The 54633-nt window shown below is 64.4% G+C and carries 57 protein-coding genes, 3 tRNA genes and 2 pseudogenes (1 of these 62 only partly in view); 27 read left to right on the plus strand and 35 right to left on the minus strand.

The window, feature by feature from the left end; genetic code table 11:
- Positions 1–253: 253 nt before the first annotated feature.
- Positions 254–340 (minus strand) — tRNA-Leu (locus tag DWV00_RS28885).
- A 216-nt stretch (positions 341–556) separates the two neighbouring features.
- On the opposite strand from DWV00_RS28885, the gene rnr reads away from it, so the two are divergent.
- Positions 557–3067, plus strand: coding sequence for a ribonuclease R (gene rnr / locus DWV00_RS28890; RefSeq protein WP_115537047.1), 2511 nt, complete (start codon positions 557–559; stop codon positions 3065–3067).
- Positions 3068–3204: 137 nt separating this feature from the next.
- A complete protein-coding gene (gene rlmB / locus DWV00_RS28895) occupies positions 3205–3948 on the plus strand; it encodes a 23S rRNA (guanosine(2251)-2'-O)-methyltransferase RlmB (RefSeq protein ID WP_115537048.1) in 744 nt (247 codons plus the stop codon).
- A 52-nt stretch (positions 3949–4000) separates the two neighbouring features.
- Here the strand turns inward: rlmB and DWV00_RS28900 are convergent, their stop codons facing one another.
- The 8 genes and pseudogenes from DWV00_RS28900 to DWV00_RS28930 all read right to left on the minus strand — a co-directional run.
- Positions 4001–5047 carry an ABC transporter substrate-binding protein gene (locus DWV00_RS28900; protein WP_115537049.1) on the minus strand — a complete coding sequence of 349 codons (1047 nt, stop codon included), beginning with the start codon at positions 5045–5047 and terminating at the stop codon, positions 4001–4003.
- 35 nt (positions 5048–5082) lie between these two features.
- Positions 5083–6201 carry an NAD(P)/FAD-dependent oxidoreductase gene (locus DWV00_RS28905; RefSeq protein ID WP_115537159.1) on the minus strand — a complete coding sequence of 373 codons (1119 nt, stop codon included), beginning with the start codon at positions 6199–6201 and terminating at the stop codon, positions 5083–5085.
- Complete coding sequence (locus DWV00_RS28910) at positions 6194–7717, minus strand: FAD/NAD(P)-dependent oxidoreductase (RefSeq protein ID WP_115537050.1); 1524 nt, start codon at positions 7715–7717, stop codon at positions 6194–6196. Before DWV00_RS28910 ends, DWV00_RS28905 begins: the two co-directional genes overlap by 8 nt.
- A complete protein-coding gene (locus DWV00_RS28915; protein ID WP_115537051.1) occupies positions 7714–8070 on the minus strand; it encodes a (2Fe-2S)-binding protein in 357 nt (118 codons plus the stop codon). Before DWV00_RS28915 ends, DWV00_RS28910 begins: the two co-directional genes overlap by 4 nt.
- A gap of 36 nt (positions 8071–8106) precedes the next feature.
- Positions 8107–8901, minus strand: a complete 795-nt coding sequence (locus DWV00_RS28920) for an ABC transporter permease (protein WP_115537052.1) — start codon at positions 8899–8901, stop codon at positions 8107–8109.
- Between the two features lie 16 nt (positions 8902–8917).
- Positions 8918–9748, minus strand: coding sequence for an ABC transporter permease (locus tag DWV00_RS28925; protein ID WP_245965083.1), 831 nt, complete (start codon positions 9746–9748; stop codon positions 8918–8920).
- Positions 9749–9836: 88 nt separating this feature from the next.
- Positions 9837–10100, minus strand: a pseudogene (locus tag DWV00_RS35145) (TOBE domain-containing protein); the annotation flags it as partial.
- An 80-nt stretch (positions 10101–10180) separates the two neighbouring features.
- Positions 10181–10931 (minus strand): annotated as a pseudogene (locus tag DWV00_RS28930) (ABC transporter ATP-binding protein); the annotation flags it as partial.
- 367 nt (positions 10932–11298) lie between these two features.
- Between DWV00_RS28930 and DWV00_RS28935 the strand changes: the two are divergent.
- The 3 genes from DWV00_RS28935 to DWV00_RS28945 all read left to right on the plus strand — a co-directional run bounded on the left by DWV00_RS28935 (position 11299) and on the right by DWV00_RS28945 (position 13300).
- Positions 11299–12162 carry an IclR family transcriptional regulator gene (locus DWV00_RS28935; RefSeq protein ID WP_115537160.1) on the plus strand — a complete coding sequence of 288 codons (864 nt, stop codon included), beginning with the start codon at positions 11299–11301 and terminating at the stop codon, positions 12160–12162.
- A 107-nt stretch (positions 12163–12269) separates the two neighbouring features.
- On the plus strand, positions 12270–12968 hold the full coding sequence (rpiA, locus tag DWV00_RS28940) for a ribose-5-phosphate isomerase RpiA (RefSeq protein WP_115537055.1): 699 nt from the start codon (positions 12270–12272) through the stop codon (positions 12966–12968).
- A 95-nt stretch (positions 12969–13063) separates the two neighbouring features.
- Positions 13064–13300, plus strand: coding sequence for a hypothetical protein (locus DWV00_RS28945; protein WP_115537056.1), 237 nt, complete (start codon positions 13064–13066; stop codon positions 13298–13300).
- 125 nt (positions 13301–13425) lie between these two features.
- Here the strand turns inward: DWV00_RS28945 and DWV00_RS28950 are convergent, their stop codons facing one another.
- Positions 13426–14160 (minus strand): Crp/Fnr family transcriptional regulator, encoded by a 735-nt coding sequence (locus DWV00_RS28950; protein WP_115537057.1) that lies wholly within the window; start codon positions 14158–14160, stop codon positions 13426–13428.
- 1105 nt (positions 14161–15265) lie between these two features.
- Here DWV00_RS28950 and DWV00_RS28960 point away from each other — a divergent pair.
- From DWV00_RS28960 to lepB, 3 genes are all read left to right on the plus strand, one after another.
- Positions 15266–15982, plus strand: coding sequence for a FadR/GntR family transcriptional regulator (locus DWV00_RS28960; protein ID WP_115537059.1), 717 nt, complete (start codon positions 15266–15268; stop codon positions 15980–15982).
- Between the two features lie 180 nt (positions 15983–16162).
- Positions 16163–17164: a Gfo/Idh/MocA family protein gene (locus DWV00_RS28965; protein ID WP_115537060.1), complete on the plus strand. Its 1002-nt coding sequence runs from the start codon at positions 16163–16165 to the stop codon at positions 17162–17164.
- A 99-nt stretch (positions 17165–17263) separates the two neighbouring features.
- On the plus strand, positions 17264–17995 hold the full coding sequence (gene lepB / locus DWV00_RS28970) for a signal peptidase I (RefSeq protein WP_115537061.1): 732 nt from the start codon (positions 17264–17266) through the stop codon (positions 17993–17995).
- A 12-nt stretch (positions 17996–18007) separates the two neighbouring features.
- Here the strand turns inward: lepB and DWV00_RS28975 are convergent, their stop codons facing one another.
- The 9 genes from DWV00_RS28975 to DWV00_RS29015 form a co-directional block, all read right to left on the minus strand.
- Positions 18008–18667: an amino acid ABC transporter permease gene (locus DWV00_RS28975; protein WP_115537062.1), complete on the minus strand. Its 660-nt coding sequence runs from the start codon at positions 18665–18667 to the stop codon at positions 18008–18010.
- A gap of 209 nt (positions 18668–18876) precedes the next feature.
- Positions 18877–19677 carry a transporter substrate-binding domain-containing protein gene (locus DWV00_RS28980; protein ID WP_115537063.1) on the minus strand — a complete coding sequence of 267 codons (801 nt, stop codon included), beginning with the start codon at positions 19675–19677 and terminating at the stop codon, positions 18877–18879.
- 97 nt (positions 19678–19774) lie between these two features.
- A complete protein-coding gene (locus DWV00_RS28985; protein WP_115537161.1) occupies positions 19775–20818 on the minus strand; it encodes a quinone-dependent dihydroorotate dehydrogenase in 1044 nt (347 codons plus the stop codon).
- Between the two features lie 133 nt (positions 20819–20951).
- A complete protein-coding gene (locus DWV00_RS28990) occupies positions 20952–21752 on the minus strand; it encodes an arginyltransferase (protein WP_115537064.1) in 801 nt (266 codons plus the stop codon).
- 72 nt (positions 21753–21824) lie between these two features.
- Positions 21825–22562, minus strand: a complete 738-nt coding sequence (gene aat, locus DWV00_RS28995) for a leucyl/phenylalanyl-tRNA--protein transferase (protein WP_115537065.1) — start codon at positions 22560–22562, stop codon at positions 21825–21827.
- Between the two features lie 41 nt (positions 22563–22603).
- The gene (locus DWV00_RS29000; protein WP_115537066.1) at positions 22604–23149 is read right to left on the minus strand and encodes an NUDIX hydrolase; all 546 of its coding nucleotides are present in this window, start codon (positions 23147–23149) and stop codon (positions 22604–22606) included.
- A 167-nt stretch (positions 23150–23316) separates the two neighbouring features.
- Positions 23317–23448 carry an MFS transporter small subunit gene (locus DWV00_RS29005; RefSeq protein WP_115537067.1) on the minus strand — a complete coding sequence of 44 codons (132 nt, stop codon included), beginning with the start codon at positions 23446–23448 and terminating at the stop codon, positions 23317–23319.
- 12 nt (positions 23449–23460) lie between these two features.
- The gene (locus tag DWV00_RS29010; RefSeq protein ID WP_115537068.1) at positions 23461–24858 is read right to left on the minus strand and encodes an L-lactate MFS transporter; all 1398 of its coding nucleotides are present in this window, start codon (positions 24856–24858) and stop codon (positions 23461–23463) included.
- A gap of 381 nt (positions 24859–25239) precedes the next feature.
- Positions 25240–25316 (minus strand) — tRNA-Met (locus DWV00_RS29015).
- 156 nt (positions 25317–25472) lie between these two features.
- Here DWV00_RS29015 and DWV00_RS29020 point away from each other — a divergent pair.
- Positions 25473–25970 (plus strand): heme-degrading domain-containing protein, encoded by a 498-nt coding sequence (locus DWV00_RS29020; RefSeq protein ID WP_115537069.1) that lies wholly within the window; start codon positions 25473–25475, stop codon positions 25968–25970.
- Between the two features lie 3 nt (positions 25971–25973).
- On the plus strand, positions 25974–26312 hold the full coding sequence (locus DWV00_RS29025) for a DMT family transporter (RefSeq protein WP_115537070.1): 339 nt from the start codon (positions 25974–25976) through the stop codon (positions 26310–26312).
- A 16-nt stretch (positions 26313–26328) separates the two neighbouring features.
- Here the strand turns inward: DWV00_RS29025 and DWV00_RS29030 are convergent, their stop codons facing one another.
- Positions 26329–26541, minus strand: coding sequence for a hypothetical protein (locus tag DWV00_RS29030; protein WP_115537162.1), 213 nt, complete (start codon positions 26539–26541; stop codon positions 26329–26331).
- A 110-nt stretch (positions 26542–26651) separates the two neighbouring features.
- Here DWV00_RS29030 and DWV00_RS29035 point away from each other — a divergent pair, with 110 nt between their 5' ends.
- Complete coding sequence (locus tag DWV00_RS29035; RefSeq protein ID WP_115537071.1) at positions 26652–27806, plus strand: enoyl-CoA hydratase/isomerase family protein; 1155 nt, start codon at positions 26652–26654, stop codon at positions 27804–27806.
- Between the two features lie 116 nt (positions 27807–27922).
- Here DWV00_RS29035 and DWV00_RS29040 read toward each other — a convergent pair whose 3' ends face one another.
- Positions 27923–28351, minus strand: a complete 429-nt coding sequence (locus DWV00_RS29040; RefSeq protein ID WP_115537163.1) for a hypothetical protein — start codon at positions 28349–28351, stop codon at positions 27923–27925.
- 197 nt (positions 28352–28548) lie between these two features.
- Between DWV00_RS29040 and DWV00_RS29045 the strand changes: the two genes are divergently transcribed.
- Entirely contained in the window at positions 28549–28746 is a 198-nt protein-coding gene (locus tag DWV00_RS29045) for a hypothetical protein (RefSeq protein WP_115537072.1), read from the plus strand.
- 85 nt (positions 28747–28831) lie between these two features.
- Here the strand turns inward: DWV00_RS29045 and DWV00_RS29050 are convergent.
- Positions 28832–28907, minus strand: a tRNA-His gene (locus DWV00_RS29050).
- A gap of 80 nt (positions 28908–28987) precedes the next feature.
- Entirely contained in the window at positions 28988–29986 is a 999-nt protein-coding gene (gene dusA, locus DWV00_RS29055; protein ID WP_115537073.1) for a tRNA dihydrouridine(20/20a) synthase DusA, read from the minus strand.
- A gap of 126 nt (positions 29987–30112) precedes the next feature.
- Here dusA and DWV00_RS34215 point away from each other — a divergent pair, with 126 nt between their 5' ends.
- Together DWV00_RS34215 and DWV00_RS29070 are read left to right on the plus strand one after the other, a co-directional pair.
- Entirely contained in the window at positions 30113–31081 is a 969-nt protein-coding gene (locus tag DWV00_RS34215) for a PRC-barrel domain-containing protein (RefSeq protein ID WP_181885624.1), read from the plus strand.
- A gap of 11 nt (positions 31082–31092) precedes the next feature.
- Positions 31093–32355, plus strand: coding sequence for an MFS transporter (locus tag DWV00_RS29070; protein ID WP_115537075.1), 1263 nt, complete (start codon positions 31093–31095; stop codon positions 32353–32355).
- Between the two features lie 72 nt (positions 32356–32427).
- Here DWV00_RS29070 and DWV00_RS29075 read toward each other — a convergent pair whose 3' ends face one another.
- Both DWV00_RS29075 and DWV00_RS35010 read right to left on the minus strand, forming a co-directional pair.
- On the minus strand, positions 32428–32709 hold the full coding sequence (locus DWV00_RS29075; RefSeq protein WP_115537076.1) for a helix-turn-helix domain-containing protein: 282 nt from the start codon (positions 32707–32709) through the stop codon (positions 32428–32430).
- A 3-nt stretch (positions 32710–32712) separates the two neighbouring features.
- On the minus strand, positions 32713–32910 hold the full coding sequence (locus DWV00_RS35010; RefSeq protein ID WP_115537077.1) for a type II toxin-antitoxin system RelE/ParE family toxin: 198 nt from the start codon (positions 32908–32910) through the stop codon (positions 32713–32715).
- Between the two features lie 170 nt (positions 32911–33080).
- Between DWV00_RS35010 and DWV00_RS29085 the strand changes: the two genes are divergently transcribed.
- Both DWV00_RS29085 and DWV00_RS29090 read left to right on the plus strand, forming a co-directional pair.
- Positions 33081–34220 carry a hypothetical protein gene (locus tag DWV00_RS29085; protein WP_147297999.1) on the plus strand — a complete coding sequence of 380 codons (1140 nt, stop codon included), beginning with the start codon at positions 33081–33083 and terminating at the stop codon, positions 34218–34220.
- Between the two features lie 189 nt (positions 34221–34409).
- Positions 34410–34832, plus strand: a complete 423-nt coding sequence (locus tag DWV00_RS29090; RefSeq protein WP_115537079.1) for a hypothetical protein — start codon at positions 34410–34412, stop codon at positions 34830–34832.
- 84 nt (positions 34833–34916) lie between these two features.
- On the opposite strand, the gene DWV00_RS29095 is transcribed toward DWV00_RS29090, so the two are convergent.
- Together DWV00_RS29095 and nodI are read right to left on the minus strand one after the other, a co-directional pair.
- Complete coding sequence (locus DWV00_RS29095) at positions 34917–35762, minus strand: ABC transporter permease (protein ID WP_115537080.1); 846 nt, start codon at positions 35760–35762, stop codon at positions 34917–34919.
- Between the two features lie 71 nt (positions 35763–35833).
- Complete coding sequence (nodI, locus tag DWV00_RS29100; protein WP_115537081.1) at positions 35834–36748, minus strand: nodulation factor ABC transporter ATP-binding protein NodI; 915 nt, start codon at positions 36746–36748, stop codon at positions 35834–35836.
- A gap of 248 nt (positions 36749–36996) precedes the next feature.
- Here nodI and DWV00_RS29105 point away from each other — a divergent pair, with 248 nt between their 5' ends.
- Positions 36997–37497 carry a universal stress protein gene (locus tag DWV00_RS29105; protein ID WP_115537164.1) on the plus strand — a complete coding sequence of 167 codons (501 nt, stop codon included), beginning with the start codon at positions 36997–36999 and terminating at the stop codon, positions 37495–37497.
- Between the two features lie 24 nt (positions 37498–37521).
- Here the strand turns inward: DWV00_RS29105 and DWV00_RS29110 are convergent, their stop codons facing one another.
- From DWV00_RS29110 to lexA, 3 genes are all read right to left on the minus strand, one after another.
- A complete protein-coding gene (locus DWV00_RS29110) occupies positions 37522–38154 on the minus strand; it encodes a DUF2939 domain-containing protein (RefSeq protein ID WP_115537082.1) in 633 nt (210 codons plus the stop codon).
- 89 nt (positions 38155–38243) lie between these two features.
- Positions 38244–38588: a hypothetical protein gene (locus tag DWV00_RS29115; RefSeq protein ID WP_115537083.1), complete on the minus strand. Its 345-nt coding sequence runs from the start codon at positions 38586–38588 to the stop codon at positions 38244–38246.
- A 26-nt stretch (positions 38589–38614) separates the two neighbouring features.
- Positions 38615–39262, minus strand: a complete 648-nt coding sequence (lexA, locus tag DWV00_RS29120) for a transcriptional repressor LexA (protein ID WP_115537084.1) — start codon at positions 39260–39262, stop codon at positions 38615–38617.
- A 224-nt stretch (positions 39263–39486) separates the two neighbouring features.
- Here lexA and DWV00_RS29125 point away from each other — a divergent pair, with 224 nt between their 5' ends.
- Together DWV00_RS29125 and DWV00_RS29130 are read left to right on the plus strand one after the other, a co-directional pair.
- The gene (locus DWV00_RS29125; RefSeq protein ID WP_115537085.1) at positions 39487–40413 is read left to right on the plus strand and encodes a CysB family HTH-type transcriptional regulator; all 927 of its coding nucleotides are present in this window, start codon (positions 39487–39489) and stop codon (positions 40411–40413) included.
- A gap of 93 nt (positions 40414–40506) precedes the next feature.
- Positions 40507–41538, plus strand: coding sequence for an asparaginase (locus DWV00_RS29130; protein WP_115537086.1), 1032 nt, complete (start codon positions 40507–40509; stop codon positions 41536–41538).
- A 435-nt stretch (positions 41539–41973) separates the two neighbouring features.
- Here the strand turns inward: DWV00_RS29130 and DWV00_RS29140 are convergent, their stop codons facing one another.
- From DWV00_RS29140 to gcl, 3 genes are all read right to left on the minus strand, one after another.
- Positions 41974–42867, minus strand: a complete 894-nt coding sequence (locus tag DWV00_RS29140) for a 2-hydroxy-3-oxopropionate reductase (protein ID WP_115537088.1) — start codon at positions 42865–42867, stop codon at positions 41974–41976.
- Positions 42868–42958: 91 nt separating this feature from the next.
- Positions 42959–43753: a hydroxypyruvate isomerase gene (gene hyi / locus DWV00_RS29145; RefSeq protein ID WP_115537089.1), complete on the minus strand. Its 795-nt coding sequence runs from the start codon at positions 43751–43753 to the stop codon at positions 42959–42961.
- Positions 43754–43861: 108 nt separating this feature from the next.
- Positions 43862–45637: a glyoxylate carboligase gene (gcl, locus tag DWV00_RS29150; protein ID WP_115537090.1), complete on the minus strand. Its 1776-nt coding sequence runs from the start codon at positions 45635–45637 to the stop codon at positions 43862–43864.
- 235 nt (positions 45638–45872) lie between these two features.
- On the opposite strand from gcl, the gene DWV00_RS29155 reads away from it, so the two are divergent.
- The 8 genes from DWV00_RS29155 (at position 45873) to DWV00_RS29190 (ending at position 52889) form a co-directional block, all read left to right on the plus strand.
- A complete protein-coding gene (locus DWV00_RS29155; protein WP_115537091.1) occupies positions 45873–46796 on the plus strand; it encodes a LysR family transcriptional regulator in 924 nt (307 codons plus the stop codon).
- 163 nt (positions 46797–46959) lie between these two features.
- Positions 46960–47337, plus strand: coding sequence for a 30S ribosomal protein S6 (gene rpsF, locus DWV00_RS29160; RefSeq protein ID WP_102646935.1), 378 nt, complete (start codon positions 46960–46962; stop codon positions 47335–47337).
- Between the two features lie 51 nt (positions 47338–47388).
- Positions 47389–47688 carry a primosomal replication protein N gene (gene priB, locus DWV00_RS29165; RefSeq protein ID WP_115537092.1) on the plus strand — a complete coding sequence of 100 codons (300 nt, stop codon included), beginning with the start codon at positions 47389–47391 and terminating at the stop codon, positions 47686–47688.
- Positions 47689–47690: 2 nt separating this feature from the next.
- A complete protein-coding gene (rpsR, locus tag DWV00_RS29170; RefSeq protein WP_115537093.1) occupies positions 47691–47966 on the plus strand; it encodes a 30S ribosomal protein S18 in 276 nt (91 codons plus the stop codon).
- A 27-nt stretch (positions 47967–47993) separates the two neighbouring features.
- Entirely contained in the window at positions 47994–48446 is a 453-nt protein-coding gene (rplI, locus tag DWV00_RS29175) for a 50S ribosomal protein L9 (protein ID WP_115537094.1), read from the plus strand.
- Between the two features lie 157 nt (positions 48447–48603).
- Positions 48604–51030: a replicative DNA helicase gene (gene dnaB, locus DWV00_RS29180; RefSeq protein WP_115537095.1), complete on the plus strand. Its 2427-nt coding sequence runs from the start codon at positions 48604–48606 to the stop codon at positions 51028–51030.
- A gap of 203 nt (positions 51031–51233) precedes the next feature.
- Entirely contained in the window at positions 51234–51860 is a 627-nt protein-coding gene (locus tag DWV00_RS29185) for a DUF47 domain-containing protein (protein ID WP_115537096.1), read from the plus strand.
- Positions 51861–51878: 18 nt separating this feature from the next.
- A complete protein-coding gene (locus tag DWV00_RS29190; protein ID WP_115537097.1) occupies positions 51879–52889 on the plus strand; it encodes an inorganic phosphate transporter in 1011 nt (336 codons plus the stop codon).
- Positions 52890–53036: 147 nt separating this feature from the next.
- Here the strand turns inward: DWV00_RS29190 and DWV00_RS29195 are convergent, their stop codons facing one another.
- Together DWV00_RS29195 and DWV00_RS29200 are read right to left on the minus strand one after the other, a co-directional pair.
- Entirely contained in the window at positions 53037–54002 is a 966-nt protein-coding gene (locus DWV00_RS29195) for a C40 family peptidase (RefSeq protein ID WP_115537098.1), read from the minus strand.
- 301 nt (positions 54003–54303) lie between these two features.
- A protein-coding gene (locus tag DWV00_RS29200) for a PhoH family protein (RefSeq protein ID WP_115537099.1) crosses the window boundary here: on the minus strand, positions 54304–54633 show its 3' end. Its footprint extends 1479 nt past the window's final position; only the last 330 of its 1809 coding nucleotides appear in the window; its start codon lies off the right edge, out of view; it ends in the stop codon at positions 54304–54306.

Here is a 54633-nt window from a genome sequence, read left to right on the forward strand (position 1 = left end):
GATCGGCGAGACGACGAAGATCGCCTGGCCGTATTACCTCGCCATCTTCAGCGCGATCAACATCGTGACGTACTTCCCGTACTTCTCGACTTGGTTGCCGAGCATCATCAACTCGCATCCGGTCTTCTGACCGCACCGCGGCTGCGCTTGCAAGCGCAGCCTTTCGAATCCCCGCGCAAAGTGCGCAGGCACTTTGCTTCCTGGGCGAACAAATGAAAAAGGCCAGCGATAAATCGCTGGCCTTTCAAAAGCTTGGTGCCCAGGAGAGGACTCGAACCTCCACGATGTTGCCACCGCTAGGACCTGAACCTAGTGCGTCTACCAATTCCGCCACCTGGGCAGGTGTGCGTCTTGCAACAAAGAACGCTATTATATCGGTCCAAAGTTTGCTGTCAAGCGCTTTGCCTCATTCTTTTTGAAGAACCACGCACACGGGCCGCTCGCTCCCTGTTTCCCATCTCCCGGCCATCAACGAAGCGGGTCCGGCAAACAGGGCTAGAACCCCCGTCCGTCCCGCTCCAAGCGGGTGTTAGAATGGCGCGCATTGCCGCGTCTAATGTATAGAGCCAGAACAATCATCGACAAGCGTCCCTTGAGCAAATACCCGTACCCGATCCCCAGCCGCGAGGAAATCCTCGGCGTGCTGCGCACGAGCGAAGCGCCGCTCGCCGCCAACGACATTGCCGAGACCCTGTCGATCAAGCGCCAGGAGCGCGAAGGATTCTTCAAGCGCTTAGGCGCCATGGAGCGCGACGGTCAAATCCGGCTCGACAAGCGCGGCTACTATCAGCTCACGCACCCGTCCAATTTCGTCGCCGGCCGCGTCCAGGGCCATCGCGACGGCTACGGCTTCATCATTCGCGACGACGGCCAAGACGATCTGTTCCTGCCGAACGCGGAAATGCAAAAGGTCATGCACGGCGATCGCGTTCTCGCGCGCATCGTCGGCTACGATCGCCGCGGCCGTCCCGAAGGGCATATCGTCGAGGTGACTGAGCGCGCCAACAAGCGCGTGATCGGACGCCTGCTCAACGAGAACGGCGCCCTGATCGTCGCCCCCGAAGACAAGCGCATCAGCCACGACATTCTCGTCACGCAGAACACGAAGAAGGCCAAGGTCGGCCAGATCGTCGTCGTCGAGCTGACCGATTTTCCGAGCCGGCACTCGCAGCCGCTGGGACGCGTCGCCGAAGTGCTCGGCGACATCGACGATCCGGGCATGGAAATCGAAATCGCCGTGCGCAAGTACGGCGTGCCGCACGAGTTCAGCGACGCCACGCTGGCCGAAGCGGCCGGCCTGCCCGACGAGGTTCGTCCCGTCGACATCCGCCATCGCGTCGATCTGCGCGACGTGCCGCTCGTCACGATCGACGGCGAGGATGCCCGCGACTTCGACGACGCCGTCTATTGCGAACCGACGAAGGTCGGCCGCGGCGACGGCTTCCGGCTCATCGTGGCGATCGCCGACGTGTCGCATTACGTGCGTCCCAACACGGCGCTCGATACCGACGCGATCGAGCGCAGCACGTCGGTCTACTTCCCGCGCCGCGTCATTCCGATGCTGCCGGAGAAGCTCTCGAACGGCCTGTGCTCGCTCAACCCCGAGGTCGATCGTTGCGTGCTCGTCTGCGACATGCTGATCACCGCGCGCGGCGAGATCAAGGCGTATCAGTTCTATCCGGGGGTCATGCACTCGGCGGCGCGGCTCACGTACACCGAAGTCGCGGCCGTGCTCACGAATACGAAGGGCCCGGAGGCGGCGCGCCGCGCCGCGATCGTGCCGCAGCTGCAAGATCTCTACGGCGTGTACAAGTCGTTGTTCGCCGCGCGTCAAAAGCGTGGTGCGATCGACTTCGAAACGACCGAAACCTATATCGTCTGCAACGCGCAAGGCAAGATCGAGCAGATCCTGCCGCGTCAGCGCAACGATGCCCACAAGCTCATCGAAGAGTGCATGCTCGCGGCGAACGTCTGCGCGGCCGACTTCATGAAGCGCAACAAGCATCCGGGGTTGTACCGCATCCACGCGGGCCCGACCGCCGAGAAGCTGGAAAACCTGCGCACGTTCTTGCGCGGCATGGGCCTGACGCTCGGCGGCAACGATACGCCCCATGCAAGCGACTATGCGGCGCTGATGGCGCAAATCCGCGATCGGCCCGATGCGCAGATGCTGCAGACGATGCTGCTGCGCTCGATGCAGCAAGCGGTCTACAGCCCCGACAACATCGGGCACTTCGGTCTCGCCTACGATGCCTATGCGCACTTCACGAGCCCGATTCGGCGATACCCCGATCTGCTCACGCACCGCGCCATCTACGCGATTCTCTCGGGAGCGAAGTATCGGCCGGAAGCGGGGAACGGCGTCGTGCTGAACACGGCGCTGTCGCCGCGCGCCCGCGCGCTGCAGCAGGCCGACGAGCAAACGCGTACGCGCTCGCGCGAGAACACGGCCATCTGGGAAGAACTCGGTTTGCACTGCTCGGCCAACGAGCGGCGGGCCGACGAAGCATCGCGCGACGTCGAAACCTGGCTCAAGTGCTACTTCATGCGCGACAAGCTCGGCGAGGAGTACGGCGGGATGGTGAGCGGCGTCACGTCGTTCGGCATTTTCGTGCAGCTCGATTCGCTGTTCATCGAGGGGCTCGTCCATGTGACCGAACTCGGTTCCGATTACTTCCAGTACGACGAGATCAAAAACGAGCTGCGCGGCGAGCGGACGGGCATTCGCTATCGCTTGTCGGATCGCGTGCGCGTGCAGGTCAGCCGCGTCGATCTGGACGCCCGCAAGATCGATTTCCGGCTCGTTCGCGATACGCCGGTCAAGCCCGCCGCGCCGACGCGCGGAAACGCACCGGTTCGGCCCGTCGGCGAACCGGAAGTGCCGGGAGCGGGACGCGGGCCGCGCGTGCGCAGCCTGACGACGGCCGACGGCACCCGGCACAACAAGGCCGCGCCCGGTAAATCCGCGGCCGTCGTCGAGGCGCGGGCCGCTCGCACGCAAGCGGCCAGGAAGCGCACCGGCGCACCGAAAGGCGCACCGAAGGCGCGCGCGCGCAAGAAGGGCTGACCTTCGCTCGGCGGCGTATGGCCCGCGCTGGAGCGGGCCGCGCGGCGATGTTTTTTCGGCACAGCGAGTGCATGACGCGCCGCTGTGCTTTCGCCTTTTTAGGCTCGACGTAATACCGATTTCGATTTCATACAGCTATGTCACGTCTCAAGGTTTTGTACGGCTTTCACGCGGTGACCGCGCGCTTGCGGCACGATGCGTCGACGGTCGAGGAAGTGCTTTACGACGCAACACGACGCGATCGCCGCATGCTGGACTTTTTGCAAACGGCGAAGGAAGCCGGGGTGCGCTTGATCGCGGCCGACGAAACGCGGCTTTGGGGCCTGGCGCATACCGAGCGGCACCAGGGCGTCGTTGCGCGCGCAACCGACTTGCCGCTGGCCCAGAATCTTGCCGAACTGCTCGACGGGATCAACGGGCCGGCGCTGCTGCTCGTGCTCGACGGCGTGACCGATCCGCACAACCTCGGTGCTTGCCTGCGGGTGGCGGACGGGGCGGGAGCCCACGCCGTGATCGCGCCGCGCGACAAGGCCGTCGGTTTGAACGCAACCGCGGCCAAAGTGGCCAGCGGGGCAGCCGATACCGTGCCTTACATCACCGTCACGAATCTGGCTCGCGCGCTGCGCGAATTGAAGGACGCCGGCGTTTGGATCATCGGCACGGCCGGCGATGCAAAGGCCAGCCTCTACGAGACGAAGCTCGACGGTCCCGTCGCTTTGGTGATGGGGGCCGAAGGCGAGGGCATGCGCCGCCTGACGCGCGATACGTGCGACGAAGTCATGCACATTCCGATGGCCGGAACGGTCGAGAGCCTGAACGTCTCCGTGGCGAGCGGCGTGTGTCTGTTCGAGGCGGTCCGGCAGCGCGCGGTCAAGCGCTGACGCCCGTAACGGGCGCCGCGCGCTTCGCGGCGTCCATCTTACTGGCTACTTCTTACTTCTCGATCTGCTGATTCCAGCGCGTATCCCACTGCGCGCGATGCGCGTTGATCGCATCCCAATCGACGACCGTCACCTTATGGACGAGGTCGTCGATGTTCCCCAGACTTTGCTGCATCGACGCAGGCATCTTGGCGAGATGATTCGTCGGGATCTGCTTGCCGGCCTCGGCCGCTTTCTCTTGCGCGGGCGCCGACAGCAGGAATTGCGCTAGCTGTTGCGCGAGCTGGTCGTCGGGGTTGTTCTTGACGACGCACACGTCGACGAGCAGCAGCACCGGGCCTTCCTTCGGATTGACGTACGCGACCGGCAAGCCTTTGTCTTGCAAGTCGGCAACGCCCGTCGGCGTCAGCGGGAACAGACCTGCTTCACCCGTTTGCACCATCTCCGAGATCTTCGCCGAGTTCGGAATGTACTCGATGACGTTGGGTCCGACCGTGCTCGCCCATTTGGTGAAGGCGGGCTCGACGTTCTGCTCGCTGCCGCCCCAGATGCGGTTCAATGCCAGCAGGCCGTGCAGGCCGAACGTGCTGCTCGACGCCGATTGGAACACGACTTTGCCTTTGTATTTCGGATTCGCGAAGTCGAGCCATGAGGTAGGCGGCGCCCAGCCTTTTTCCGCGAACAGCTTCTTGTTGTAGGCGATGCCCGTCATGCCGAGCTGCACGCCTGCGCCGACATCGCCTTTCATCCGCGCGAACGGATAGAGTTCCTTGAGAACGGGCGAGTCATCGAGTTTTTCGCAGAGGCCGAGACTGACGGCGCGGGCCATCACGCCGTCGTCGAGGAAGGCGGCGTGTATCTGTGGATGCGCGCGATTGGCGAGCAGCTTCGCCAGAATGTCCGACGAGGTGCCGGGCACGACGGTGACCTGCACGTTGTTCGCTTTTTCGAACGCGGGCAGCACTTGCGTCGTATAGGCCTTCTCCATCGGTCCGCCGTTCATGCCGATGTAGATCGTTTTCGATTGCGACCACGCCGGTGTCGCGGCGAGCATGGCAAAGGCCATTGCAGCCGCCGAGAGGGTGCGTAAAGCTTTCATGCAGGTCTCCTAACTAATGATTGAAGAGCGAAGCGTCATGCGGGCACGGCCGAGAAGCGATTGACGTGGAACGCGTCGAGCGGCGTCTCGGTGGCGCCGTCGATCACGAGGTCGGCTAGCACTTCGCCGACGCCGGGCGCGAGCAAGAACCCGCCGCCGGAAAAACCGAATGCATGGAGCAGGCGCGGCACCTTGGGGCTCGCACCGAGAATCGGATTGTGATCGGGCGTGCAGCCTTCGACGCCGCTCCAAGTTCGAATCAGCAACGCGTCGCGCAGCGCGGGCAGGAGCGCGCAGGCGTCTCGCATGACGGCGCGCGTCGTGTCGGACGACGGCTGCGCGAACTCGCCGTCGCCATGGCCGCGTCCGCCGCCGATCACGCAATTGCCGCGTTCGACTTGCCGCGCGTAGATGCCGCCGCCGAATACGCCGAGGTTGTGGTCGAGGAAATGCGGCAGCGGTTCGGTCACCCACATGTTGGGGTAGATCGGCTTCATCGGGACGGTGTCGCCGAAGCGTTCGGCCAGCTTGAGGCCCCAAGCGCCCGCCGAATTGACGAGCCAGTCGGCCTCGATGGTGTCTTCGCCCGCGTGCAGCGAGAACCGTTTGCCGTCGTAGTCGACGCGCGTGACCTCGGTGAGTTCGCGCACGAGCGCGCCCGCTTGCCGCGCCGCGCGCGCGAACGCGGGGGAGACGAGGCGCGGGTTCGCGTGACCGTCGCTCGCGCACAGCGAGCCGCCGACGGCCGCCGCGCCGAGCCACGGGTAGCGGCGTCTGAACGCCTCGCCCGACATCAATTGCAACGGCAATCCGTATTGCGCGGCCATTTGCGCATAGGCTTCGAGGCCTTCCAAATCGGCTTCGCTGCGCGCCAAGCGCAAGTGCCCCGAGACGACGAATTCCCCATCGATGCCGATTTTCTCGACGAGTCGGTCCCAAATCCGCCGCGCGCGCATCGCGAGCGGCAACTGCTCGGCCGGGCGCCCTTGGCAACGCACGCCGCCGTAGTTCACGCCGCTCGCTTGCGCGCCGCAGTAGCGCCGCTCGATCAGCACGACGCGCATGCCTTTGCGCGCGAGGGCGAGCGCGGCCGAGGAGCCGACGAGCCCGCCGCCGACGATCGCCACGTCGAAGCGCCACATCGGTTCATTCATCGCGCGCATCCTCGGGAACGGCCGCCACGCGCTCGCCGCAGAGTGCGGCGGCCAGCGGGATCGGCTTGATCGGGGCCTGCGCGCGCAGGCGGCCGAGCGCATCGGGGGGCAGCCGCGTTTCGTCGGCAAGCAAGGCCAGCGCCGCTTCGCCGCACATGCGGCCCTGGCATCGGCCCATGCCGACGCGCGTCAGGGCCTTGAGGCGATTGACCTCGTGCACGGCTCCCGATCGAATGCATCGGCGTATCGTGCCGGCATCGATTTCCTCGCAGCGACAAACCGTCATCGCGTCGGGCCACGTGGCCGCGCGTTCGAACGGGGCGGGGAAGGCGGCTTCGAGGCCGGCGCGGAAGGTGCCGATGCGCTGCAGCGCGCGGCGCTCCGAAGCGGCTGCATCGATGCGCGAAGTCTTGACTGCCGAACCGGGCTCGAAGTCCGAATCGTCGAGCACGGCGAGCGCGGCAAGACGTCCGGCACGTTCGGCGGCGTCGGCTCCTCCGATCCCGGCGCCGTCGCCGGCGACGTAGATCCCGCCGACCGAGGTGCGTCCGGCCTCGTCGCGCTCGGGCAGCCAGCATCGATTGAGGGTGTCGTAGCGAAAGCGGCAGCCGGCAACGTCGGCGAGTTGCGTTTCAGGACGCAGGCCGAAGCCGAAGCCGACCGCGTCGCATTCGAGTACTTGCGCGGCGGTACCGGATGAAGCGGCTGCGGGAGCGGCCGTTTCCGAACGCCAAGCGATACCCGCGACATGCTCTTCACCGAGCACGCCCTCGAGCGAAACGCCGCGCTCGATGCGAATGCCGTGAGCGCGCAGCCAGCCGACGTAGTACAAGCCCTTCGCCAGAACGGACGGCTGCGAAATGAGTTTGGGCAACGCGGCGGTTTGCGTGCCCGTGTCGTTCGTGTCTAGCACGGCGAGCACATTCGCACCGGCCTTCGCGTATTGATAAGCAACGAGATAGAGCAGCGGGCCGGTGCCCGCGAAAACGATGCGCCTGCCGATCGCGCAGCCTTGCGATTTGAGTGCCGTTTGCGCCGCGCCGAGGGTATAGACGCCCGGCAACGTCCAGCCCGGCATGGGCAGCACGCGATCCGTCGCGCCGCTCGCGATGATCAAATGCGTGAACGGCACGTTTTGCTCGCGCGTGCCGCACAGCGTGGCGAGATGGCCCGCGGACCGTCGCGCCGCGCCGTCGATCGGCGCCGCCGTATCGCCTCCGTCCGCATGCGTTTCGCAAGCCCAAGCCAGCGTGTGGGGGCGGTAGTCGAGATGAGGCAGCGCGCTCGCCATCGCTGCATGCAGCGCCTGGGCTTTGCGCGCTTCGAAGCCGTACAGTTCGCGCGGTGCGCGGCGAAAGCCCGCGCCTTCGGGCGGCTGGCGATAGATCTGTCCGCCCCAGCGCGCGTTTTCGTCGAGCACGATCGGGTGCAGACCCGCGTCGACGAGTGTCTCGGCCGCGCGGACGCCCGCGGGGCCGGCGCCCACGATCACGACATTGGCAAGGTTCGTCGTCATGCTTGTCCTCCATGCCGGCGATCCGCATCCGCCCCGGCCTCGGTCTCGGCTTTGGCATTGACGACTGCGTGGGTGAGCAGCCGCATGCCGGCTTCGATCGCCGTCGAACAGGCACGCAAGCGCGCGCCGTCCTCGGTGCGGATCCAGCAATCCTGGCAGGCGCCGATCAGGCAAAAACCCGCACGGGGTTCCCCGCTGAAATCGGAGACGCGCAGCATGCGGCGTTGCGTGAGAATGGCCGTCAACACGGTATCGCCTTCGAGCGCGCTCGCGGGCGCGCCGTCGAGCGTGAAGAGGACTGGCGCGCGATCGGCTTCCGCCAGCCGCACGAGCTGCGCTTCGTCATAGGGCATGTTTCGTTGTCCTAAATTCTGCTGAGTGCAGCGTCGTCAATGCTGGCCGATGAGAATCCGATTCAAGCCGTAAGCGCGGTCGAGCATCAGCATCGCGGCGGCCGTGATGACGATGACGAGCGTGGATACCGAGGCCATCATGGGATCGATCGATTCCGTCGCGTACATGTACATGCGGACCGGCAGCGTGACGGTTTGCGGCGACGTCACGAAGATCGACATCGTGAGTTCGTCGAAGCTGTTGATGAACGCGAGCAGCCATCCGCCCGTGATGCCGGGGATGATCATCGGCAGCGTGATGCGCCTGAATGTCGTCCAGGCGTCGGCCCCGAGCGATTGCGCGGCATGCTCGACGCTGCGGTCGAGCCCCGTCGCGGCGGAGAGCACGAGCCGCAGCACGAACGGCGTCACGATCACCGTATGGGCGAGGACGAGCCACGCGAACGAACCGGTGGCGCCGATCAATGCGAAAAAACGCAGCAGGGCGATGCCCAGCACGAGCCCGGGGATGACCAGCGGCGAGAGCAGCAGCGCGTTGAGAAAATCGCGGCCCGGAAACCGTGCCCGCGCGATCGCGAGGCCGGCAGGCAGTGCGATTGCCAGCGAGATCGTGGCCGAGATCAAAGCGAGCTTGACGCTCGTGAAGAACGCCGAGATGAAATCGGGGTAGTTCAAGATTGCGCGAAACCACCGCAGCGACAAGCCGTGCGTGGGCAGTGTCAATGTTTCGTCGGGCGTGAACGCAACCAGCACGACGATGATGAGCGGCGCCAGCACGAATGCGATGACGAGCGAGTGGAAGGCGAGGGCGAAGGGGCCGTTGCGTCGCATGTCGATCTCCTTCGTTTCAACCCATGCTGCGGCCGTAGCGGCGCTCGAGCATGCGGTAGTAAGTGAGCATGATGACGAGGTTCGCGGCGAGCAGCAGCAGCGCGATCGTCGCGCCGAGCGGCCAGTTCAGCGAGCCGAGAAATTCGTCGTAGACGGCTGTGGCGGCGACCTTCAAGCGCCGCCCGCCGAGCAGGCCAGGAATCGCGAATGCGCTGGCGGACAATCCGAACACCATCAAGCTGCCGGAGAGCACGCCCGGCATGATCTGCGGCAGCACGATGCGGCGCAGCGTCGTGGCAGGCGAAGCCATCAGCGAAAGCGCGGCTTGTTCCGTCTGCGGATCGAGCTTTTGCAAAGCGGTCCACACGGGAATTACCATGAACGGCAGCATGACGTGCACGAGCGCGATGACGATCGCGAAGGTCGTGTATTCGAGCTTGATGGGGCCGACGCCGAAGAGGCCCAGCGCCTGGTTGACGACGCCGGCGGTGCCGAGCAGCATGCTCCAGCCGAACGCACGGACGACGACCGACACGAGCAGCGGCGCGAGGATCACGAGCAGGAAAGCCGAGCGCCACGGATCGCGCATCTTCGACAGCACGTAGGCTTCCGGCGCGCCGATCGCGACGCAGAGCACCGTGGTGATCGCGGCGATTCCGAACGTGCGCAAGAAGATCGTCTGGTAATACGAAGAACTCAATACGTTGGCGTAGTTGCCGAATTGGAACGCGGCGATGGGCCCGATCGACGGATCGAACCGGTAGAACGTCAAGACGAACGTCATCGCGAGCGGCACGAGCACGAGCGTGGCGAAGAGCAGGAATGCAGGGGCACAGAGCAGCCACATCGGCACATAAGCGCGCCAAGGCGTGCGCACGTGAGTGTTCGTGGGCAGCGGCGTGGCAGTGCGGGCCGCGCCTGCTTCGAGCGTTGCGTTAGCCATGGCGTGCATCCCGTGCGACGAAGCGCACCGCTTCGCGCTTCCAATCGATGCCGACCGTTTCGCCCTCGGCAATCGGTTCGTCGCCTTCGTTCTGGCAGCACACGAGCACTTCGCCGAGCCTGCAATCGACGCGATAGAGCCATTGGCTGCCGAGAAAGAAGCGGCTCGTGACCGTTGCCGGCAAGCGACCGGCGCCCGATGCGTCGAGGCGTACCTTCTCCGGACGAATGCAGACCGTCACGGCGTCGCCGACATCGGGCGCATCGCTTGGCCGCGGATGCGGATGGGTCGCGTGGCTCACTTCGATGCGATCGGCCCCGACTTCCACGTGCACGTTCGCCCCGTCGTGCGCGACGACGGTGCCCGAAAACAGATTCGCTTTGCCGATGAATTCGGAGACGAAGCGATTTTCGGGGCGCTCGTACGCGCGATAGGGCGTATCGACCTGCGTGATTCGGCCGGCTTCCATGACGACGACGCGGTCGCTGATCGAAAGCGCCTCCGATTGATCGTGCGTGACCATGATCGTCGTCGTACCGATGCGGCGCTGAATGGCTCTCAGTTCGAACTGCATCTCTTCGCGCAGTTTGGCGTCGAGGTTCGACATCGGTTCGTCGAGCAGGAGGACGGGCGGGGCGATCACGATGGCTCGCGCGATCGCGACGCGCTGACGCTGCCCCCCCGACAGCTCGCGCGGGAAGCGGTCGGCCAGCGCTTCGAGGCGCACGAGCGCGAGCGCCTCGCGTACGCGCGCTTCGCTTTCCGTCTTGCTCACGCGGCGCATTTCGAGCCCGAAGCGCACGTTCTGCGCGACCGTCATGTGCGGAAACAGCGCGTAGCTTTGAAAGACGATGCCGAGCCCTCGCTGGTTCGGCTTCATGTCAGTGATGTCGCGGCCGTCGAGCACGATGCGGCCGCTGCTCGTCTCCACGAAGCCGGCGATCATCTGCAGCGTGGTCGTCTTGCCGCAGCCCGAGGGGCCGAGCAGCGACACGAATTCGCCTTTTTCGACCGACAAATTCAGATCGGCGACCGCATGCAAATTGCCGAACGACTTCGAGACGTCGGCAAGCGTGAGGAACGACATGGTTCGGCTCCCTTGAGAAGCGGCAGAGGCGGCAGAAGCGACAGCGACGCCCTCGCAATGCGCCTAGGCATCGGGGCATCAGGCAAGCCGATTCTGTCCAGCCATATAGGGGGCGTCAATTTAGAATTCCGTACAACGGGAGGAAAATCTAAAATATTCCGTTGAATGGAACGATTTGGCGTTCAATGGATGGTCGGATTTCACGTCACGAATTGAGGGTTTCCCCTTGGATGTCCGCTACATGCGGCGAAAGGTGCTGAAAGCTGCGATACTGCGCGGACGAACGAGACGCTGGCAAGTATTCCACTGACCGAGAAACCTAAAGCGTAAGCCAAACATCGAGGATCGCCCAATGAGCCGCGAGGCAATGCAAGACGACGAGTCCAAAGCCGGCGACGAAATCGCGGACGCCGCGGATGCGCCCGGCGCCGGAATGCTGCCGCGCGCATTCGCGCTCGTGCGTGAGCTTGCTTCGCTGCAGACGAGCGGCGCACGCGTCACGCAGCTCGCGAAGAGCGTGGGACTCACCCAGGGCACGACGCACCGCATCTTGCGAGCGTTGATCGCGGAGGGCGTCGTCGAGCAAGACGAACGCTCGAAGCTGTACCGGCTCGGCGTCGACTTCTTCGCGCTCGCGGCGCAGGCGGGCAATCCCGGCGGCATACGCGGGCTATGCCGGCCTTCGTTGCTGAGACTTTGCGCGAGCCTGGGCGAAACGATCTTTCTGCTCGCCAAGAGCGGCTTCGACGCCGTCTGCCTCGATCTGTGCGAGGGCCCGTTTCCGATCCGCTCGTTCACGAACGACGTGGGCGGCCGGATCGCGCTGGGCGTCGGGCAGGGATCGCTTGCGATCCTCGCGTTTCTGCCGGAGGCCGAGCGCGAAGAGATCATTCGTTTCAACGTGCCGCGCATCCGCGGCCACGGCGTGCTCGACGAGGTCTACCTGCGTACGGAGATCGAACGCGTGCGGCAGCTCGGCTATGCCGCGCGCAATAGCGGCGTACTCGAAGGCATGGCCGGTGTCGCCGTACCGATTCTCGATCGCACGGGCGTCGCCGTCGCCGCGTTGAGCGTCGGGACGCTCGCGTCCCGGCTCGGCGACGACCGCTTGCCGATGGTGGTCGAACTACTGAAGCGGCAGGCCGAATCGATCGGTCCGCTGACCAACCCGTTCGACGTCGCGCTCAAGCGGCGTCCCGCTCACGGACTCGCCGCGGCGCCGGGGGCCTGAGCGCAATCGAAATCGGCAATCGCAATCGAATGCGCCCGCGCAAACGTCGCTGCGCGGGCGCAACTGGCGCTAAAATCACGCCTTTCGCCTGCACTTTCCCTCGCGCCATGACTCAAGACGAACTCAAGCGATTGGTCGGCCAAGCCGCCGCCGATTATGTCAACGCCAACGTGCCGGAAGGCACCGTGATCGGTGTCGGAACCGGCTCGACCGCGAACTGCTTCATCGATGCGATCGCGGCCCACAAGCATCGCTATCGCGGTGCCGTGTCAAGTTCGGTCGCGACGACGGCGCGGCTCGCGCAGCACGGCATCAAGGTCTTCGATCTGAACGAAATCGAATCGTTGCCCGTGTACGTCGACGGCGCCGACGAAATCGATCCGAAAGGGGCCATGATCAAAGGCGGCGGCGGCGCGCTCACACGCGAGAAAATCGTCGCTTCGGTGTCGGAAGTCTTCGTCTGCATCGCCGATGCCTCCAAGCGCGTCCCGGTGCTGGGCGGCTTCGCGCTTCCCGTCGAGGTCGTGCCGATGGCCCGCACCGCGATCGGCCGCCGGCTCACGGCGCTCGGCGGCGTGCCGGTGCTGCGCGTCACGCAGGACGGCGCGCCCTACATCACCGACAACGGCAACGAAATTCTCGACGTCAAACATCTGACGATCCACGATCCGCGCGCGCTCGAAGCCGAGATCAACGCCTGGCCGGGCGTCGTCACCGTGGGCCTGTTCGCGGGCCGCGGCGCCGATTTTTGCTTGCTCGGCTCCGAGGCGGGCGTCGAAACGATCGATTACCGCTCGGATCGCTAAAGACTGGACCGGTTTTTGCCGTATTACAGGTATCGAGTATCGAGGCCGCCGAGCGTTCGGCGGCGCTTTAACACGTTTTGAGGATTTGACCCATCATGCAACGCGAACTGAGGCAGGCCCTGAATACGGCCTATTCGCGGCTGAGGGACGGGCAGGCGGAACCTACCACGTTCGCAAGCAACTACGCACTGGGGCTCGGCATCGTCGTCGGCGGCCAAGCCTGCGGCGGGATGACCGAGCAGGAAGCGGCCGGCGAGCGCGCGCACCTGGGCATGCTCGCCGCCGTATTCGAAGTGCAGGCGCGGATACGCATCGATTCCGACGCGCATTGAGCGCGCGCCGGGCGCGCACAGGAAACGCACGACGCGCAACACATGACGCGATCCGGTGCTGCGCGAAATATTTAGGGGTGCGAAACGATGAAAATCGACGCACCCGTTCCCGTCCGTGACGCGGCTCAGAGGACGGTATTCGTTTCGTGGAGACTCGGCAGCAAGCGGTCGAACTCGCGCTTCACGAGCCCGTAGCACTCGCAGGCGCGCGACTCGAGTCCTTTGCGGTCAAGCACCTTGATGTGCCCGCGGCTGTGATGAATCAAGCCTTGGCTATGCAGCTTGCCGGCGGCTTCGGTGATCCCTTCGCGCCGCACGCCGAGCATATCGGCGATCAACTGCTGCGTCACGGCCAGCTCGTCCGTCGCGGCGCGGTCGATCTCGATCAGCAGCCACCGGCATAGTTGCTTGCTCAACGAATGGTGCCGATTGCAAGCGGCCGTCTGTGCGACTTGAGTCAGCAGGGCCTGCATGTAGAGCAGCATCAGCCGGCGCAGCAAATCGGAGCGCGCGATCTCTTGCTTGAGTTGTTGCGCGCTCATCCGATAGGCGAAGCCCGAGCATTGCACTTGCACGCGGCTGGGCATCGTTTCGCCGCCCGTGAGCACTTGCACCCCGGTCATCCCCTCGCGGCCCACCGCGGCAAGCTCGACCGAGCCGCCGTCTTCCATCATCGAGAGGATCGAAATGATCGCCGTGGTCGGGAAGTAGACGTGGTGGATCTTATGGCCGCAATCGCAAAGCAACTGCTCCGTGCGCAGATGGACCAACTCAAGATGAGGCGTCAGCGCCTGCCATTCGTGCGACGGCAGTGCGCCGAGCAGGTGATTGCCGTGAAGGTCGGATTGTAGCGTCAACATGATCGGTCCTCGATTCCTTTGCCGCGTCGTGCGTTGGAGCGCACGTGCTCTTGCGGCTTGTTCGTTACTGGGCCGGAGATCCGCGGGCATCGATGAAAAACGATTCGTCAGTTCGATGCCGGCGCGTCCCGGCGTCTTTTGGCCTTTCTCCCTGGCCGTTGCGCCGTCTGTGCGGCAGCGCCCGGTTTGTGGGCCCAGTTCTGCGAGGATCGTGCCAAGCCCTATCGCACCGAGGCTTTGCGCACGGCGTGCGAGGCTGCGTCGCGGTCAATGTGGGTTACCTCCGCTTTTTGTTTCAAATCTGCACCAATCGGCCTCCGCTTGGGCTTCTTGCAACGCACGTTGAACTAGATGCCTCAACTCGTTGATCGGCTTGATGTTTGACGGCACGCGCAGCGCCGTTCCCAGCCTTGCCTGCGCGGGCAGGGATGTGACGCGAGAGCGCCGCGGCAGCGGGAATTGATTCAGTTGTGTTGCACGGCGCACGCGGTGCGTCGCTGCGTTTCATTTCGTCGGACCTGGCTCACGCTGGATGGAGGCGGGGCCGCCCGCCGTGCCGTTTTAAACGAGGCGTATCAAGCATGATCGGAGTCGTGCGCTGCGCAGCGGCAAGCCTCGGCGATGTTGCGCCTTCTTCTAAAAAGCGGTGCGTCGTAAATGACTCATTGTTGAGACATGGCCGAAATGCCTTGTCGCTGCGTGATTTCCCCAATGGCGAATGAAGTCTGTAAGGTGAGTGCGATGGCGAACGGTATTACGGTTGCGCGCGACGTACCGTTGCTGCCATAGCGATTCGTCGTATGTTGCTTCGGACAACGAAACGTCTCGCTCGTGGTCGAATGTATTGCGGGCGTGAGCGGCGTCATCGCAACTGCGGCGCCCTCGCGAAATTATGCAGGTGTCCGAAATAATTTGGAGCGCGTGGGCGCGCCGGCGATTAAGGTGTGCGGCCTGCACCTTTCATCAGAGGGATAACCCTGTTCAGGCGTTTCCCAATGGCGCGCCGTGACGGATCGAAGCACCGTATCGCTTGCCGGCCGCGGTTTGGCGGGAGGTGCGCAATGAATTTGGCTTTGAAGCGTCGCAGGGCGCATCGGGGGGAGTTATGGAGCAGGGCAAAGACCGTTCGCTGGTGAGCAAGGTCATGGACGGGCTCGTTAGCGGAATCGTCGAAGAGAAATACGGAGCGATTCTGCCGCCGCAGGACGTGCTATCGAAAGAATTCGACGTGAGCCGTACGGTCATGCGCGAAGCCCTATCGATGCTGCTTGCGCGCGATATGCTCGACGTCCGGCCTAAAGTGGGCACGCGTATCCGCTCGATGCGCGATTGGCGCATGATCGACGAAGACGTCGTGAATTGGCGCTTTCGCGCCAAGCCGGATCCGCAATTCATGCGCGACGTGATCGAGTTTCGAATGCTGATCGAGCCGCGCGCGGCCGGGCAGGCGGCGTCGCGGGCCAGCGTATCGGAAGTCGCGGCGATCCGCGAAGCGTTCGAAGTGTTTAAAACGCTCGCGCCGGGCGACGGCGGCTATCAGGCGGCCGACGAACTGTTGCACACGCGCATCGTTCATGCGAGCGGCAATCAGTTCTTCCAGCAAATGGCGGCCATCATTCGCGGCGCGTTATCGGCCACGCATCCGATGCTCAGTCAGAAGCCGGGGGCTTGGGAGATTTCGGTGCGCACGCATGAGCGGCTCGTCGAAGCGATCGAACGTCGCGATCCGAAAGAAGCCGAAGCGGCCGCACTCGCCGTCATCGACTTTGCAGCCGATGAAATAAGCCGCGAATTTTCCGTGGAAATGCCCAATCGCAGATAGCACGATGTGCATTCCATGCAAGACCGGCGGCACTGCGCGCCGGTCTTTTCATTTTTAGAAAGGATTAATTGAAATTCTCATTCCGCGAGAGAAACGCATTTCAATACCCGGCGTCTTGTCATGGCGAGATCCATTGATCTAGGACAATACGGTCGATGGCCAAATTGCTAGCCGACGACAATGAGGACGGGACACGACGTGAGTGAAGCGGAAGCGAGAATGATCGAATGGGGCATCGTGGGCGCGGGGCACATTGCGCATCGCTTTGCTCAAGGGCTCGCGCACGTGAGAGGTGCGCGGATCGCCCGCGTATGGTCGCGCCGCGCCGAAAGCGTGGACGCGTTCGTGCAGCGGCACGGCGGCGAGGCAAGCGGCAGCTTCGACGCGTTGCTCGCGAGCAACGTCGACGCCGTCTATATCGCCACGCTCAACGACAGTCACGCGCAATACGCGCGCGCGGCCCTCGCGGCCGGAAAGCACGTGTTGTGCGAAAAGCCCGCGACGCTGAACGTCCGCGAGCTCGAGGCGGTGCTCGAAACGGCGCGCGCTTCGCAACGCCTATTCATGGAGGCGATGAAGCCGCCGTTCTTTCCGCTGTATCGCAAGCTGCGCGAGCATCTGCGCGGCAATCCGATCGGGCCCGTCGGGCTCGTGCGGGCCGGCTGCTCGGTTGCCAACGTGCCGGCCGATCATCCATCGCTTTCGCTGGCCGGCGGCGGCGGTGCGCTGCTCGACATCGGCGTCTACGAGATGTTTCTCGCCGTCGATTGGCTCGGCGCACCGCTGGACGTGCAGACGTTCGGGCGGCTCGGGCCGTCGGGCGTCGATACCTTCGCGAGCGTGCACAGCCGGCACGACGCCGGCATTGCCCAGCTCTTTTGCGGGCTCGATTTGGACGGTCAGGGCGATGCGCTGCTCCTGGGGCCGCTCGGGCATGTATCGATTCACGAGAAATGGTGGAATCCCGTGCGTGCGACGGTTAGTTACGTGGGCGGCCGCGTGGTCGAGTTGGACGTGCCGTTCGAAGGCGGCGGGCTCAACTACGAGACGGAGCACTTTTGCGGATTGATTCGCGAGGGCGCGTTGGAAAGCCCGATCATGACGCATGCGAAGTCGCTGCAGATGCTTTCGATGCTCGATGCCGCGCGCGCGGCGCTCGGGCTCGTTTTTCCGACCGAGTAGGGCCGAAGTGCTACGATGCGGCCGTCGTGTCCGCCTCGCCGGGAAAACCAGGCTGACGGCGGCACGGCGTTCGGAATGGTCCAACGAGGAGCGGCTTGCATGTCCAAATATTTCGTCAATCTCTGGCGCTCGAACAAGAATCTCGTCGCGTTTCTGTTTCTGATGGTGCTGTTCCGCAGCGCGATCGCGGATTGGAACGTCGTGCCGTCGGGCTCGATGCTGCCGACGATTCGTATCGGCGATCGGATTTTCGTCGACAAAATGGCGTATGACTTGCGTGTGCCGCTCACGCATATCTCGCTCGTGCATCTGGCCGACCCGCAGCGCGGCGACATCGTCACGATCGACTCGAAGGCGGCGCATGAGCTGCTCGTCAAGCGCGTGATCGGCGTGCCCGGCGACGTGATCGCCATGCGCGACAACGTGCTGTATGTGAACGGGGCACCGGCCGACTATCGGTCGCTTGCCAAGGCTCCGATGCGCGACGCGCTATCGGGTGACGCCGTTTATTTGGCGGAGCGCTTCGACGGCGTGTCGCACGTCGTGCGCCTTTCGCCGATGGCGCCGAGCCCCCGCAGCTCGTTCGGTCCCGTGACGGTACCGGCCGGCGAATACCTGATGCTCGGCGACAATCGCGACAACAGCGCCGATTCGCGCTACTTCGGCTTCATCCCGCGCAAGGAGGTGATGGGGCGTACGCGGAACGTGGCGTTCTCGCTCAATCCCGATCGCTACTATCTGCCGCGTTTCGGCCGGTTCGGCGCGGCGCTCGACCAGCCGCTGGCCGCGAATTCGGCCACAGCCTCGAACGCAGCCTCGAAAGCGAACTGATTCAAAACCGGTTCAATGACGCGTGGGCAGCGCCAGCCGCCGCTCGTAGCGGTGCTGCGCCCATTCGAGCACCTGACAGAGCACCCAGTAGACGGCCGCCGCCGCGAGATAGAGCGGTAGAGGCTGATACGTCGACGCGATGATCTCCTGCGCGCTGCGCAGCAATTCCGTGACGGTGATGACCGACACGAGCGACGTGTCCTTGATCAGGCTGATGAGGCTGTTCGACAAGCTCGGCACGGCGATGCGCAGCGCCTGCGGCCCGATCACGTAGCGCAGCGTCTGGCGGCGCGACAGCCCCAGGCTATAGGCCGCGAGCCATTGGCCGCGATGAATGCCGTTGATCGCCCCGCGCATGCTTTCCGATAGATACGCGGCGACGTTGGCGGACAGCGCGATGACACCGGCCGGCGTCGGATCGAGCGAAATCCCGATACTTGGGAGTCCGTAATAAATGACGAAGATCTGCACGAGCAGCGGCGTGCCGCGCATCAGGCTCACGTAGACGCGCGCGATCCAATTGAGCGGCTTGCTGTGGCTGATCCCCATCAGCGCGAGGACGACGGCTGCGATCAGCCCGAAGATCATCGATAGGACGGCGAACTTGACCGTCAAGACGGCGCCCTGCGCGAGCACGGGCATCGATTGAACGAGCAGGGTGGTGGTGGACATGACGTTTATTGTTGAGGGCCGCTAGCGAATCGGCGACATTGCCAAAGGCGCGGCAGCGCACATGATATACGTGCCGAAAACAGCGCGCGCGCAAGCGGTTGCAGTTGCACTTGGCCGGCGCGGCGAACCCGGCAGATACAAAAACGAAGGGCGGCATCTGCGCGATGCCGCCCTCGTGCGTTCAAGCTAGGTGCCTGCCGGCGTCGTCGTTACTTGGCTGCCGGCTTGCTCACATCGATACCGAACCACTTGTCGGAGATCTTCGCGAACGTGCCGTCGGCTTCGAGCTGCGTCATCGCGTCGTCGATCGCCTTCGCGAACTTCGGGTTGCCCTTCTTGAACGGAATAGCCGACGGCGGCGCCGACCCGACCATCGCACCCGGACGCAGCGGCAGTTGCGCGTTCTTCAGCAAGTAAGCCACCATCAGGCGATCGTTGAGCGCGGCATCGAGCCGGTTCGACGCGAGGTCGCGCAGATACTCGGGCGCGCCCGGGTACGTCTTGATGTCGATGCCGCCGACGGCCTTGGCCATGTCCATGTAGTTCGTGCCGAGACCCACGCCGAGCTTATGCCCCTTGAGGTCTTCGAGCGACTTGAACTGCCGGTCGTCGTTCTTGCGCTGAATCAGCTCGGCGCCCGAGTACGTGTAAGCCGGCGAGAAATCGAGCACCTGCTTGCGTGCGTCGGTTGCGCCCACTTGATTGACGATCACGTCGAACTTGCCCGCTTGCAGGCCGGCGATGATGCCGCTCCATTCCGTCGTGACGAATTCGGGCTTCACGCCGAGCTTGGCCGCGATCGCCTTGGCGATGTCGACGTCGTACCCGACGAGTTCGCCCGTTTTCGTATCCTTCGAATCGAACGGCGGGAACGTGCCTTCGCAGCCGATGCGCAGCGTGCCGCGCGCCTTGACTTGATCGAGCAGATCATCGGCGTGCGCCGTGGCGGCCACGAAAGTCATGCCGATCACGCCGGCCGTCAGGATCTTCTTGAGCGTCGCAAACTTCATAGTTTCAGTCTCCTTTGCAAAGCAGCCCATGTGCTTTCGCGAGTGCGGCCATGATATCGAAGTAAGCAATCACGACATAAATATTGTTTGCTTATTTTTATATGCGGGAGGCCTGTGCGCGCGCGATCGATTCCACGCATTCGCCCACGAGCGCGGGGCCTCGATAGATGAAGCCCGTGTAAAGCTGCACGAGCGAAGCGCCGGCGGCGAGCTTCGCCACGGCATCCTCGCCCGACGCGATTCCGCCCACGCCGATGATGGCGACCGCTTCGCCCACTTGCGCGCGCAGCTTGCGAATGACGGCGTTCGACGCATCGAAGACGGGCTTGCCCGACAGGCCGCCGGTCTCTTCCGCATGCGCCATGCCCGTCACCGCCGCGCGGGACAGCGTCGTGTTGGTCGCGATCACGCCTTCGATGCCATGGCGCGTCAGCGTATCGGCGATCGCTTTGATCTGCTCGTCGTCGAGATCGGGGGCGATCTTCAGCGCGAGCGGCACGAGCTTGCCGTGCATATCGGCCAGACGCTGCTGCTTGTCCTTCAGCGCGCCGATGAGCGCATCGAGTTCGTTCGCGCCTTGCAACTGCCGCAGGTTCTTCGTGTTCGGCGACGAAATGTTGATCGTCACGTAGCTCGCGAACGGGTAGACCCGTTCGAGGCAGTACAGATAATCCTCCGCGGCGCGTTCGATCGGCGTATCGGCATTCTTGCCGATGTTCAGGCCGAGCGGCCCGCGATAGCGCGCGGCCTGCACGTTCTGGACGAATTGATCCACGCCCCGGTTGTTGAAGCCCATCCGGTTGATGAGTGCGCCGGCCTCCGGCAGCCGGAAGATGCGCGGGCGCGGGTTGCCCGGCTGCGCGCGCGGCGTGACCGTCCCTACTTCGATGAAGCCGAAGCCGAGCGCGGCGAGCCCGTCGACGCAGGCGCCTTCCTTGTCGAGCCCAGCCGCGAGACCGACCGGATTGCGGAAGGCGATCCCCATCACGGTACGCGGCAAATCGGGTACGTGCTGCCCCAGCAGGCGGGCGAGCCCGGTGCGGCCGGCGGCGCCGAGCATGCCGAGCGTGAGGTGGTGGGCGTCTTCCGCATCCATGCGAAAGAGGCGAGAGCGGACGAGCGGGTAAAGGGAGCTGAGCACTTGAGCGGTCGAGGGCGAAAAAAGAAAACCGGCTATTTTAGCGGTTTTGGCGGCGGTGCCGGCCGGCGCCGCGGCGGTTCCCCCCGGCACCGCGGGATAGCCGCTGCCTCGCGCGGTGCCCGCGTCGTTCGCTTCATCGCGCGTCGGCGGGGCCGGCTGTGTTGCCGGCATCGGGCTGCATCACGGCAAGCGGCGCCCAATGCCCGTCCACGAGCCCTTCGAGCGGCCGGAAATTCGCCTTGTAGGCCATCTTCGAACTCTCGCGAATCCAATAGCCGAGGTAGACGTACGGCAGTCCCAAGCTTCTCGCCTGCTCGATCTGCCAGAGGATGTTGTAGGTGCCGTAGCTCGCGTGCGGGGCGTCGGGCTCGAAGAAGGTGTAGACCGACGAGAGGCCGTCGCCGAGGATGTCGATCATGCTGACCATGCGCAGCACCCCCGCGTCGTTCGGCGCGTCGGGCGGCTCGCGGAATTCGACGAGGCGCGAGTTGATCCGGCTATGCAGCAGGAATTGTTCGTATTGGTCGCGGCTGTCGCGGTCCATGCCGCCGCCGGCGTGGCGAGCAGCCTGGTAGCGCATGTACAGCACGTAGTGCTCTTCTTCGTAGTGCAGCGGCGCGACCGAGGCGACGAGCGTTCCGTGCCGCTTCCAGACGCGCCGCTGCGTGCGGTTCGGCATGAACGCGGCCACGGGCACGCGCACCGGCACGCAGGCACGGCAGCCCTCGCAATAGGGGCGATACGTGAACACGCCGGAGCGGCGGAACCCTGCCTTGACGAGGTCGGTGTAGACGTCGGAGTTGATCAGGTGGCTCGGCGTCGCGACTTGCGAGCGCGCGATGCGGCCTTCCAGGTAACTGCAGGGATAGGGCGCGGTCGCGTAAAACTGCAGTGCGGAAAGCGGTGAAAGCGGCAGCTCATTCGGGTGAGTCATCGGCGGCTCTCAGTGCATTGTCCGTTGTTCTTACCACCGCCAGCGCCATCGGCGAGCGGCGCGGGCGTCAACCTACACCGCATGCGGCAGGACTTCGAGCAGCGCCGTCTTATCGAAGCGCCACGGGATGCGGGCCGCGGCCACAGCGGCGCGCACGTGGGACACGAACGTCTTGCGCGCAATCTCGCGCCCACCGAGGGACGCCAAATGCGGCGTATTCTGCTGGCAGTCTATCATTTCTATTTCGTGACGGCGCAGGTGGCCGACCAGCGCGGCCAGCGCGATTTTCGAGGCGTCGCTCACCTCGGCGAACATCGATTCGCCGAAGAACATGCGGCCGAGCGACACGCCGTAAAGCCCGCCCACGCGCTGACCGTCGAGCCAGGTTTCGATGCTGTGCGCATCGCCGATGCGATGCAGCGCCGCGTAGGCGTCGATGATCTCGGCCGTGATCCACGTGCCCCGCTGACCGCGGCGCGGTGCTTGCGCGCAGCGCCGCATGACGGCGGGGAAATCGTGGTCGACGCGAATCTCCCAGCGGGGATCGTGCAGGACGCGCCTCAGGGTTTTGCGCAGCGACGGCGAGACTTTGAACTCGCGCGGCAGCAGGACCATCCGCGGATCGGGGCTCCACCATAGAACGGGCTGGCCGTCCGAGTACCAAGGAAAGATGCCGTGCCGGTAAGCGTCGACGAGCCGCCAAGGCAGCAAATCGGAACTCGCGGCGAGCAGACCCGGCGCGCCGCTCGCTTGGCCGAGCGCGCGCTCGACAGGTGGAAAAGGATCGTCGGGGCCGAGCCAGGGGACCATTAGGACCTGCTCACGATGGGGGGCCGCGGAAGGGGGCGCGATCAGCCGTCACGCAGGGAGCGGAAGATATCGCCGGTGTGGAGTCCGAAGCTGCCGGCCGAGCGATCGGCGAAGAAAAAACGCAGCGTTTGCCCGACCGTTGGGAACGCGATGTCGTCCCAAGGGATCTCGGCCTCGTCGAACAGGCGCACTTCGAGGCTCTCTTCGCCGGCCGCGACGTCGAGATCGAGCAGCCGGGCGAGATAGAACAGGTGCACCTGGTGCACGTGCGGCACGTTCAGCAGCGAGAACAGGTGCTGTACCTCCACGCGTGCGCCCGCTTCCTCGAGCGTTTCGCGCGAAGCGGCCTCCGCCGTCGTTTCTCCCATCTCCATGAAGCCGGCCGGCAGCGTCCAGTACCCGTACCGCGGCTCGATCGCGCGCCGGCACAGCAGCACCTTGTCTTCCCAAACCGGGACGGTGCCGACGACATTGCGCGGATTCTGATAATGCACGGTGCCGCAGCTTTCGCAAACGAAACGCTCGCGGTTGTCGCCGGGGGGAATGCGTAAGCTGACGGCTTGGCCGCAGACGGAGCAGAATTTCATAGGGAGGGTGCGGAACAGGGTGATGCGAGTGTATCACCGGGCGCGCCGCGTGCTGCGCGCCGGCGTTATGTTCGGACGTCGTGCAGGACGATGAAAAAAGCCGGGCTCATTCGGCCCGGCTCATGCGGATCTGCAGTGGATGCGCGGTTAGCGCGCGGCCGATGCGTTCAGCCGAACAGCTTCATCGCCTGGGTCAGCGTATTGACGACACCCCATGTCAGCGGGATGAGGACGTAGGCCCAAAAGACGATCAAGCCGACGGCACTGGTTTGCCGCGTGGTTTGCGTGGCGTTTTGCATCGTTCTATCTCCTTAGCGCTCTGCCGCGAGTTGCGCGTCGCTCATGTGGTGCTGGGCGTCGACGCGCTTGACGAGCAGGTTGCAAACGAAGCCGACGACGAGCAGCACGGTCATGATGTGAACCGTCATCGTGTAGGCATCGGCTTTGGCCACGCCATGGGCGACTTCGTAGGCGCGGATGTAGTTGACGAGAACCGGGCCGGCGATGCCCGCCGCGGCCCAGGCGGTGAGCAGGCGTCCGTGGATGCCGCCGACGAACGCCGTGCCGAACAGATCGGCCAGATACGCCGGAACCGTGGAGAATCCGCCGCCGTACATCGACAGGATCACGCAATACGAAAGCACGAACAAAGCGATGTTGCCCGACGTCGCGAAGCTCGGCACGAAGTAGTAGAGCAGGGCGCCGAGCACGAAGAACACATAGTAGGTGTTCTTGCGGCCCAGCTTGTCGGACGACGATGCCCAGACGAAACGTCCGCCCATGTTGAACAGCGAAAGCAAGCCGACGAAACCGGCCGCCGCCGCGGGCGTCACGGTGTTCTTGAAGCTCTCCTGAATCATCACCGATGCCTGGCCGAGGATCCCGATGCCCGCGGTCACGTTCAAGAACAGCACCAGCCAGACCAGATAGAACTGCGGCGTCTTCAAGGCACGATCGATGTGCACGTGATTGCGCGTGATCATCTTGTGGGCCGTGTCGGGCGGCACCCAGCCTTCCGGTTTCCAATCGACGGGCGGGACGCGAATCGCGAGCGCGCCGATCGTCATCGAGATGAAGTAGGCGATGCCGAGCACGACGAAGGTTTCCGCCACACCCACGCTCGTCGCGCTTTTGAAATGATTCATCAGCGCGACCGACAGCGGCGCGGCGATCATCGCGCCGCCGCCGAAGCCCATGATCGCCATGCCGGTGGCCATGCCGCGGCGATCCGGGAACCAGCGGATCAGGGTCGACACAGGCGAGACGTAGCCGAGGCCGAGTCCGATCCCGCCGATCACGCCGTAACCGAGGTACAGCAGCACGATTTGATGCAGCCAGACGCCGAGCGCGGAAATCAGGAACCCGCCGCCGAAGCAGCATGCGGCCGTCAGCATCGTGCGGCGCGGCCCCACGTGCTCGAGCCATTTGCCGGCGAATGCGGCCGACAGCCCGAGGAAGAAGATCGCCAGCGAGAAGATCCAGCCGAGCGTGGTCAGCGACCAGTCGCCGGGGGCCGACTGGGTGATGCCGATCACCTTCGTCAGCGGTCCGTTGAACACCGAGAACGCATAAGCCTGGCCGATGCACAGATGCACGGCCAGTGCGGCCGGCGGCACCATCCAGCGCGAAAACCCGGGTTTGGCGAGGATCGCTTGTTTAGAAAGGAACGGCGGCGAGCCGGCGAGGCCAGTCGAATCGGTCGTGCTCACAGGGGGTCTCCGTGTTGTCGTTGGGGGCGGCAGACCGATGTGGCGATGGCTGCGCGACCGCTTACGTTTTACTGTGATGACTTGTCATACTTTTTCCTGCGCGTCTAACGATAGGAGCGCAAGCGGGCGCGTGCAATAGGAAACGGGAATGCATAAAGGCCCCGGGATGCCGGTTTGCCGACAAGTGGGATAACCGCGAGGTATGCGGCGGAGGAGGGAGCTGGAGGGAAAAAGCGGACGGCAGAAAACAAAAAAGCCCGATCATGGGATCGGGCTTCGATGCTACGCGGTGCGCCTAAAAGAACGCTTCCGCGCTTATCTTTCTGCTTCTTTCGTTATCGCCGCGCTTTGGCGTGAGCGTTTGAAGCTTCGCTTGGGACTTGGTTGCGGGGGTAGGATTTGAACCTACGACCTTCGGGTTATGAGCCCGACGAGCTGCCAGACTGCTCCACCCCGCGTCCGTCGAAAGATGAGATTATAGGGGAAACCATGAGGTCGTGCAACAGGTTGCAACCGAAAAATTGGAAGCAACCGAAATGGCGGCGGCGAACAAATGCAAATGCGCGGCGGGTTTGCGAACCTAGCCCTGTCATCCAGTACGCTAGAATCGGCCCATGAACCTCGAACACGACCTCCAAGCCATCGCGCATCAAGAGCGCACCCTCGTTTTTCCGCGATTCGATTCGGCGCGCGCGTGGAAGATCGGCACGTTCTTGCGCGAGCTGGCGATCGCGCGCAACCACGTCATCGCCATCGACGTTCGCACGTTCGGATTGCCGCTCTTCTTCGCCGCAGTTGACGGCACAGCGCCCGACAATTCGGCATGGGTGAGGCGCAAGAGCAACGTCGTCGCGCACTTTCGGCGCAGTTCGTATGCGGTCGGGCTGCGCTTGCAGCAGACCAACGCGACGCTGGTGGACAAGTACGGCTTGCCCCCCGCCGAGTATGCGGCGGCCGGCGGTTCGTTTCCGATCACGCTCGCAGGCGTCGGCGCGATCGGCTCCGTCACCGTTTCGGGGCTCTCGCAGCGCGCCGATCACGAACTCATCGTCGAAGCGCTTTGCGCCGAACTCGAACACGATTTCGCCGCGCTGGCGCTCGACAAGGTCTGAGCGATGCGCGGCACCGGTTATGTCTGGCTCGCGATCGCGATCGTCGCCGAAGTCATCGGGACGTCGGCCTTGCGCGCGTCCGAAGGGTTCACGCGCTGGGTGCCCGCGCTCGTCGTGATTGCCGGGTACGGGCTCGCGTTCTACTGCCTGTCGATGACGCTCAAGTCGATGCCGGTCGGTATCGTCTATGCCATTTGGTCCGGCGTCGGCATCGTGCTGATCACGCTCGTGGCCATGGTCCTCTACCGTCAAATACCGGATCTCGCGGCCGTTGCCGGGCTCTCGCTGATCGTGGCGGGCGTCGTCGTCCTCAATCTTTTTTCGAACATGCAGGCGCATTGAGGCCTCGCCGCGGGTTTCACGCAGTACGGGTTCGTCCGCGATCCACGACCACACGGATGCCGGCTTTCGCTACGGCTTGCCGGCTTTCTTCTCCCTCGGGCGTGGAAGCGTCTTCCCATATGCTGATGGCGCGCGACCAATCGATGCTGCTGTTCGCGGCGTAGTCGAACCAAGCGGTCGATGCGTCCGCCTCGGAGATCGGGCGGTCTTGGAAAAAGTAGGTGTCCATGGCCGTGCGCCAGCAAGAATCGGGCATGGTCTAACGCGGCGGGTCCTGCTCCCGTGCGGTGCGCTCCCATGCTACCTTTTGCGTCTCTCGACACTCTCCGATCGCCGCTCATGTCCAAGCCTGAACCGAGTCTCGTCGAATGCGACGAGGTGCGCACCCGAGTCGACAACCGTATCGGTTTCATCGAGTTGAATCGCCCGCAAGCGCTCAACGCGTTGTCTCTTCCGATGATTCGCGCGATGCACGCCGCGCTCGACGCCTGGCGCGACGATCCGCGCGTGCTCGCCGTCGTCGCGCACAGTGCGCATGCTCGCGCGTTCTGCGCCGGGGGCGACGTGCGCTACTTCTACGAGGCGGGACGCCGTGGCGACGTCGCCGCGCGCGATGCGTTTTTCACCGAGGAATACGCGCTCGACCACGCGATCTTCACCTACGGCAAGCCCTATATCGCGCTGATGCAAGGCGTCGTCATGGGCGGCGGCATGGGCATTTCGCAGGGGGCGCACCGCACGGGCGGACTGCGCATTGTCAGCGAGACGACGAAAATGGCGATGCCCGAGACGCGTATCGGCTTGTTTCCGGATGTGGGCGCGGGTTGGTTCCTGGCGCGCACGCCCGGAGCGATCGGGCGTTATCTGGCCGTGACGGGCTCGACGATCGATGCGGCCGACGCGCTCTATGCCGGGTTGGCCGATGCTTATCTCGATACGTCGGCCATCCCGGCGCTGATCGAGGCGCTCGCCTCCGCTCAATTCGCCGATGCGAAGGATGTGCTGGCCTGCGTCGAGGGGTTCGCGAGCCGCACGGCGCCGCCGCTGGCGCGGCCTGGCGAAGGCGGCCGCTCGGTGACGCTATCGCTCGCCGCGACGCGGACGTGGATCGATCGGCATTTCGCCCAGCCCGATGTGACCAGTATCGTCGAGTCGCTCGAGGCCGAGACTGAGCCCGGCGCGCGCGAATGGGCGCAGGAAACGATTCGCGTCATGCGTGAGCGCTCGCCGCTGTCGATGGCCGTTTCGCTCGAAGTGGTCGCGCGCGCGGAAGGGCCGATGTCGGATTGTCTAAGACGCGATCTCGACTTGACGCGTTCGATTTTCGATCACGGGGATATCGTCGAAGGGGTGCGCGCCCGGATCGTCGACAAGGACGATCGCCCCGTATGGCGCATTGCACGTATCGAAGACGTGACGCGCGCCGAAGTCGAGAACATGTTCGTCAGCGCATGGACGCCCGATACGCATCCGCTGCGTCATTTGCTAGGGTAGGCTAGCGGGCTAGAGTAGGACGCGGCCGATCGGCTTTGTCGGCCTCGAGCCGTTCCCGCCGCGATCGAAGCCGGCCGCCGTGGCTCCGTGCTTCGTATCGAGAATCCCGCCCGTGCTCAGGATTCCTCTTCCGCCGGGCGCATGAAAGCGCGCATGAACACGAGTGCGCCCCAGCCCCAGACCGCGTTGGCGGCGAAGCCCACCGAGAGTCGCGGCAGCATGTTGCCGCTCGGCCAGATGCCGCGCGCCGGATCGACCATGAAGACGCGCGCCGCCGTGAGGACAATGCCGCCGAACACGAACGCCTGCACCCATGGGGCCGCCCGTTCCGGGGAGACGCGCAGCAGCCACGCCATCAGCACGGCCCACGCCGCGCTCCAGATCGCATTCGCAATGAACTCGGGCATGCCGAGCGGCACGAACGGATCGGTCGAAAAGCCGGTCGCGGCGATCAAGCCGGCCGCATGCAGCATGGCGAGCGTGGCTTCCCGGAAAAACAGCGCGGCGAGAAATCCCGAGGCGAAAGGCAGAATGATTTTTTGCATGTAGTACGGGGCGACCGCGCTCGAGGCAGGCAGCGGCGGGCGCAGCCTGGGCATCGGAGCGTGTTCGCGGGAATCGGAACGAGCGACATTATAGGCGGGCCATGCGTCGGCACCCGTTCTATGAGTGATGACTTCAGGTGTCATGCCCGGAAAGTGCTAAATTTAATTAGCGAGTTGCGCGTGATCAGGAGTGGGCGATGTCCAAATCATTGAGTCCCGAAGCGGTCGAGGCGCTGCGGCGCCTGGATGAAGTCGGCGTCGGCCAGACGCCGCCGCTCGTTTCGATGTCGATTGCGGCCGAACTGCTCGGTGCGGGGCTGGCCGACGAGAACAGCAGTGGTGCCATCGAAATCACTTGTGACGGGCGCAAGTACTTGTCCGGGGATTGCGATTAGGCGGCGTGTGCCGGATCGTGCGAGTGGGGCGGGTAGGAAAAGCAAAAAGCCCAGTCCGAAGAACTGGGCTTTTCAGAAATCTCTTTGGGGTGGCTGATGGGACTCGAACCCACGACGACAGGAATCACAATCCTGGACTCTACCAACTGAGCTACAGCCACCACTGAACTACTTGCCCTTCGCCGGCGTCGCCAACGAAGAAGCGAGATTATACGAATAGAATTGCCGCTTGCCTAGCCCCTCAGCCGATAATTTCGGACGGTTCGCGCAGATGACCGCGCGCCTCCTCGAAAATCGACAGATCTCGGGCCGCGAGCCGCTTGTTGTCCGAGAGCACGCGCCGCCATCCGCGAGCGCCGGCCACGCCTCGATACAGCCCGAGCGCATGGCGCGTGACGGCGCCGAGATACGTCCCTCGGGCAAGCTCGGCGGCGCAATAGTCGATGAGCTCCGCCTCCACTTGCTCGCGCGTCTTCGCTGGGTCCCCGCCGTAAAAGCGAGCATCGACATCGGCCAGCACGAACGGGTTGTGATAAGCCTCGCGGCCGAGCATGACGCCGTCGACGTGCTGCAGATGTAATTCGACTTCGTCGAGCGTCTTGATCCCACCGTTGATGACGATCTCGAGCGACGGAAAATCGCGCTTGAGCCGATAGGCATATTCGTACTTCAGGGGCGGAATCTCGCGATTTTCTTTCGGCGACAGTCCCTTCAAGATCGCATTGCGCGCGTGCACGATGAAAACTTCGCAGCCCGCATCGGCAATCGTCCCCACGAAATCGCGCACGAAGGCGTAATCCTCGACGGCGTCCACGCCGATCCGGTGCTTGACCGTCACGGGAACCGTGACCGCGTCGCGCATGGCCCGCACGCAATCGGCGACGAGCCGCGGCTCGTTCATGAGGCACGCTCCGAACGCTCCGCGCTGCACTCGCTCCGATGGGCACCCGCAATTGAGATTGATTTCGTCGTATCCCCATTGCTCGCCGAGCTTCGCGGCGCGGGCGAGATCGTCGGGCTCGCTGCCGCCGAGCTGCAACGCGACGGGCGCTTCCTCCGCCGTGAACGCGAGATGGCGTGCGACGTCGCCGAACAGCAACGCACCGGTCGTCACCATTTCGGTATAAAGCCACGTGTGGCGCGAAATGAGCCGATGAAAATAACGGCAGTGACGATCGGTCCAGTCCATCATCGGAGCGACGGATACACGGCGAGGACTGATTGGAGGGCGTGGCGACATGGCGAATAAGGCGAACGGCAAGCCCGTAATTTTACCTCAGCCGCTAGAATGGAGGCCGCGCGAAATCCGGCGATGCGTACGCACACGCCGCCGGGACCGCTGCGTGCCTTATAGGAGCTTTGGTCAATGAGCGACGGATTGTCCCGTCAGCGCCTCGCCGGGCGCGTTCTTCTCGTCTTGCTGCTGGCGACGCTCGCCGGGTGCAGTACTTGGTTCGCGCCGCCGCCCGCGCCCCCGCCCGAGCAGCCGGCCCCCGAGCCGGAGCCCGAAGCCACGCCGCCGGAACCGGCCTCGGAAGCCGCCTCCGCGCCCGTTGCCGCCTCGGCGCCGCAAGAAGCGCCCGAACACAGGCGCGTGGCGCCCAAGCCCGTTTATCGACCGCCGCGCAAACCTCATCCGGCGCCACCGCCTCCGCCGCCGAAGCCCGCCGCGCCCCCGCCGCTGATCGCGACGCGCACGCTGGCGGCCGACGACACGCACGGCCTGCTCGACACGCGCGTACAGCGCCCGGACGGCAAGATCATCGGCCGTGCCATCGATATGTTCGTCGATGCGGCTGGCAAGCCGCGCGAAATGCTCGTCAATCTGGCGGGCTTCATGGGGATCGGCGATCGCAAGATGCGCTTCCCATGGAGCGACTTCCGGTTCAACGCAAGTCAGCACAAGGCACCGATCACGCTCGCGATACCGGCGGGCGAAGCGCCCGCGGCAGCGGCGTCCAAAGGCAAGGACAACGGCGCGGGCAAACCGGCCGGAGCGGGCCCGAAGGATGCGCAGTGGCTCGGCGTGATCGATGCCACGGCCGAGCGCGGCAACGGCACGCGGGTCGGCCGGGTCGTCGACGTGCTGATCGACAATCGCGGCGAGCCGCAGGCGGCCGTCGTCGATGTCGGCAGCCTGATCCACGAGCGGCGCAGCATCGCGGCCGACTGGTCGGCGCTGCATTTCGTGCCGAAAGACAACGCACTCACGCTGCAATCGGATCTATCGGACGCCCAGATCAATGCGGCACCGCCGTACGAGCCGAACCTGCCGATACGCACCGTCGCGCCGGCCGCGGCCGATGCCGCCTCGGCCGGCCATCCTACAAGGTAACGAACGCGCAGATGGCAATTAAACGAAGTCTTCGTGCGCTCGATTGGCTGAACTTCTTTCTGGCCAATGTCCAGACGGGGTTCGGACCATTCATCGCGTCTTACCTGACCGCCAACAAGTGGACGCAAGGCGAGATCGGCGTCGCCTTGAGCGTCGGTACCGCCACGGCGATGCTGAGCCAGGTACCCGCCGGCGCGCTAATCGACGCGTTGCGCAACAAAAAGGGCGCCGGCGCCGCTGCGATCGTGGCGATCGCAGCGTGCGCGCTGCTGCTCGCGGCAAGTCCCACCCTGCTGCCCGTGCTGGCCGCCGAGGTTTTCCACGGCTTTGCGAGTTGCATGCTGACGCCCGCGATCGCAGCCATTTCGTTCGCGCTGGTCGGGCGCCATGCCTTGGGCGATCGGCTCGGCCGCAATGCGCGCTTCGCCTCGATCGGCAGCGCGTTCGCAGCCGCCGCGATGGGGGCGTTCGGCGAATATTCGTCGGCCCGCGCGGTGTTCTGGCTGACGGCCGCCTTGACGGTGCCGGCGCTGTTTGCGCTGACGATGATCGAGGATACGGGCCGCGCTGCGCTCGCCAATCTCCGCGAACCGGACGCACCTGCCGCGCCGAGCCCACCGGTACCCGCCGCGCCCGAACATCGAGAAAGCATCGCTTCGCTGCTGCGCGACCGCCGCGTCCTGATCTTCGCCGCTTGCATCGCGCTGTTCCATTTGTCGAATGCAGCGATGCTCAATCTTGCGGCCGGGGAAGTCACGGCGCATATGACCGACAACGTGCAGCTCGTCATCGCGGCCTGCATCATCGTGCCGCAAATGGTGGTGGCCGCGATGTCGCCCTGGGTCGGCCGATCGGCCGAGCGCTGGGGGAGGCGCCCGTTGCTGGTATTCGGATTTGCCGCGCTGCCGATCCGCGCGCTGCTATTCGCCGGCGTCTCGAGCCCCTACCTGCTCGTGCCCGTGCAGCTTTTCGACGGCATCAGCGCGGCCGTATTCGGCGTCATGCTGCCGCTAATCGCGGCCGACGTCGCAGGCGGCAAAGGGCATTACAACCTTTGCATAGGGCTGTTCGGGCTGACGGCGGGTATCGGTGCGACGTTGAGCACGCTCGCCGCCGGTTTCATCTCCGATCGCTTCGGCAACACGGTCAGCTTCATGGCGCTGGCGGCGGCTGGTGCGCTGGCGGTGCTGCTCGTTTGGGCAGCGCTGCCCGAAACGCGCGACGCGGACGAAACCGATTCGAGCGGGCAAGCCCACGAGCCGTCGACGACGTAACCGGGATAGCACGCTGGGCCGCACGTGAAGTCCGGCCCGGCGGCGACGCCTGATCCTCGGGGAGTAGGGCGGTTAGCTCGTAGCTTCCAGACGAACGACAGCGCGGCTTCCCGTTGCTTCAGCGTAGCGGGACAACGTGCGCAGCGACGGCATCGTGCGGCCGCTCTCCATGCGCGCGATGGTGGATTGGGTCGTCTGCATTCTCTCGGCCACTTGTTCCTGAGTCAGTCCGGCACGCACGCGTGCGGCGATGAGTTCGCGCGCGACAGCAAATTCGGGCGCCTGCGCGTCGTACTCGGCTTGTGTAGCCGGGTCCGCCAGCAGGCGCTTCTTCAGGGTTGCAAGGTTGGTCACCGTTCAGTCCTCCTTCATTCGGGTGTAGGCGGCCTCGATGGCTCGGCGCGGCGTCTTCTGCGTTTTCTTCACAAACACGTGCAATACAACCAGACGCTGCCCCGTCCCCCTGAGGTGCATGCGCATGTTTATTCCTGGTAGTAGATGCGCTCCGCGCAGCGTCGGTGCCCCAGTTTTTGGGCGCATCGATCGTAACGGCATCGTTGTTCCGTTCAACTCACGGCTAGAAAAATAGGACGGTTGTCCCGACACGGCGGAGGAAGGAGGGCCATCCGCCGCCCCCAAAGAAATCTCATAAAAAGCCCATTTCTTCGGACTGGGCGTTCTACTTTTGCGGGACGAGCTTGGGTCGTGCGGCGTGCTCAGATAGAGTGAAAACGGCAGGGAAGGCGATCGTTGCGGAGATCTGGACGTTTGTCGGCGAAGCACAAGCGGTACTCGGTGATGGCATAGTTTCCAGGGAGCCGTCCATGGCCGTTTTAGTTCGACATCGATCGCTATCGGCGAGCGCGCCCCGAGCGCAAACGCGTGGAGGGGCACCTGAAATTGGTAACCGCACGCTCCTACGCTCGTTCAGCAGCGTGTTTGGCGCGCCGGAAAGCTGTAAGCCATCGGGTTCGGATCTGATCGGGGCTTTCTTTCCTGAGGTCCGCGATTTCAAGTCCTTGGGTTTGGACCCGCTCGAGGCGGTCGCCTTTCAATCGCTGGCCGATCAGAATGGGTTCGATATCTTCGTGCGAACGGGAAACGCTTCGCGGGTAGCGAACGTCGGCCGCTTCGGGATGCGCCCCAAGCCGGCGGGCGTTTATCAGAAGACCAACAAAGCCGCTTCGTTCCCCGGAGTCGTGCTTTATCACGGCGAGGACGTCGAAAAGGGGAAAAAAGACGTCCGCAATATTCGCCGTCCGCACTCTACTCATTCGAAGCGTGCGTTGCGGGGTTTGCGCGCGCTCGCGCGCGAGCGACTGCGCCTGGACAAATTGGCGCCTGGCATATTCGGCGTGCGAGACAGCGCCGGCAACTTGATTTACGGCGACATCGACATTCACGGCGTCTATCGCCGCGCCGATGGGCAGCGGCGCGCGGATCGTGTCGGGGGCCTCACCTTCGTGCCGCTTTTCAACGCCAAATTGATGGAAACCGGGTTGTATGGGCCGTCGCTTCTCGCACATCGGAATGTCGCGCCGAAAGGGCCAGGCGCGAGGAAACCCGCACGGAAAACGCCCATGGTGACGAAGCGGTATGGGGTGCTGCCGCATCACCCCATTCAGCACGGCGCCCACGACGCGTGGGCGAAACGCAACGACACGGCGTATGCGGGCGGCGTGAATATGGGACCGCTGCCCGGCGTGATTCACTTCCAGCCCAACGCAAAGCCGCGCCACATCCCGACGGTCGCCGGCTACAAGAGGGTCCTGGAGTCGCTCGGCCATGGCAGAAACTACACCGAGGCCGCCTGGTTGAATGGGCACAAGCGAGACACCCTAGTCGCGCGACACGCCGGCCGATGATTTCGATTTTCCGTTGAGTTCCAAAAGACGCGCGCGCGGGCCGAGTGTCCCGGGGCCGCCAGCCCACGCTCAACAAGGCATGAGCCGATGCATCCCAGGTGGTACGATTCGTCCATTGGACGGCGTCGTCAAGACGATCGACGGCGCCGACGAGACCAACCCGAGAAACGAGCGAGCCAAGACATCACCATGGGCACACACAAGACCCACCCCAAACTCGAGCAAGCATTGACGCGAGGCGACCTCGCGATCCGGCAAGCGAATTCCGTGCGCGCGACGGCAGTGTTGCAAGCGTTGGCCAAGATGATCGTCGATGCCAGCGACACGATCGGCGTCGAAGCGTTCACGTCGATCCCCGACGGCGAACGTATCTACGATCCGGAGGGCGGCCTTTGGCCTCAGACGTTGCTGATTTCGCTCGATGGCCCCGTCGAAGAGGCTGATCCGGACGAAATCCGCAAAGTGTGGCTGCTGGCGGATACGCCGTCGGTCGTATTTCGCCTCGAATGGCAGCGTGCCGACGGCAAGGTCGGGCGGCACGAGGCGCGCCCGCTCGCGATGGTCGCTTTCATCAGCGATGTCGATATTCCCTGGAGCGACGACGAAGAGTGAAGTGGTGCAGCGTGCCCGTTGTGCGACGCGGCGCGCCGTCAGCCGATCGCAAGGGCGAGGGTGAGAAGCCGATGCGTCAACCTATCAACGCATCAGCCGGCGCCTGAACAGCGCGGCGCAGACGAAAAACGGCACGATCGCATACGCGGCGAGCACGCACAAATGCACGACGGCGCCTTCGAGCGGGCGCCCCAACATCGCCGCGCGAATCATCTCGACCGCATGCACGAGCGGCAAAACCGCCGCGGCGCGGCGGATGCCCTCGGGCAACTGCGCCAGCGGAAAGAAGACGCCCGACAGCAGCAGCATCGGCGTGAGCACGAGCGTCTGATAGAACATGAAGAAATCGTATGACGGCGCGACTGCCGTCACGATCATCGCGAGACTCGCGAATGCGAGCCCGGCCAGCGCGATGACAGGCAGGGCGAGCAGCATCGAAGGAAACTTCGCATAGCCGAGCAGCCCGGCGACGAGCATGATCGCCGCCCCGGACAACACCGCCTTGCTTGCCGCCCAGACGATTTCACCAACGACGATATCGCCGAGCGTCAGCGGCGTATGCATGATGGCTTCCCACGTTCTCTGCACGTGCATGCGCGAGAAGCCCGAATACATCGACTCGAACGTGGCCGACATCATGACGCTCGATCCGACCGTGCCGGCCGCCAGGAAGGCGATATAGGAAACGCCGTCGACATGGCCGACCATCAGGCCAAGCCCCAAGCCCAGCCCGAACAAGTAGATCATCGGATCGGCCAAGTTGCCGATCATCGAGGCGGCCGCGAGCTTGCGCCAGACGAGATAGTTGCGCCGCCAAACCGCGGCCCAGTTCGTCGCATTGGCGGGCAGCGCGAGCCGCCAGCGGCGCGCTTGCTCGGCCTTGGCCGTGCGGCGCGCGCGGGCCGGCGTGTCGTAAGGAGGGGCATCCATCGTTCAGTTCTTCCGTTCTGTTCAGCTTTCGTCAGCTTTCGTCAGCTTTCGTCAACGTTCGTCAACACGCTTCAATCCTGCATCTCGCGTCCCGTCAATCGCAAGAACACGTCTTCGAGATTCGCGGGCCGGTGTACGTACTTCAGGCCCGAGCGTCCCGCCAAACGCGCATTGACAGGAGCCGCGTCACGCACATAGCAAAACAGCGTTTCACCGCTGATCTCGGTGCGGGCGGCGAACGGCGCGAGTTCGTCGCGCAGCGCCTCGGGTGCCGCACCGTAGATTTCGATCACGTCGCAGCCGATTTCCTGCGCCACCAATTCGCTCGGCGCGCCTTCGGCGATTTTGCTCCCTTCCTCGATGATGCAAAGCCGATCGCAGAGCCGTTCCGCTTCCTCCATGAAGTGCGTCGTCAGCAAGATCGTCTTGCCGCGGGCGAGCAGCGAGCGCAACCGATCCCAGATCAAATGGCGTGCCTGCGGATCGAGCCCGGTTGTCGGCTCGTCAAGAATCAGTACGTCCGGGTCGTTGATGAGCGAACGCGCGAGCGTCAGACGCCGCTTCATGCCGCCCGACAACTCGCCGACGCGCGCGTCGGCTTTGCTTTCGAGGCGTGCGAATTCGAGCAGTTCGGGCACCATGGCGCGCGTCTTGCTCGCCGATAAGCCGTAGTAGCGGCCGAACACGAGCAGGTTTTCGCGTACGCTGAAATCGGGGTCGAGATTGTCGAATTGCGGCACGACCCCCACGCGTTGGCGCGCAAATCTCGCGCCGGACGGAATCGTCTGCCCACATAGTGAGATCGTGCCGGCGTCTGGCTCGACGAGCCCGAGCAGCATCTTCAAGGTCGTCGTCTTACCGGCGCCGTTCGGGCCGAGCAGGCCGAAGCACTCGCCGGCGCGGACGTGGAACGAGAGACCGTCGACGACCGCTTTATCGCCATAGTGCTTCACCACGTCGCGAAATTCGATTGTGTTATTGGACATGAGGACGGAGGAGAGGTACCGCACCGGTTCGATGCCGACGGTGCCTCATTCTATTGCATCGCGCTCGATTGCCTTGCGCCTGCACCGTGTGCTTTGCTGGTGCGACGCAGCGTTGCGCGCGGTCAGTGTGGCGGTGCGCAGGCATCCGGGCCGGCGGGAGCTAGGCGTTTTCCTAGCCTTGCAAGTCCGATTGCGTCGCACCATGATTGAAACGACGAACCGCGATTGGCGCGGGCTGGGAGGCCATGATGGCGAGCTATAACAAAATTCTACTGTGCTACGACGGGACTCGCGAAGGGCGTAAAGCGCTGCGATGCGGTGCCAACCTCGCACTCGACCTGAAGGCGGAAACGCATCTTTTGTCGGTTGTCGATATGCGCACGAGCATCGCGCAAAGCGCGGGGCTGTTGACGGACGTCGCATGCGGACGCTTCGAGGACGCCGCGCGCGAGATCCTTCAGGAGGGCGTCGACTGGTTGACCGAGCGAGGTGTGCAGGCCCATGGCCACTTTGCGTTCGGTCACCCGCTCGACGAAATTGCCAATCTTGCCCAGCAATTGCAGGTCGATCTCATTGTGGTCGGCCACCGCGCCCGCAACGGGCTGTCGCGATGGTGGATGGGTTCGGGCAATACGCATCTGATGGATCGCGTGACGTGCAGCATCCTCGTCGCGGTTTCGGCGCCGCACGAGCAGGAACCCGTCGAAGAGGCCGCACCGACGACCACGGCCGATAGCTCGCAGACCTAAGCCCTACGCCGCAAAGGCGATACCTTACGAGTTGAGCTCGACTGCGTCGATCTGCCACGAGAACCAGCCGCGGCGGTGAAAGATGACGCTGTAGGGCTCGCCGGCGGGCCCACTCGTGTACGTCACCGCGAACGTATTCATGTCTCGATAGCCGGCGCTTGCCTTGGCGCGCGGCTCCGCCGGTTGGGCGGCCGTGGCCGGCTGCTGCGAGGGTGTGGAGGATGCTTCCTGCGGCTGCGATGCCTGCTCGTCGCCGGCCGACGGCGGCACTTCGCCCGGTTTCCCGCTTGGCGGCATGCCCTTGAGCAGGGCGGCCACGCCGTCCGGCGTTGCGTATGCGTCAACGAGCGGGTTCACGAGCGCCATGCCGACGAGCGCACCGAGTGCGGCAAACGGATGCTGAAGCTTCTCTTTATCGACACGCCGGCTCAACATCTGCGTGACTTGCTCTTTGAGACTTGCCCGCAGCGCCGGATAGTCGACGTAGCGGTCGATCATGGCCGCGTTGCGTGCCTGGGCGGCATCACGCAGCCTGCTCAGCGCGAGGTAGGGCGACGCGTAAGCGATCACGACCAGCGCGAGTACGATGATGGCGATGCCGGTGACGACGGTAGCCGTCAACGGCTTTCGGGCATTGGAGCGGTTCTCGGTTGTCATGTGATGTCGGCCTTTATCGATGTTGAATGCTAATCGACAGCAACCGTGACAAAACGATCCCTAACCCCGAAACGATCCATCACGGTGAGTCAACCCCATTGCGCAGCGGCAGTGCCGGCGCGTTCGTCGTCGATGCATCGATCGATCATTTTGCAGACCGCGTCGATCGTGCCGACGAGGATCACGCGCGACGGCCCATGATAGACGCGCACGGGCGCCCGCCGTGCCGGTTCCGCATGCAATGCACTATTGAGCGAGACGCGCGCGAACGCCGGCAGCGCGGCAGGCTGCATGTTCGCGTGAGATGCGTTCTCGCTTTGCCGTGCTTCTTGAGCGACGCTGGCGGCTTCGAGCGGCGGGCACGGGATGACGCCGCGCAGATGGCGCAAACGGCCGAAAGTGCGGAAAGGCATGAGGCGGGCAAGGCGATCCATGGACGTCTCCCTAGCGTGTTCGGATGTCAGAATTCGGTCGGACGGATAAGGCCGACCGCGATGCCTTCGAGCGCGAAATCGGCGCTGCCGGCCTGCACGAAGATGTTCTCGTAATCGGGGTTCTCGGCAATGAGCTCGATCCCGTTCGGGCGCCGTTTCAGGCGCTTGACCGTCACGTCGTCTCCCAGCCGCGCGATGATGATCTGCCCGTCGCTCGCTTCGGTGCGCCTTTGCACGGCCAGCAAATCGCCGTCGAGGATGCCGGCGTCGCGCATCGACAGGCCGCGCACCTTCAGGAGGTAGTCGGGCTTGCTCGAAAACAGCGCCGGATCACAGGCGTAGTGCTGCGAGATGTGTTCTTGCGCGAGGATGGGGCTACCGGCGGCCACGCGGCCTACGAGCGGCAGCGACAGTTGCATCAGCGCCGGATGCGGCAGCGAGAATTGGTGGGGCATGTCCTCGGCCGCCAGCAATCGAATGCCGCGCGACGCGCCGGCGGCCAATTCGATGACGCCTTTGCGCGCGAGCGCCCGCAGATGCTCTTCGGCCGAATTGGCCGAGGAAAACCCGAGCGCCGCGGCGATCTCGGCACGCGTGGGCGGGAAGCCGCTGTGCTCGATCGACTGGCGGATCAAATCGTAAACCTGCTGCTGCCTTGCGGTGAGTTTGGTCATGGGATTCTTGGGCGCCACTGTATAGATAGACAGGTGGCTGTATTTTTATACAGTATTCGAAGGATTTCAAGCCCTATGTTGCGACCCCGTGGCGTCCTTTAGCAGGAATCGGCATAAAAGAATGAGGATTTATTAGTTCTTGGAATAAGAAGCATCGCCTAGACTGGCTCGACCCCGGGCGCCATGCCCTTCCGATGCCCCGCTTGCCGAGGAGAAACACTCGCATGAACTTCCAGCAGTTGCGCTTCGTGCGCGAGGCGGTGCGCCGCAATTTGAACCTGACCGAGGTGGCCAACGCGCTTTACACCTCGCAATCGGGCGTATCGAAGCAGATCAAGGATCTCGAGGACGAACTCGGCATCGACATCTTCGTGCGCCGCGGCAAGCGGCTCACGGGCCTGACCGAGCCCGGCAAGGCCGTGCATCAGTTGATCGAGCGGATGCTGCTCGATGCCGAGAACATGAGGCGCGTCGCCCGGCAATACGCCGACGAAGACACGGGCCATCTCGTCGTCGCGACGACGCACACGCAGGCGCGCTACGCGCTGCCGAAAGTCGTGCGCGAGTTCACGCGCGCCTTTCCTAAAGTGCAGCTGGCGCTGCGCCAAGGCAATCCGCAGCAAATCGCGCAAATGCTTCTCGAAGGGGAGGCGGATATCGCGATCTCCACCGAGGCGCTCGACCGCTTCTCCGACATCGTCACGTTTCCTTGCTATTCGTGGCATCACATCGTCGTCGTACTGCGCCATCATCCGCTGGCCGGCCGCGCGCAGGTCACGCTCGAGGACGTCGCCGAATATCCGATCGTCACCTACGACCGCGATTTCACGGGCCGCTCGCATATCGACGCGTCGTTCGCGAAGATCGGGGCGCTGCCGGACGTCGTGTTGACCGCGATCGACGCCGATGTCATCAAGACCTACGTCGAACTCGGGATGGGCGTCGGCATCGTCGCCGCGATGGCCTACGACCCGAAGCGCGACGCGGAGCTCGTCGCGCTCGATACGCAGCATCTGTTCGAAGGCAGCACGACGCGCGTGGGTTTGCGCAAGGGCGCGTTCATGCGCGCGTACGCGTACCGGTTCATCGAAATGTTCGCGCCGCAGCTGTCCGAGGCCGGCATGGCGGGGCAGCTGCGCGAAGCGGCATAACGGGCGAGTGGTACGATGCAAGGGCGGGAGAGCGCGGTGCGAGCCGAGGTAGGTGAAAGCCGCCCGTTCGGCCCGGCAAGCGGCGCGGTTAGAATGGCGCCCATGACTACGACCCGATCCTCCTCCTCCCCCGCGGCGCTGCCGCGCATCGCCGTGCTCGCCACCGGCGGCACGATCGCCGGCTCGGCCGCCGATGCTTCGCAGACGTCCGGCTATCAGGCCGGCGTCGTCGGGGTCGACCGGCTGCTGGCCGCGGTGCCGGCCTTGTCGAACGTGGCCCGCGTCGAAGCCGAACAAGTGGCGAGCATCGACAGCAAGGATCTCGACGTCGCGCTGTGGACGACGCTTGCCGAGCGCATCGCCGCGTTCGCGGCCCGCGACGACATCGACGGCATCGTCGTCACGCACGGCACGGACACGCTCGAGGAAACGGCCTACGCGCTGCACCTGACGGTGAAGACGTCCAAGCCCGTCGTGATGACGGCGGCGATGCGCCCGTCGTCGGCGCTGTCGGCCGACGGGCCGCTCAATCTGCTGGGCGCCGTGACCGTCGCCGGTTCGCCGGCCGCGCGAGGGCAGGGCGTGCTCGTCGCGTTCAACAATCGAATCCATAGCGCGCGCGACGTCGTGAAGACGAGCACTTATGCGGTCGACGCGTTCCATTCGCCCGAGATCGGCGCGCTCGGCTGGGTGCAGGACGGCCGAGTCGAGTTTCAGCGGGAGGTCGTGCGGCCCCATACGGCGGCGACGCCGTTCACGAGCGCCGCGGCTTGGCCGCTCGTCGACGTCGTCGCGAGCTACGCGGGCGCGTCACGCACCGCCGTCGACGCGTTCGTTGCCGCCGGCGTTCGCGGCATCGTCGCGGCCGGCACGGGCAACGGCTCGATTCACGCGTCGGTGCAGGCCGCGCTCGCCGAAGCCCGCGCGCGCGGCGTCGCGGTCGTGCGTGCGTCGCGCGTCGGTTCGGGGCACGTCATGCGCAACGGCGCGGCGCCCGACGATGCGCTCGGCTTCGTCACCGCGGGCTCGCTCAATCCTTACAAGGCGCGTGTGCTGCTGATGCTCGCGTTGGCGGCGGGCGTGCATGAGCCGGCTGCTTTGCAGCAGGTTTTCGATACGTATTGACGGTATTGAAGTAAGGGGAAGGGAACCGGAAGGATAGGGGATGCGCGGCTTGCTAAAGCGCCAGCTCCGGTGCCTACGATGCGCGCGAGACGGCACGTCCCTCGCTGCGATTGAGCGTGTAAAAATCCGACAGGCGGACACCCGACGACGACGTCTGACCGACCAAGGCTTCCCCGTCGCCGCCGGGTGCCGCTGCGGACCCCACTGCCGCTCTCAGCCCGAAAGCGGCTTTTTTGCCTGCCAAACGCGTGCTCGGTGTCGACTTCGTGCTTGCCGCGCATCTTGCGATACACGGACTTGCCCCCTCCGTCTTGCCTTGCACGCGCAGGCGAGGCGCCCCACGTGCCGGCCGTCCGATCGTTGTTGCGTCGGACGGCCGTGTCCTGCTAGATACAGAGCGACGGCGCTGCGCCGTCGTTCTGTCGGCTCTATCTATTAGTCTTTCTTCGGTTCGGCGATCTCGAACCCGGCCATGATTTCGAGTGCGCGTATCATCGCCGAGTGATCCCAGCTGCCGCCGTCGTGCGCCGCGCAGACGCTGAACAGCTGCTGCGCGCTTGCCGTGTGCGGCAGCGCGATGCCGAGCTTGCGTGCGCCGTCGAGGGCGAGGTTCAAGTCCTTGCGGTGCAGATCGATGCGGAAGCCCGGGGCGAACGTGCGTGCCGTCATGCGCTTGCCGTGCACTTCGAGAATCCGCGACGATGCGAAGCCGCCCATCAGCGCTTGGCGCACGCGTTCCGGATCGGCGCCCGAGCGCGCGGCGAACAGCAGCGCCTCGCTCACTGCCTCGATGTTCAGCGCGACGATGATCTGGTTCGCGACTTTGCACGTCTGGCCGGCACCGTTATCGCCGACGAGCGTGATGTTCTTGCCCATCAGGTCGAACAGCGGCTTCGCGCGCTCGAACGCTTTCTCGGGGCCGCCGACCATGATCGAGAGCGTCGCTTCGCGGGCGCCGACTTCGCCGCCCGAGACCGGCGCGTCGAGATAGTCGCAGCCGAGCGCGTTGATGCGCTTGGCGAAATCCTGCGTGTCGAGCGGGGAGATCGAGCTCATGTCGATCACGAGCTTGCCGGCGGAGAGGCCCTTGGCCACGCCGTCGTCGGCGAACAGGACGTTGGCGACGTCGGGCGTGTCCGGCACCATCACGACGACGATCTCCGACTCGCGCGCGACGGCCGTCGAATCGGCTACCACGAGCGTGGTTTTACGCAGGTCGTCCGGCACCGGATAGGCGCCCGTGACGACGACCTCGTGGCCGCCCTTCAGAAGGTTGCGCGCCATGTGCGCGCCCATGATGCCGAGGCCGATGAAACCGATCTTTGCCATGTCGATGTAGTCCGTTTAGTTTGTCGTGTCAGGGTGAAGCCGAAGCGGCGCCCGCCCGGTCGGGCGTGAAGCGCCGCCCCGCGGCCGGGCGTCAGCGTGCGCTGCGCGCTCCGGCGATTTCGCGCACCCACGAGAGCCCTTCGAGCGTCGTCGTGCGCGGCTTGTACTCGCAGCCGACGTAGCCGCTGTAGCCGAGCCGATCGAGCCAGTCGAACAGGAACGCATAGTTGATTTCGCCCGTCCCGGGTTCGTTGCGGCCCGGGTTGTCGGCGAGCTGAATGTGCGCGATGCGCGGCAAGTGCTTTTGGAGCGTCGCGGCCAGCTCGCCCTCCATCCTCTGCATGTGGTAGATGTCGTACTGCAGATAGAGGTTGTCCGACGCAACGTCGCGAATCACGTCGAGCCCTTCGCTCGAACGATTGAGCGCGAAGCCCGGAATGTCGTACGAGTTGCAAGGCTCGACGAGCAGCTTGATGCCTTCCTTTTGGAGTGCCGCGGCGGCGAAGCGCAGATTCTCGACGATGGTCGAGCGGGCGCGTTCGGGCGTGACGTCCTTGGTGGGGATACCGACGAGGCAGTTCAGTTGCGGCACGCGCAGCGCCTTCGCGTATTCGATCGCGCGGCCGACGCCGTCGCGGAATTCGGCCACGCGATCGGGCAGGCAGGCGATGCCGCGTTCGCCGGCTTCCCAATTGCCGGCCGGCAAGTTGTGCAGGACGAGACGCAGCTTGTTCGTCTCGAGCCGCTCGGCCAGTTCGGCGGCGGCGAAAGGATAGGGGAACAGGAATTCGACGGCGTTGAACCCTGCGCGTGCCGCCGCCTCGAAACGGTCGAGGAACGGCACTTCGTTGAACAGCATGGTCAGGTTGGCTGCGAATTTCGGCATGTTGCTATGGCTCTTCGGTCGGTCAAGATACCGACGAGCGCCGCTTGCGCGGCGTTCGTCGGGTCGTTCGATGTTTCTCGTCAGCAGCACGTCTTGTCGTGCGTCCGGTCAATCGAGCAGCGAGATCGCGGTCGGCGCGTCGTTGCGCGATTCGGCCTGCGGTTCGAACTCGTTGATGGCGTTGATGTCGTTGCCCATCGCGATGTTCGTCACGCGCTCGAGGATGACCTCGACCACGACCGGCACGCTGAACTCGGCGGCCAGCGCCTGCGCCTTTTGCAGGGCCGGTGCGATCTCGCCCGGTTCGAACACGCGCAGCGCCTTGCAGCCGAGGCCCTCGGCCACGGCCACGTGGTCGACGCCATAGCCGTTCAGTTCCGGCGCGTTCACGTTATCGAACGCGAGCTGCACGCAGTAATCCATCTCGAACGCGCGCTGCGCCTGGCGGATCAACCCGAGGTACGAGTTGTTGACGACGACGTGCACGTACGGCAGCTTGAATTGCGCGCCGGCGGCCAGCTCTTCGATCATGAACTGGAAGTCGTAGTCGCCGGACAGCGCGACGATCGGGCGGGTCGGATCCGCGGCACGCACGCCGAGCGCGGCGGGAATCGTCCAGCCGAGCGGGCCGGCTTGCCCGCAGTTGATCCAGTTGCGCGCCTTGTAGACATGCAGGAACTGCGCGGCGGCGATCTGCGACAACCCGATCGTGCTGACGTAGCAGGTATCGCGGCCGAACACCTTGTTCATTTCTTCATAGACACGCTGCGGCTTGATCGGCACTTCCTCGAAGTGCGTCTTGCGATGCATCGTGCGCTTGCGTGCCTGGCAGGACTCGACCCAAGCCGCGCGGTCCTTGAGCTTGCCGGCCGCCTTCCATTCGCGCGCCACTTCGACGAACAGTTCGAGCGCGGCCTTCGCATCGGACACGATCCCGAGATCGGGGCCGAACACGCGGCCGATTTGGGTCGGCTCGATGTCGACGTGCACGAACTTGCGGCCCTTCGTGTAGACCTCGACGCTGCCCGTGTGGCGATTGGCCCAACGGTTGCCGATGCCGAGCACGAAGTCCGATTCGAGCATCGTCGCGTTGCCGTAGCGGTGCGACGTTTGCAGGCCGACCATGCCGGCCATCAGCGGGTGATCGTCGGGGATCGCGCCCCACGACATCAGCGTCGGGATGACGGGCACGCCCACGGTCTCGGCGAATTCGACGAGCAGCGCCTCGGCGTTCGCGTTCAGCACGCCGCCGCCCGAAACGATCAGCGGACGCTCGGAAGCATTGAGCAATTCCAGCGCGGCTTCGATCTGCTTGCGCGTCGCCTTCGGCTTGTAGACGGGCAGCGGCTCGTACGTGTCGATGTCGAATTCGATTTCGGCCACTTGCACGTCGATCGGCAGGTCGACCAGCACGGGACCCGGACGGCCCGAACGCATCAGGTGGAACGCCTGCTGGAACACGCGCGGCACCAGCGCGGGCTCGCGCACGGTGACGGCCCATTTCGTGACCGGCTTGGCGATCGACTCGATGTCGACCGCTTGGAAGTCTTCCTTATAGAGCCGAGCGCGGGGTGCTTGACCCGTGATGGCGAGAATAGGAATCGAGTCAGCCTGAGCCGAGTAAAGTCCGGTAATCATGTCGGTACCGGCGGGGCCCGACGTGCCGATGCACACGCCGATGTTGCCGGGAGCCGCGCGCGTATAGCCTTCGGCCATGTGCGAGGCGCCTTCGACGTGGCGCGCCAGTACGTGGCTGATGCCGCCGGCGCGCTGCATGGCCGAGTAGAACGGGTTGATGGCGGCGCCGGGCACGCCGAAAGCGGTGTCGATGCCTTCTTTTTCCAGCACGAGCACGGCTGCGTCAACGGCTCTCATCTTAGGCATGGTGTCTCCTTCTCCTGTTTCCAATGCACAAATAGCGGGTTAGTTGCACTGTAGGACGACTGGAAAGGTTTGATAAGATCGCTCTCAGTTCGGTTTTTCGATACAAAAAGTATGGAATGCGGATGTCGGGAGCGGGCCCGGCCGCCCGGGGCCGGCAGGCGGGCGAGGGAACAGGTTGAGACCGAGCCGCGCGAAGCCTCGCGCGGGCGGGGGCTAGCGGCGGAAGGACTCGAAGATGGACCGTTTCAAGCAGATCGAAACATTCGTGCGTGTGGCCGAGGCAGGCAGCTTGGCCTCCGCGGCACTGGAGGAAGGGGTGTCCCCCGTCATCCTCGGGCGGCGCATCGATGCGCTCGAAAAGCGCCTCGGCGTGAAGCTGATGTATCGCTCGACGCGGCGGCTCGTCGTGAGCGAAGCGGGGGCGGCGTTCCTCGAACGCTGCAAAGGGCTGCTTTCCGATTGGGACCAGGCCGAAGACGAATTGGCCGCCGGGCGGCGGGCCGTCAGCGGCCACCTGATCGTTTCCGCGCCGGCCGCCTTCGGGCGCAAGCATGTCGCACCGCTCGCGCCCCCTTTTCTGGTCGACAAGCCCGGTTTGCAGATGTCGTTCAATTTGACCGACCGCGTCGTCGACCTCGTGCGCGAAGGCTACGATCTGTCGATCCGGATCGGTGGGGCGGTGGACCCGAACTTCGTCGCCGTGAAGCTGGCGACGAACCGGCGCGTCGTCTGCGGCACGCCGGCCTATTTCGCGCGGCACGGCCGCCCGGGCTCGCTCGAGGATTTGCTGGCCCACAATTGCCTGGCGTTCAATCTGCAAGGCGGGCAGAACCGCGGCTGGTACTTTCAGCGCGGCGGTAAGCGCGTCACCATGCGCGTGACCGGCTCGCTCGACTGCAACGACGGCGAACTGCTGCACCGCTGGGCGGCGGAAGGGCTCGGCCTCGGCTGGCGCTCGACCTGGGAAATCGCCGACCAGCTCGCGCGCGGCGAATTGGAGACGGTGCTTGACGAATTCGCGCTCCCGGAGTACGACATCCTCGCCGTCTACCCGCAGCAGCGCTACGTGCCGGCCAAGGTGCGGTACTTCATCGACTACCTGAAGGAGGTCTACGCCCGGCCGGGATATTGGGGCGGCGAGCCGCCCGGGGGCGACTAGGTCCAGGCGGCCAATTGCGCCCCGATGGCCGTTGGGTTATACTCTGCGGCTTCTCACTTGCCACACCGGTTGGTGCGAGTTCCGAGACGGGTCGATGCAAATCGAAAGCGAATCGGGAATCGTCCATCGACGCCCGGGTGGCTTCAATCCACAAGGAGTGTGTATGCGTCATTACGAAATCGTCTTCGTCGTACACCCCGATCAAAGCGAGCAAGTGCCCGCGATGATCGAACGGTACAAATCCACGATTACCGCGCGCGGCGGCAACATCCACCGCATCGAAGACTGGGGCCGTCGCCAACTGGCCTACATGATCGAGAAACTCGCGAAGGCTCACTACGTCTGCATGAACATCGAATGCGACCAAGCTACGCTCGAAGAGCTCGAGCACGCATTCAAGTTCAACGACGCCGTGCTGCGCCACCTGATCGTCAAGATGAAGAAGGCCGAAACGGGCCCTTCGCCGATGATGAAGGAAGTGCAGCGCGAAGAAGCCAAGAAGGCAGCTGCCTCGTCGCAGCCGTCCGAAGCGCAGGCTTAACGGTATTCACGGTTTAAGCCACCTAGGTTCCATCGCTTTTTCGCCGCTCTCGTGAACAGGCTGCAACTCATGGCCAGCGTCGTCGAGCGCGAGCCGCTGCGCTATACGCCGGCGGGCGTGCCGATCGCAAGCTGTACGCTGCAGCACCGCGGGGAAGTCGTCGAAGCCGGCATCGTCCGGCAAGTCGATCTGACGATGCCCGCGCTGGCCGCGGGTGCCGCGAGCGGGAAGCTCGAAACGTGTGAGATGGGCGTCGAAACGCTCTTCACCGGTTTCCTGGCGAAAAAAAGCCGCAACGCGAGAACCTTGGTGTTTCACATCACAGAATTGCAGGACATTGGAAAGGACTGAACATGCCCCGCCCGACTGGTAAGAAATTCGACAAGCGCCGCCAGCAACAAAACCCGCTGTTCAAGCGCAAGAAGTTTTGCCGCTTCACGGCTGCCAGCGTCGAGTACATCGACTACAAAGACATCGAAACGCTGAAGGACTTCATCGGCGAAAACGGCAAGATCACGCCGGCTCGTCTGACGGGTACGAAGGCCCACTATCAACGTCAGCTCGACACGGCGATCAAGCGTGCGCGTTTCCTCGCGCTGCTGCCGTACACCGACCTGCACAAGGCCTAATCAGACGGCGCGATAAGGAGAATCCGAATGCAAATCATTCTTTTGGAAAAAGTCGTCAACGTCGGCAATCTCGGCGATGTCGTCAAGGTCAAGGACGGCTACGCCCGTAACTTCCTGATCCCGCAAAAGCTGGCACGCCGTGCAACGAAGGAAGCGATCGCCGAATTCGAAGTGCGCCGCGCCGATCTGGAAAAGGCTGCCGCCGAGAAGCTGACCGCCGCGCAAGCGCAAGGCGAGAAGATGGCCGGTCTGACGGTTCAGATCGCGCAGAAGGCCGGCGTCGACGGCCGTCTGTTCGGTTCGGTCACGAACGCGGACATCGCCGAAACGCTGACGAAGCAAGGCTTCGCGGTGGAAAAGGCGCAAGTGCGTCTGCCGCAAGGCCCGCTGAAGATGGTGGGCGACCACCCCGTGCACGTGTCGCTGCACACGGACGTCCTCGTCGACGTCACGGTGTCGGTGCTCGGCGAGCACGCGTAAGTATCGCGAGCGGGTGCCGGCCGAATCGGGGTCGTCCCGGTTCGGCGCACAGATTGAAGAAGAGGGCAGGAGCCGGAGCGCCGGTTCCTGCCTTTTTTGTTTTGGCCTCGTTTTCGCCGCTGGCGTGCGCTGAGCCATTTCGCGATAATGCCTCCCCATGAACGCACCGTCCGATCCGCAACTCGAGTCGCTGAAAGTCCCGCCGCATTCGATCGAGGCCGAGCAATCGGTGCTCGGCGGTTTGCTGCTCGATAACGCCGCCTGGGACCGCATCGCCGATTTTCTGGCGCAGAGTGACTTCTACCGTTACGACCACCGCCTTATCTACGAACACATCGGCCGGCTGATCGCGTCGACGCGCCCGGCCGACGTCGTGACCGTGTATGAAGCGTTGACGACGTCGGGCAAGGCGGAGGAGGTCGGGGGGCTGGCCTATCTGAACGCGCTCGCGCAAAACACGCCGAGCGCCGCGAATATCCGGCGCTATGCGGAGATCGTGCGCGACCGCGCGGTGCTGCGCAGGCTCGTCTCGGTTGCCGACGAGATTTCGGCCGATGCCTTCAACCCGCAGGGCAAGGAGGTGCGGCAGCTGCTCGACGAGGCAGAATCGAAGGTGTTTTCGATCGCCGAAGACGGTGCGCGCGGCACGCAGGGCTTCCTCGAGATCGGGCCGCTCTTGACGCAGGTGGTCGAGCGTATCGACACGCTTTACCACACGGCCAATCCGAGCGATGTCACGGGCACGCCGACGGGCTTCGTCGACCTCGACCGCATGACCTCGGGCATGCATGGGGGTGAACTCATCATCGTGGCCGGACGCCCGTCGATGGGTAAGGCGCAGCCGCTCGACGCCCGCGTGAAAACGCTGTCCGGCTGGAAGCGGATGGGCGATCTCGAATTGGGCGATGCGCTCGCGTCGGTGGACGGCGTGCCGTCGATGGTCACCGGCATCTATCCGCAGGGTGAGCGGCAGGTTTACCGGGTTCGGTTCTCCGATGGTCGCTCCGCCGAGTGTTGCGACGAGCACCTGTGGCGCGTCCACTATCGCGGCTGGGCGCAGCCGCGCGTCGTCGACACGGCCGAGTTGCGCACGCTGCTGACGCGCAAGCGGTACCAGAATCGCTTGTGGATCGATCTGCCCAGTGGCGATTTCGGTCACGAAGAAGCGTTGCCCGTCGATCCGTGGGTGCTGGGTGCGCTGTTGGGCGATGGTGCGATCGGCGGCACGTCCGTTCGCTTTAGCGTCAAGGCTGACGAGACGCTTGAACGGATGCGCGCGCGCGTCGGCGACGACATGCGGCTCGAGTACGCGGGACAGTACGATTGGCGGATCAAGCGCTGCCCAGCCGGCGCGGATACCGTTCGTCCGAACGTCAACCCGATCAAGCAGGCTCTGGAGCGGTTGGAGCTCTGGGGCTGCGCGAGCTACGACAAGTTCATCCCTCGGGCTTATCTCGACGCCGCCAGGCCGGCGCGGCTCGATCTGTTGCGGGGCCTGCTGGATACCGACGGCTGGGTTGAGTCGTGGGGCGCGGTCCGATATTCGACGGCCAGCGAACGTCTCGCGCGGGACGTCTGCGAGCTCGTCCGGTCGCTCGGCGGCTGGTGCACGGTTTCGGCAAAGAACACGTCGTTTACCCGTGAGGGTGTCTGCAAGGAAGGCGCAATCGCGTATCAATGCACGATCAGTCATCCCGATCCGCAAAGCCTTTTCCTGTTCGAAGGTAAGCGGGAGCGGCTCGAGCGCGGGCGCACGCGGCGCAAGATGCCGGTCGTCGTCTCGATCGAGCCGACGCGGCTTGCGCAAACGCAATGCATCTCCGTGTCCCACCCGCTGCGGCTCTACGTGACGGACGACTACGTCGTCACGCACAACACGGCTTTTTCCATGAACATCGGCGAATACGTCGCCGTGGAGTACGGGTTGCCTGTCGCCGTGTTCTCGATGGAAATGCCGGGCACGCAGCTTGTCATGCGGATGCTGGGCTCGGTCGGCCGCCTCGATCAGCACCGGATGCGGACGGGCCGCCTGAGCGACGAAGATTGGCCCAAGCTCACGCACGCCGTGCAGAAGATGAGCGAGGCGCAGCTGTTCATCGACGAGACGGGTGGCCTCAATCCGATGGAGTTGCGCTCGCGCGCACGACGCCTGGCGCGCCAATGCGGCAAGCTCGGCCTGATCATCGTCGACTACTTGCAGCTGATGTCGGGTTCGTCGTCCGGAGAAAACCGCGCCACGGAAATCTCGGAAATCTCGCGATCGCTCAAGAGCCTCGCCAAGGAACTCGATGTACCCGTCATCGCGCTCTCCCAGTTGAACCGCGGCCTCGAGCAGCGGCCGAACAAGCGGCCCGTGATGTCGGACTTGCGCGAGTCGGGCGCTATCGAACAGGACGCGGACGTCATCCTCTTCATTTACCGCGACGAAGTGTACAACCCCGACAGCCCCGACAAAGGCACGGCGGAAATCATCATCGGCAAGCAGCGTAACGGTCCGATCGGCCCAGTTCGGCTGACGTTCATGGGTCAATACACGAAGTTCGACAACTTTGCCGGGCCGCAAACCTTCCACGGCGGGGAGTAAAGCGCCGGCTGTGACGCGCGGCACGCCTGTTGCGTTCTTGTTCTCGGGCGCAACCGGGCGTTGGGCTAGATCGCCCGAGCCGGTACAATGTTGCAGTTTTATGTCAGCCCCATGAAACCCGCCGCGCGCGGGTTCTTTTCGGTTTGGCCGTGCCTGCGGCCGCCGCGTTGGGGCACCCAATATGACCACCTATCGGGATCGCAATGTTCGGTCGTTTCATGCCCACCGAGGGCAAGTTCTTTGAAATCTTCAACGAGCACGCGAAGTGCATCGTCTCCGCGAGCGAAGAGCTCGAGCGCCTCGTCGACAACCTCAGCGATGCCGAAGTGCATAAGCAACGCGTACAGGCCAACGAAAAGGCGGCGGACAAGCTGACGCACGAAACGATCGACCTGCTGCACAAGACGTTCATCACGCCGCTCGACCGCGACGAAATCCACAAGCTCATCACGACGATGGACGACATCCTCGATTTGATGGAGGACGTCGCCACGGCCGTCTCCTTGTACGACGTCCAATCGATGACGTCGGAAGCGAGCCAGCTCGCGCATATCTGCACCCAGACGGCCAAGCACGTGCAACGGGCCGTGAACATGCTGTCGGACATGAGCCAGGCGCGCCAGATCTTGTCAGCGTGCGAGGACATCGACCGGCTCGAATCGGAAGCCGATCGCGTGCTGCGCGCCGCGATGTCGAAGCTGTTCCGCGAAGAAGACGATGTGAAGACGCTGATCAAGCTGAAGGCCGTCTACGAGTTGCTCGAATCGATCACGGACAAGTGCGAGGATGTCGCGAACATCATCGAAGGCATCGTGCTGGAAAACGCGTAACGCGGGCGGACCAAACTGATGCATTCGATTCAGATCGCCACTTGGGGGCTCGTGACGCTAGTTGTCGTCGCGCTCGCCTTCGACTTCATGAATGGTTTTCACGACGCGGCGAACTCGATCGCGACCGTCGTCTCGACCGGCGTGCTCAAGCCGCAGCAAGCCGTCGCCTTCGCGGCGGCGTGCAACGTCATCGCTTATTTCATTTTCCACCTGCGCGTCGCGATGACCGTCGGCAAAGGCACGATCGACCCGCAGATCGTCGATCACTACGTGATCTTCGGTGCGCTGGCCGGAGCGATCGTCTGGAACATCCTCACTTGGCGTTTCGGCATTCCCGCGAGTTCGTCGCATGCGCTGATCGGCGGGCTGGTCGGCGCGGCGCTGGCCAAGTCGGGCTGGTGGGCGTTGAACCTCGACGGCATCCTCAAGACCGTCGCGTTCATCTTCATCTCTCCGTTGCTTGGCTTCGTGCTCGGCTCGTTCTTTATGCTGGCCGTCTCATGGATCTACTTTCGAACGCCGCCAAGCAAGGTCGACCGGCGTTTCCGGCGCTTACAGTTCCTTTCCGCCGGTTTGTATAGCCTCGGTCATGGCGGGAACGACGCGCAAAAGACAATCGGCATTATTTGGATGCTGCTGATCGCTACCGGTTACGCGTCGGCGACGGCCGCCTCGCCGCCGCTCTGGGTCGTCGGTGCGTGCTATCTGTCGATGGGGCTCGGCACGCTGTTCGGCGGGTGGCGCATCGTGCGCACGATGGGGCAAAGGATCACGAAGCTCAAGCCCGTTGGCGGCTTCTGCGCGGAAGCGGGCGGCGCGATCACCCTGTTCACCGCGTCGGCTTTGGGTGTGCCCGTCTCGACGACGCACACGATCACCGGCGCGATCGTCGGCGTGGGCGCGACGCAGAAGTTGTCGGCCGTGCGCTGGGGCGTCGCCGGCAATATCGTTTGGGCGTGGATATTGACGATCCCGGCCTCGGCGCTGCTTTCGGCGGTCGCCTGGTGGCTCGCGCATCGGTTTTTGTAAGCGCGACGACGGCGATAAAGCGTCGATCGGTTCGTCGAAAGCGATGCCGGGCTTTGTCGCCTACCGTCGCGCTTCGTTTCCGGGTTGCGTCTTCGGCCAGGACAAAGGCTGAGGCACGCGCTTGAAATGCTGTTCGATGCGGTTCGGTCAACCGCCGTTGTTGGCGAAGCGCGCGATGGGATCGTCGGTGGTCGAAGCCGGCGCGCTTTGAGGGCTCGACGCCGTCGAAGCACGGGTGACTGGTACGTTCGATTCGGTCGAAGCAGGCTGCACCGTCGAAGCGCCGGCTTGCCGAGCCTGCTGGGCTGCTTGCCCCGCAGCCGGCGGTGGCGGCTCGAAGGCGTCGGCGGCCGCATCGATGGGGTCCTCGCTGCGCGCCGCGGCACTCGTCGGCACCTGGGGCGCCGGGCTGGCCGCCGGCATTGCCGAAACGACCGGCGCGGGTGATGCGGCTGCCGGGGCCGGCGCTGTCGCCACCGCCGCCGCGTCCGTTCGCACCGGCGGCTCAGCCGGCGTTTCGGGCACCTCGGGTGCTCGGGTCCCCGCGACTTCGGTTGGCGCATCGAACGGCGAGGGCGCCTTGAGCGGCGCCGCAACGCGGCGAATCCCGTCGAAGTGCCTTGCCCAATACGGGTTCGTCAGATAGTCGAGCCGGACGGTTCCGCCTGTAGACGGCGCATTGACGAAACGCAGCTTGCCGACGTAAATGCCGACGTGCGAATGGGGCCGGCCCGTCGTATTGAAGAAAATGAGATCGCCGGGCGCGATCTCGTCGGGCTCGATCGATTCGCCCCGATGGCTGATATCGGCCGTCGTTCGCGGCAGATCGACGTCGGCCGCGCGCGCGACGACATATCTCACCAGGCCGCTGCAATCGAACCCGCTTTCGGGCGTATTGCCGCCCCAGCGGTAGGGAATGCCGATGAGGCTCATGGCCTCGATCGAGATTTCCTCGCGGCCGATGCTGTGATCGACGAATCGCGGCAAGCCGGGCGGCATCGTGCGCAGCGTGTTTTCCCCGTACGAGCCACCGCTCGAGCGCGCGCTTCTGGGCGGCGCGCTCGAGCACGCAGCCAACGACAGCACGACGAGAATGACGAGCCACAATCGCATGGAATGGCGAACCGGGCGCGCGCGGCGTCCGGTCCCGAGAGGTCTATCGAATGGCGAGCCCTCGCACGGGGGCGCTCGCTCACGCTGTTGCGGCCGATAGTAGACCTGCCGGCGGGCCTTCGGCAAGAATTCTTCATCAATTACTTGAAGTTGTGCGCGCAAGCGTTGCCTCGCCGATACGCCGACACGTTCTGCGGAATCGACGTTCATGCTCGAGCCCCAAAAGAAAAAACGCCCGGCGAGCCGGGCGTTGAACGTCGAACGAAGTGTGCCGGGGCGGCGAGGCCGCGCCGGCGGCCGTTCAGAGGATGTCGGACGCGTAGTCTGCGAGCCGGGAGCGTTCGCCGCGTGCGAGCGTGACGTGGCCGCTATGCGCCCAGCCCTTGAAGCGATCGACGACGTAGGTGAGGCCGGAGCTGCCTTCGGTCAGATACGGCGTGTCGATCTGCGCGATGTTGCCGAGGCAGACGATCTTCGTGCCCGGGCCGGCGCGCGTCACGAGCGTCTTCATTTGCTTGGGCGTCAAGTTCTGCGCTTCGTCGATGATGAGGTACTTGTCGACGAAGGTGCGCCCGCGCATGAAATTCATGCTCTTGACCTTCAAGCGCGAGCGAATCAGCTCCTGCGTGGC

This window comes from Trinickia dinghuensis, from assembly GCF_003367175.1.
In the GTDB taxonomy this organism is placed as follows: domain Bacteria; phylum Pseudomonadota; class Gammaproteobacteria; order Burkholderiales; family Burkholderiaceae; genus Trinickia; species Trinickia dinghuensis.

What these genes read in the sequence shown, in the direction of transcription:
- rnr (WP_115537047.1), top strand. Translation starts at nt 557, where the DNA reads ATGTATAGAGCCAGAACAATCATCGACAAGCGTCCCTTGAGCAAATAC.
- rlmB (WP_115537048.1), top strand. Translation starts at nt 3,205, where the DNA reads ATGTCACGTCTCAAGGTTTTGTACGGCTTTCACGCGGTGACCGCGCGC.
- DWV00_RS28900 (WP_115537049.1), bottom strand. Translation starts at nt 5,047, where the DNA reads ATGAAAGCTTTACGCACCCTCTCGGCGGCTGCAATGGCCTTTGCCATG.
- DWV00_RS28905 (WP_115537159.1), bottom strand. Translation starts at nt 6,201, where the DNA reads ATGAATGAACCGATGTGGCGCTTCGACGTGGCGATCGTCGGCGGCGGG.
- DWV00_RS28910 (WP_115537050.1), bottom strand. Translation starts at nt 7,717, where the DNA reads ATGACGACGAACCTTGCCAATGTCGTGATCGTGGGCGCCGGCCCCGCG.
- DWV00_RS28915 (WP_115537051.1), bottom strand. Translation starts at nt 8,070, where the DNA reads ATGCCCTATGACGAAGCGCAGCTCGTGCGGCTGGCGGAAGCCGATCGC.
- DWV00_RS28920 (WP_115537052.1), bottom strand. Translation starts at nt 8,901, where the DNA reads ATGCGACGCAACGGCCCCTTCGCCCTCGCCTTCCACTCGCTCGTCATC.
- DWV00_RS28925 (WP_245965083.1), bottom strand. Translation starts at nt 9,748, where the DNA reads ATGTGGCTGCTCTGTGCCCCTGCATTCCTGCTCTTCGCCACGCTCGTG.
- DWV00_RS28935 (WP_115537160.1), top strand. Translation starts at nt 11,299, where the DNA reads ATGCAAGACGACGAGTCCAAAGCCGGCGACGAAATCGCGGACGCCGCG.
- rpiA (WP_115537055.1), top strand. Translation starts at nt 12,270, where the DNA reads ATGACTCAAGACGAACTCAAGCGATTGGTCGGCCAAGCCGCCGCCGAT.
- DWV00_RS28945 (WP_115537056.1), top strand. Translation starts at nt 13,064, where the DNA reads ATGCAACGCGAACTGAGGCAGGCCCTGAATACGGCCTATTCGCGGCTG.
- DWV00_RS28950 (WP_115537057.1), bottom strand. Translation starts at nt 14,160, where the DNA reads ATGTTGACGCTACAATCCGACCTTCACGGCAATCACCTGCTCGGCGCA.
- DWV00_RS28960 (WP_115537059.1), top strand. Translation starts at nt 15,266, where the DNA reads ATGGAGCAGGGCAAAGACCGTTCGCTGGTGAGCAAGGTCATGGACGGG.
- DWV00_RS28965 (WP_115537060.1), top strand. Translation starts at nt 16,163, where the DNA reads ATGAGGACGGGACACGACGTGAGTGAAGCGGAAGCGAGAATGATCGAA.
- lepB (WP_115537061.1), top strand. Translation starts at nt 17,264, where the DNA reads ATGTCCAAATATTTCGTCAATCTCTGGCGCTCGAACAAGAATCTCGTC.
- DWV00_RS28975 (WP_115537062.1), bottom strand. Translation starts at nt 18,667, where the DNA reads ATGTCCACCACCACCCTGCTCGTTCAATCGATGCCCGTGCTCGCGCAG.
- DWV00_RS28980 (WP_115537063.1), bottom strand. Translation starts at nt 19,677, where the DNA reads ATGAAGTTTGCGACGCTCAAGAAGATCCTGACGGCCGGCGTGATCGGC.
- DWV00_RS28990 (WP_115537064.1), bottom strand. Translation starts at nt 21,752, where the DNA reads ATGACTCACCCGAATGAGCTGCCGCTTTCACCGCTTTCCGCACTGCAG.
- aat (WP_115537065.1), bottom strand. Translation starts at nt 22,562, where the DNA reads ATGGTCCCCTGGCTCGGCCCCGACGATCCTTTTCCACCTGTCGAGCGC.
- DWV00_RS29000 (WP_115537066.1), bottom strand. Translation starts at nt 23,149, where the DNA reads ATGAAATTCTGCTCCGTCTGCGGCCAAGCCGTCAGCTTACGCATTCCC.
- DWV00_RS29005 (WP_115537067.1), bottom strand. Translation starts at nt 23,448, where the DNA reads ATGCAAAACGCCACGCAAACCACGCGGCAAACCAGTGCCGTCGGCTTG.
- DWV00_RS29020 (WP_115537069.1), top strand. Translation starts at nt 25,473, where the DNA reads ATGAACCTCGAACACGACCTCCAAGCCATCGCGCATCAAGAGCGCACC.
- DWV00_RS29025 (WP_115537070.1), top strand. Translation starts at nt 25,974, where the DNA reads ATGCGCGGCACCGGTTATGTCTGGCTCGCGATCGCGATCGTCGCCGAA.
- DWV00_RS29030 (WP_115537162.1), bottom strand. Translation starts at nt 26,541, where the DNA reads ATGGACACCTACTTTTTCCAAGACCGCCCGATCTCCGAGGCGGACGCA.
- DWV00_RS29035 (WP_115537071.1), top strand. Translation starts at nt 26,652, where the DNA reads ATGTCCAAGCCTGAACCGAGTCTCGTCGAATGCGACGAGGTGCGCACC.
- DWV00_RS29040 (WP_115537163.1), bottom strand. Translation starts at nt 28,351, where the DNA reads ATGCAAAAAATCATTCTGCCTTTCGCCTCGGGATTTCTCGCCGCGCTG.
- DWV00_RS29045 (WP_115537072.1), top strand. Translation starts at nt 28,549, where the DNA reads ATGTCCAAATCATTGAGTCCCGAAGCGGTCGAGGCGCTGCGGCGCCTG.
- dusA (WP_115537073.1), bottom strand. Translation starts at nt 29,986, where the DNA reads ATGTCGCCACGCCCTCCAATCAGTCCTCGCCGTGTATCCGTCGCTCCG.
- DWV00_RS34215 (WP_181885624.1), top strand. Translation starts at nt 30,113, where the DNA reads ATGAGCGACGGATTGTCCCGTCAGCGCCTCGCCGGGCGCGTTCTTCTC.
- DWV00_RS29070 (WP_115537075.1), top strand. Translation starts at nt 31,093, where the DNA reads ATGGCAATTAAACGAAGTCTTCGTGCGCTCGATTGGCTGAACTTCTTT.
- DWV00_RS35010 (WP_115537077.1), bottom strand. Translation starts at nt 32,910, where the DNA reads ATGCCGTTACGATCGATGCGCCCAAAAACTGGGGCACCGACGCTGCGC.
- DWV00_RS29090 (WP_115537079.1), top strand. Translation starts at nt 34,410, where the DNA reads ATGGGCACACACAAGACCCACCCCAAACTCGAGCAAGCATTGACGCGA.
- DWV00_RS29095 (WP_115537080.1), bottom strand. Translation starts at nt 35,762, where the DNA reads ATGGATGCCCCTCCTTACGACACGCCGGCCCGCGCGCGCCGCACGGCC.
- nodI (WP_115537081.1), bottom strand. Translation starts at nt 36,748, where the DNA reads ATGTCCAATAACACAATCGAATTTCGCGACGTGGTGAAGCACTATGGC.
- DWV00_RS29105 (WP_115537164.1), top strand. Translation starts at nt 36,997, where the DNA reads ATGGCGAGCTATAACAAAATTCTACTGTGCTACGACGGGACTCGCGAA.
- DWV00_RS29110 (WP_115537082.1), bottom strand. Translation starts at nt 38,154, where the DNA reads ATGACAACCGAGAACCGCTCCAATGCCCGAAAGCCGTTGACGGCTACC.
- DWV00_RS29115 (WP_115537083.1), bottom strand. Translation starts at nt 38,588, where the DNA reads ATGGATCGCCTTGCCCGCCTCATGCCTTTCCGCACTTTCGGCCGTTTG.
- lexA (WP_115537084.1), bottom strand. Translation starts at nt 39,262, where the DNA reads ATGACCAAACTCACCGCAAGGCAGCAGCAGGTTTACGATTTGATCCGC.
- DWV00_RS29125 (WP_115537085.1), top strand. Translation starts at nt 39,487, where the DNA reads ATGAACTTCCAGCAGTTGCGCTTCGTGCGCGAGGCGGTGCGCCGCAAT.
- DWV00_RS29130 (WP_115537086.1), top strand. Translation starts at nt 40,507, where the DNA reads ATGGCGCCCATGACTACGACCCGATCCTCCTCCTCCCCCGCGGCGCTG.
- DWV00_RS29140 (WP_115537088.1), bottom strand. Translation starts at nt 42,867, where the DNA reads ATGGCAAAGATCGGTTTCATCGGCCTCGGCATCATGGGCGCGCACATG.
- hyi (WP_115537089.1), bottom strand. Translation starts at nt 43,753, where the DNA reads ATGCCGAAATTCGCAGCCAACCTGACCATGCTGTTCAACGAAGTGCCG.
- gcl (WP_115537090.1), bottom strand. Translation starts at nt 45,637, where the DNA reads ATGCCTAAGATGAGAGCCGTTGACGCAGCCGTGCTCGTGCTGGAAAAA.
- DWV00_RS29155 (WP_115537091.1), top strand. Translation starts at nt 45,873, where the DNA reads ATGGACCGTTTCAAGCAGATCGAAACATTCGTGCGTGTGGCCGAGGCA.
- rpsF (WP_102646935.1), top strand. Translation starts at nt 46,960, where the DNA reads ATGCGTCATTACGAAATCGTCTTCGTCGTACACCCCGATCAAAGCGAG.
- rpsR (WP_115537093.1), top strand. Translation starts at nt 47,691, where the DNA reads ATGCCCCGCCCGACTGGTAAGAAATTCGACAAGCGCCGCCAGCAACAA.
- rplI (WP_115537094.1), top strand. Translation starts at nt 47,994, where the DNA reads ATGCAAATCATTCTTTTGGAAAAAGTCGTCAACGTCGGCAATCTCGGC.
- dnaB (WP_115537095.1), top strand. Translation starts at nt 48,604, where the DNA reads ATGAACGCACCGTCCGATCCGCAACTCGAGTCGCTGAAAGTCCCGCCG.
- DWV00_RS29185 (WP_115537096.1), top strand. Translation starts at nt 51,234, where the DNA reads ATGTTCGGTCGTTTCATGCCCACCGAGGGCAAGTTCTTTGAAATCTTC.
- DWV00_RS29190 (WP_115537097.1), top strand. Translation starts at nt 51,879, where the DNA reads ATGCATTCGATTCAGATCGCCACTTGGGGGCTCGTGACGCTAGTTGTC.
- DWV00_RS29195 (WP_115537098.1), bottom strand. Translation starts at nt 54,002, where the DNA reads ATGCGATTGTGGCTCGTCATTCTCGTCGTGCTGTCGTTGGCTGCGTGC.